This is a genomic window from Nocardia vaccinii NBRC 15922, from assembly GCF_001613305.1.
GTDB classification, from domain to species: domain Bacteria; phylum Actinomycetota; class Actinomycetes; order Mycobacteriales; family Mycobacteriaceae; genus Nocardia; species Nocardia vaccinii.
This window is the reverse complement of record NZ_BDCC01000057.1, coordinates 1-57,671: the sequence shown is the minus strand read 5'-3', so window position 1 is coordinate 57,671 and position 57,671 is coordinate 1. Positions and strand designations below refer to the sequence as shown.

Here is a 57,671-nt window from a genome sequence, read left to right as displayed (position 1 = left end):
TGCCGATACTCGACGACATCATTCATGCGGGGGTTCCGATTACGCTGACCCCACACGACGATCTGTCGTCCATTCATCGCCTACAGGGTGCCCGACGCGCCGCCGAGATCGACCCGGAAGTCCTGCGCGCCCACCTATCTGATGACCATCAACTGTATGCCGCTGTGCCGCAGAGCACTTACACACGCCGATTCAAAGAGCTCGCCCGGACCGCTCGCACATTGCTGGAGGAAACCGGAAGTTCGAACCTCTACCTGACGCTCGGCGCACTCGTTCACCAGACCTCGACCGGCGCCGAGGCGCGGGCTCCGTTGTTTCTACTTCCGGTGAAGATCACCGGTGGTACGGGGCGAAAGTCGTTCCAGATCATCGCCAATACAACCGAAGTGGCGACGCCGAACTACTGCCTCGTCGAGTGGCTGCGTCTGAAGCACAACGTCTCCATCGAGGCTCTCGAGACGCCCGAACTGGATGACAGCGGCCTGGACATCGTGGCTGCGCTCCGCGGAATTCGCAGTGCCCTGGTCGAGAACAACATCGACCTGCGAATCGACGAAGTGGCAACGGTGGCCATCTGCCAGTTCGGCACATTCGGTATGTGGAAAGACCTGAGCGACAGCTGGGCGACGCTGGAGCAGAGTCCCATCGTCCGGCACCTGACCCACCATCCGGGAGAGTCGTTCCAGGACCCGCAGGCGGATGGGGAGGCCGGTCTCGAACATCTCGACGTCGACGAAAGCGCTGTGCCCGTTCCGATTCCAGCCGATGGCTCACAGCTCAGGGCGATCGCCCTCGCCGGAGCCGGACGCACATTCGTCCTGGAAGGCCCTCCCGGCACCGGAAAATCCCAGACGATCACGAACCTGATCGCACATGCCCTCGGCCTGGGCAAGACCGTATTGTTCGTCGCGGAGAAACAGGCTGCGCTGGACGTTGTCAAGCGACGCCTCGAAAAGGTCGGACTACAGAATTTCACCCTCGATCTGCACGGAAAGAGCCAGAGCCCGAACGCGATTCGTGACCAGCTCAAGGCAGCCATCGATAATTCGATCCATTACAACCAGCGCACCTGGGATGCTCGGTTGGCCGACTACCGAGCAAGACTGGGTCCGCTGGCCGACTACCCGGCGAAACTGCATGAGCGAAACGGGATCGACCATTCGCTCTGGAGTGCGTTCGAAGAGATCTTGGAGACCCGCGAGGGGCCTGCGGCACCCATTCCCATCTCGTACGTCGCTCGTCCGGCCGAAAGTTGGTCGGCGGTGAAGAATTCGCTCGATCTGTTCTCGCGAGCCGCTCGCCCTCTGAAGATCGCGCCGGGCGTGCCGTGGGCAATCGCCGGATCCGTCCCCGACGAAGTGGGTAGCGAGCAACTCCGATCGGCCGTACACCGGTTCGCCGACGCACTCGACGCCACCGAGCCGAACACCCGAGTGCGAGCGCTACTGGCCGCCCTCACCGATCCGGAACAGATCGACGCGCTGATACCGCCGGCGAAACGGCAACTGGGAAGACCGGTTCCGGATGCGACGGCACTCGCCTGGATGCGTAATCCGCAATTCGGCGTCTCGCTGAAGACTTTGAAGTCGGAAATCGGGCTGCTGCAACAGAACTGCACGCCTCTCCTCGCGACGTTCACGCCGATGTATATCGAATCCGGCAACACCTCCAGCGCGATCGCCGAGGCGGAGGAATGCGACAGAGGCATGTTCGGCCGGAAGAAGAAGGTCGAACAGTTCCAGCGAAACCTGTCTCCGTTCGCACATGCGGGTGCGGACCTGGCGCCGCATACCGTCCTGCCGCTGCTGCATGCGATACCCGGTGCCCGCGAACATATTTCCCGAACACAGCTGCTCGCCGGGGAACTGCTCGGCTCGTTCGCTCCGCCGCGCTGGAACCCCCTGATCCCCGGCAGCGCCGAAGAATTGCGGCCGACCCTCGACTACATCGCCGCCACCATCCGGTTCATCGACGAGTCGCCGGACGAATGGCGGCTACTCGAGTCGATCGGCTTTCCGACGGAGGGGGAAATCGCGCTGCTCGAGGAGGTCAGCGCGGCGTGGAACCACCTTCGCTCGAGCCTGGGCACAGCGAACGATGACCTCACCAGGTGGCGTAACGGTACGCACTGGCTCACCACATGGGAGCGCACCCGCAACGAACTCCTCGAAGACACAGATCTTTTCGAGTCGCGACGCCTGCTCGAATGGTCCCGGATGTCCAGCTATCTCGCTCCGCTGCGCCGCGCAGGCCTGGACGAGTTCGTGGAATCGCTTCTTACTGCCGGGATTCCAGCCGCCGATGCGACGGCATCATTCATTCGGGGCGCCGCGCGGACGTCACTCGAAGAACGCCTCCGGTCGACCGGCCTGAAGAGCTTCCTCACGGATCTGCGCGATGGCGAGATCGATGATTTCGTCCGCGCGGCAGACGCGCTGCGGGGCGAACAGGTGACCGCACTGGCCGCCGCACTGCTCGGTCGGCGCCCGTTCCAGGCGGGTTCGCTCACCGGTGAGGTCGGGGAGCTGCGACGCTCCCTCGATCGCAGGCGCGGTGGGGCCAGCTTCCGGCAGCTGATGACCAGATACGCCGAACATATTCTCGCCGCGGCTCCTTGCGTCTTCGTCAGTCCTTCCTCACTCGCACAATTCATCCCTCCCGGCTCCGCGACATTCGACATCGTCGTTTTCGACGAAGCATCGCAGGTGACCGTGGCACAGGCGATCGGCGCGCTCGGCCGCGGTCGATCGGCCGTAATCGTCGGTGATTCCCAGCAGATGCCGCCGACATCTTTCGGTCAGGTCACCGCGTCCGATGACGATGAAGCGCAGGAGAACGGCGAATTGGCCCCGGAGGACCTCGACAGCATCCTCACCGAATGCGTCGAGTCAGGGGTTCCGCGCTTGTGGTTGTCGTGGCACTACCGCAGCCAAGACGAGACACTCATCACCTTTTCCAACCAGAAGTACTACGAAGGGCGTCTGGCCAGTTTGCCCTCCCCCGGCGGTGACACCACCGCAGGTGTCGAATGGCGGTACGTCGCAGGACATTTCAATCGCGAGGACCGCAGCAACGAGTTCCGCACGAACCGTGTCGAAGCCGAAGCAATCGTCGAGGAGATCCGAACACGCTTGGCCACACCGCATCTGGCTGGTCAGAGCATCGGTGTCGTCACCTTCAATACCCAGCAACGCACACTGGTGGAGGATCTTCTCGACGAATGCGATGATCCCCTCGTCCGGGAACTTCTGCGCTCCGATGCCGAAGAGGGCATCTTCGTCAAGAACCTGGAGAATGTGCAGGGTGATGAGCGAGACGTCATCTTGTTCACCACCGCGTTCTCGACCAGACCCGGTGAGTCGCAACTGCCGCTCAATTTCGGGCCGCTCAGCAGGTCCGGGGGCGAAAAGCGGTTCAATGTCGCGATCACGAGGGCACGTCGCAAGGTTCTCGTGTTCACCTCGTTCACGCCGTTCGACATCGATTTGTCGCGAACCAAATCCGTTGGCCTGGGACACCTACGCGGCTACCTGGAGTTGGCCTCGAACGGACCGAACGCAGGCGGACAATCGCGCGATGCGGTAGGCCTCGATCCGATTCAGAAGGACATCTGTGCCGCTCTGAGCGAGCGTGGATACGAGGTGGAGGCCAATTACGGGCAGTCCGAATTCGTGCTCGACGTCGTTGTGCGCGAACCCGGCTGCGGCCATTGGCAAGTGGCGATCATGCTCGACGGCCCGCGATGGGCGGGGCGGCCGACCGTCACCGACCGGGATCTGACGCCTCGGCTGCTCGAGACGATGATGCACTGGGGTTCGTCGTTGCGGGTATGGCTACCCGGCTGGATCGACGATCGCAATGCGGTACTCGACCGCATCGACGCCGCCATCGAAACCGCGCGTCGGCAATACGATGAGTTCCAGGCCCAGCTCGCCGCGGCGGCAGAGGCTCGTTCGGCTCTCATCGCGCAGGCGGAAACCGATGCTCCCCAGAAGCAATCGATCGAAACGATCGTCGCCGGTGTCGAGGTCGACGCGGCCGATGTCGAAGTCGATGCGGCCGCGTTCTCTCCGGCAGCTGAACCGATCGAGATCAGAATGCCGCACACAACCGAATCCGAGCACTCGGCGAGTACGCTGTCGAGCCACGTACCAAACACCGTCGACACACCGAATGCACCACTGTCCGAACGGAACTGGGATGGTTGTGGTGTCCGTTACGCGTGTGCCCGGACGACAGCGCTCGGGGAGCGAACCGATCTCGACAGAACCAACTCGCCGTCGGTGCGGCGCACTATCACCGATGCCGTGCGGGAGACCGTGGAAACGGAGGGGCCGATCGCGCTCGAACGGCTCGCACGCGTCGTCGCGAAGCGATTCGGTTTCGACCGAGTTTCCGCTGCCCGCAAGGATTTCGTCATCGAATGTGTCCCCACCGAGCTCATTCACTCCGATCCGATGGGCGCCTTCGTGTGGCCGCATCAGCTCGACCGGATGACGTGGAACGGCTACCGCACCACGCCCGACGAGGTGTCCCGCCCTCTCGGCGAGATCGCCCCGGAGGAGATAGTCAATGCTATGAAGGCGGCCTGCACCGGCTCCGAGCTCGACATCGAATCGTTGCTTCGCGCCACTATGGCGATCTTCAACCAACGCCGTCTCACGGGCCCCAGCCGGGAGCGATTGGAAGCGTGCATCGATCTCGGCCTGACAAGGGGGCGTCTCATCCGGATCGGCTCGAAGATACGTGCGGGGTCCTGATAATTGTCCGTGGCCCTGGTGACATAACCGCACACCAGCCTGGAACGACCGCACTGCGGTATCAATCGGTGGCGGGCATCCGGCGACATCGAACCGCCGATATGCCCGGGTCAGCGACGACCGGCGATGCCCGCGCACTCTTTCTCGCTGGCAAGTGGTGTGGTGCGGCGGTAACGTTTCGGCGGTCGTGTCGAGGAACGTCGGGGGAACACTGTGCAGGCGGCGGTTGTCGGTTGCCGATTCGTGTTCACTCGGCGGTTCTCAGCGGCCGACGGGGTGTGGCGGCGGCACGCGAGGGTGCCGGGCCGCGGGAATCTCGCACCCCTGGCGGACGAGAAACCGTAAGGACATCACGAATGCAACCGCAACCCCCGCCGGGATCGTCGAACAACCCGTCGGGACAGTCCGGGAACCCGCAGGACGGGAATCCTCAGCCGCAGCCCGGATATCCGCAGGGACAGTACGGATATCCACAGCAGGGGCAGCCCGCACCGGGGCAGGCAGGTTATCCACAGCAGGGACAGCCTGCTGGTTATCCACAGACAGGCCAGCCGATTCCGGGGCAGACGGGATATCCACAGGCGGCCGACCCGACCACACAGATGCCGCAGGGACAGCCCGCCCCGGGCTGGGGACAGCAGCCCGGTTATCCACACCCGTGGCAATCCACAGGTCAGACGGGCTATCCGCAGCAGGGACAGTCCGGAGCGGATCCGACCACTCATCTCCAGCAGACCCCCGGGCAGGCGAACTATCCCCAGCCCGGACAGGAATCGGGCCAACAGGGCTTCGGCCAACAGGGGCAGCCCGCGTCCGGTCAGACAACTTATCCACAGGGACAATTTGCGCCAGGGCAGGCGGGGTACGACCCGAATGCCTACCCACAGGGGCCGACGATCGCTCCCGGCGGACAGCCGCCGTCCTGGGGTGGCGGTGCGGCCGCCGGACTCGGCGCGGGTGTGGCAGGAGCGGGCCGGCGCATCAGATCCGGACTCGGCTCTCTGGTCGGACTCGGGGTCGTGGTCGGCCTGATCTACCTCGCCAGCTGGGGCTGCCACCAGATCAACAAGCCCGACGCGGAGAAGGTCCAGGTGGGCCAGTGCGTCAAGGTCGCGGGTACCACCCACGACCCGAAGGTCGACATCACCGACTGCAGCAGCATGGACGCCAACTACAAGGTGGCCGAACGCCAGGACAAGAGCACGTCGACCTGTCCCGACGGCAACTACGCGAGCGTCTGGCAGACCGGCTCCGGCGGCTACAACCTCTGCCTGCAACTGAACGTCAAGGACGGCGACTGCCTCGACAAACAGTACGACAACACCACAAAGGTCGCCTGCGACAGCCCCGAGGCGAACTACAAGGTCACCAACGTCCTGAACAACACCACCAGCGACAGCGGCTGCAGTAACTCCGCCACCAAATACCTCACCTACTCCAAACCCGAGGAAATGGTCGTCTGCCTGAGCACGGTGCACTGACCCGGTCGGCCCCGGAGAGCCCTGCGAACATGCGGATTTCCGGGGCCGATCTACGGCACTGACGAGTACAGGGGTCACCAGAGCTGCTCTGGAATCAGAACTGTCCAAACCTGCCCCGGCGCGAAGGAGATGGCTGTACCGGTGGGGTTTGTATAGGTTGTGCCTGCCTGTGGGGAGGGCCGGGACCACACGGCCGGGAACGCTCGACCGTCGCGAAGTACGAGTGCCCGGCCGCTACCAGTCGTCTGGGCCACGGGTGAGACGCTGCCCACGATGTCGCGGACCGCCGAGTCGCGCACCTGCACACTCTGCAGCACGACCGTGCTCGCCATGAGCTGTCCGGTATCGGCAGTGGTGTAGGCGGCACCGTCCATGGACACCAGCCACCGGTGGTTGCTGGGTGACCAGTCGAAACCGATCACCGCGTCCTGATACCGCGCTTCCTCATGTTGCGTGGGCCGGCCACCGGCAGGCGTAGGACCGAAGTGCAGTTGCGACGCCGGCGGCCAGCCGCCACCTACGGGCAACTGATCAGAGCGGACGAACAGGTTGTGCGGCGCGGCGCGACTGTAGTCGCGGTAGTACGCCGCGGATTGCCGATCGGCCGAGGCGTTCTGGAGCGAGGCGGAATCGACGGCGGGAACCAGCTCAGGTGCGGCACCAGAGGATGCCAACGTCGGGTTGCCGAATTGGTCCAACAGCGTCAGATCCGTTTCCCGCACGCTGCGGATAGGTCCGATCACCGGGGGTTTGTGGGTCGAGAACACGGCGGCCAACCGGCTCGAGCCACCCTCGACCGGCTCGACGTAGACCACATCGGCGGCTCCGAGCCCTACCGGTGGCCGTGCCTGCGGACTGTTGTCTATCTTCGCGACCAGCACGGGCGCCGCAACCTGGGGAGATGTGTCCGGGCCGGAGGGAGCGCGCTCGGGTCGGGCGCCGCTGATGTACGCGATTACAGCGCACATCCCTAGCGCCGTCAGGAACGCGGCAATCCACCGTCGCCGTTGCATAGGGCAACCCTCTGACGCGATTTTACGCCGCGTTCGACCACCGGCAGGAGTGGTCGAGCCGGTCGCTGGTTGAGGCTTATGCCCCCCGGCGAGCGCCCGTGGAACCACCCCGACGACGCACTTCGCATGGGCACGGGCCTTCCGCACGGGCGGTGAGGTGCTCGCCTGTAATCTCACGATCATGGTGGACACCCCCTTCGGTCGAGTCATCACGGCGATGGTGACCCCCATGCACGCCGACGGCTCGATCGACTACGACGGCCTGCAGAATCTCGCCGTATATCTCGCCGACCACGGCCATGACGGATTGCTGGTCAACGGGACCACGGGTGAGTCCGCCACCACCACCGACGAGGAGGACTACGCCTGCGTGCGGGCGGTGGTCGAGGCCGTGGGCGACCGTGTCCAGGTGATGGCCGGCTGCGGCACCAACGACACCGAGCATTCCACTCGTGCGGCGCGCGAGATGGTCGCCTGCGGGGCCGACGCTCTGCTCGTCGTCACGCCGTATTACAACAAGCCGCCGCAGGACTGCATCCTCGAACACTTCCGTCTGGTCGCCGAGGCCGGCGGCGGTGTGCCCGTCATGCTGTACGACATCCCGGGCCGGACCGGGACGGCGCTGAGTACCGATACCATTCTCCGCGCGGCCGAGATTCCCGCCGTGCGCGCCGTCAAGGATGCCAAGGGCGATTTCTTCGAAGCCAGCCGGATCATGTCGCAGACCGACCTGCTCTGGTATTCCGGCGACGACGTCGTCAACCTGCCACACCTCGCTCAAGGCGCGACCGGCGTCGTGTCGGTGGTCGGTCACGTCGCGGGCGATCGCTACGCGGAGATGATCGCCGCCGTCGACCGCGGCGACCTGTCTCGGGCACGCGAGATCCACCGGCGTCTCATCCCCGCCGTCGATGCGATCATGCACGTCTCGCAGGGCGCCATTCAGGCCAAAGCCGCGATGAAAATGCTCGGCGTCATCTCCTCCGATGCGCTGCGTATGCCATACCGGCAGGGCCCGCCGGAGCATCAGCAACGCCTGCGTGCCGGACTCGAGGAATCCGGTCTGTTGTAGACAGGCACGTGAACATCACCGTGCAGCAGCCTCGATTGCCCTGCTGCACAGCGACCACGACCCGGCCACCTACGTAGCACTGACACGGCAACACCGACTGAAAATCGTCTACACCGTGCACACGGACACTCTCGCCATTCTGACCGCACTGATCGCCGAAATGGTTGGCCACCAACATCACCGTGCCCGGTCTGCGGACAACAGGATTCAGCCTCTACTTCTTGCCCGACCAGATTCTCGTGCAATCCGGCAAGCAGTTCGCGTCCTGGCGATACTGCAACGTGGTCGCCAGGGTCGCGACGAGCCGGTTCATCGAGGCGCAGGCCGTACCGCCGGATGCCGTTCAGGTCGATCACACCTGGAGGTACGCGAACAAGAAGGGCGGGCCGGATCGCCGGTTCAAGAACAACCCGATGCTTCCGGTGATGCAGTACGCCGAACTCGAGATCACCGGTCCAGGACTCACGCTGCTGTGGCAGTTCTCGAATATCGCTGCGGCACAGGCATTCACGCAGCAGTTGGCCGCAAGGCCGACACTCACTCCCGAGGCCGCCTCGAGCAGCCAAAATCCGGCAGATGCGCATGCCGGATCCGCCATCACACCGACTACCGGATCACGTCCCGCGCCGGGTTGGTATCCCGACCCTCGTCACGTTGCCAACTGGCGATGGTGGAATGGAGAGGCATGGTCCGAGTACGCCGGTTGAGCCGGGTGTGTCGGTAGCGGGCAGCCCACAGGCGTTGCCGCGATACTCGAATTACATTGGTACCCATAGGACTCCGCCGCACACCGAGCACGCGCAGACAATCGAGTGCCTTATTTATCGTCCCCGATGGTCGGTTCGATTATCTTGGCGATATCCAAGACGCCAGTGCATGGATCAGGGAGGGCTTCCGCGTTTGTTCGTATGATTACGACCTCTCCAGCTTTTGTGGCTATGTGGACATAACATTTGAAGTATGCCGTATCGGCAAGCTCGAACCCCGCTCGCGCATCGATCGTGATTGATTTTATCGACTGCTGCGCCGACAAAGTTTTCGTCAGCGACTCTCTGTACTTATTGATTTCTTCGTTCGTGGAGGCTACGTCCAGAACGTATCGAGGATTTATGGGGCCGCGTTCATCGTCCTTGAATTCGCAACCCAGGCTAATATTCGGCGCGTGCGCGAAGCCGGAATACCTCTTCCTGGAAGCGGGGTCGTACCCGGCCTTGCGTACAACTTCATCCGAGATCATCGTGCACGGGTCGAACGTGACTTTGGGATGGATGTCCGGCCCCTGCGTGGGGGGTTGGAGACTCGGTGCGGTCAGATTGGCTGTAGGAAGTGCTGCTTGCGGAGGAGCAGACTTGTCGCATGCCGCGCATATGAATATCGCCAGAACAGCGAGCCCGCTCGCTACGCCCCTCATTTCTTCCCCGGGGGCGTTTGTCCACCGCGCGGCGCAATATCGGTCTCTGTGATGGGGCCATGATCCGACTCGCTAGGTGCGGGGAAGGCGTTCTCCGGGAGCTGTAGGTCCATGTCGTGCTGAAATCGACTGTAATCATTGCGCCAGGCGTTCAATCCGTCGCCAGTAGCTACATTGCGCCAGTCTGACGTGAGGTTGCTCCCATCCGACTGATTGAAATAACTTGCAGCTTCGGGATGTTTTTCCACGTATCCCTGAGTTTGCAGATACTCGTCTCGAATGGAGTCACTCGAGGTGGACTTCAGGATTGAGTTGAGCTCGGTGGATACCTTGTCGTCAGGCAGGGGATGAGCCGGATCCGCAGGGTTGGCTATGACATCGGACTTGATGTACGAATCCACCGTCCCGGCGATGCCATTGACAACAGGTACGGCCACCGCACTTTCGGGTCCCGCGATTGCAGCACCGGTCTGCACAACGCTGGTCACCCCATCGGCGAACACACCTTTATTCGCATATTCCTGCGACGCTTGATAGGAACGCTCGGCGGCGTGAGCGTTGATATCGGTGGTCAGCCCATTGGTGAGAGCCGCTTGCAGGTTGGACGCGTTGGCTTGTAGCGACGCCGCGTGATCGGTATTTACGCCGGACGCATACTCGAGCACGTCGTGCCACTGCATGCCGGCGCTATTAATGGTACGTGCGGCTTGTGGATCGGAGTCGAGTACCGCAAGCATGCCGCCCAGTTCGCTGGAGTCGTGGAAAGGGGATTGGATTTGGTGGCCAGCAGAGTCGACCGGCGCACTGTTGAGTATGTTCAGTCCCGGAGAATCCGTGACTCCGGCGAGATTACCCAGGTAGGGTGACAACGTATTTGCGAGAGTCTGTGTAAGTGCCGGGTTCTTGGCACCCAGCGGATTATCGGGGCTGTTCAGCAGGGATTTGTTGTTCGAATCGCCGAGTATCGATGCCAGGCCATACGCGGTCTGGCCGGCCTCGTTGTTCGCGAAGGTGCCCTTCGGGAGCGAGGCGTCGTCGCCGATCCATTTGAATACGTTCTGTGCGCCGTGCTGGTCCGGTGACCACTGGTGTTGCAGGATATCGAGTACGTGCTGGTTCCCGTAGTATCTACCGCCATTGGCACAAGTAGCGTTCATCCGATCCGCGGCCGCGCGGGCATCCGCATCCGAACTGTTGGGATTCGCGAGGATGGCATCGTGGATCGCGGCGTGGTCGCCGGAAGCATCGTTCAGGAAGGCGTTCGCTATTCCAGGGACCGGACCATCTTTGAGACCAGGGTGCGCGGTTGTGAAAGCTGCGAGTTCGGAACCCTGTTTGATGAGCCCACGATTGATATCACTGCCCTGAATCGTGGTGTCCCCTTTGGACATCAGGGTTCCGAGCGAATTGAGACTGTTGAATTCGGCGAGGTCACCGGGCTGGCTTTTCAACGCGTTCTGAATCGTGTCGGGCAGCTGGCTCATGCCACCGGTGAGGGCGCCGGTCTGGCTGTTCAGCCCAGCAGAGTGAACCTGTGTGTCGGATACCAAGCGGAAATCGTTGGCGATGGCGGCCTGTACCTGATCCTTGCCATTTCCGGGGAGCTTGCTGCCCAGGTCTGCGATGTCCTGGCCGCTCATACCGTTCATGCTCTCGGACAGCGCTTGCAAGTATTCGAATTGAGGCAGGTTGACGCCCTTGCCGTTTGACAGTGCGTCCTTCTCATCGGCTGCCAAGGTGGTCGCTGCCTTCAGCCGTGCCAGAGTCGCGGCATCGGCCGTGCCGTTGCGGATCGCTTGCAGGTCGGTCTGAGCCTGTTGCGCGGTGAACTGGTCATCGGGATTCGCGGTGTGTTTCTCAGCAGCGATGGGTGCGAGCTGGCCGATATCGGCCACAGCTTGCGAAATTTTCGGTGCCCACTTGTCCATCGCCCGCCCCAGACTGTCCGCCAGGCTCTGCAGACTGGCGGTGTCGTTGGCGGCCTGATTCACATCCGAATCGCTGGCTCCCTTCGGGGCCGTCACGGTGAAATCCTCGGCGACCGCCCACGTGGTCGGTAGGTTCGCCAGGGCTTGTTTGATCCTGTCGATCACCCACCCGGTATCGCTCTCGGCACTCGCGAGTGTCGTGCACAGGTCGTCGTAGGCGGTGGCTACGGCTCGTTGTTGATTGCGTTCGCGGTCGGCGCGGCCGGTGGCCGCGGTGTTCGCCGCGCCGGACCAATCAAGGCCGTGGATGGTGCGCTGCATCGTCTCGGCTCGTGTGTCGATGGCATCGCGGATAGTGCCCGCAGTGGTGGACACCTGCTGCAGCATGCCGGATCTCCATTTCGAGACCTGAGATTTCGTCGGCGTTCCCATGATCAGGCTCCCGTCGAGTTCAGGTCACCGAACTGGGCCAGCTTGTCCGCGAGCTCCTGGTCCTGATCCTTGAACTGCGCGGCGGTCGTGTACAGCAAGTCGGCCACTGCGGCGTGCCGCGATGCAATGACCTTCTGGGCAACGAGACTCGCGCCATCGACGTCACCCAGAGCGAGGGCGATCGGCGAACCGGACAGAGCCAGGATTCCACGTTCGGCTTCGAGGTCCGGAAAGACCTTCTTGTCCTCGATTTCATCACCGAGTTTGCCTATCTCCAGAGCTGCCTCCACCAAGGATTCCGGAGTAATTTTCATCAAAGCCCCCTCTGTGCCGATCGAGCACCGATTCGGCTCAGTATAGACACCCTCGGGTGAAAGCCGCTGTTCTCCAAGAGCTTCCGCTGTTCTAGGCTCAAAAGTGAGTGATGGTCACTGGCCGACGCATGAGGCACCATGATCCGGACAGCGCGGCATCCTCGGCTGAAAATCGGCGCTACGTCCGTCGGTTCCGCATACAGGCCAAGGCGTTCCACGCGCCGGAGCGAAACCCGCGTCGTGTCGTTATATGGCGACAACAAGGCGGATCGCCCCCGACTTCGCTAGTTTTGGCCAACAAGGTGACGACACTGGAACAGTACGTCCGAGTTGCGCGGGCGGGGCGCGGCGTGCGACTCAGCCGGTCACAGCGAATCGCGGTCTGGAAGCTGGTCGAAGCGTTCCGACGGCACAGCCGCACCGACAGCAGTCTCAGCTTCCCGGAGATCCTCGCGGTGGCTGCCGAATACCTCAGACTCGGACAGCAAGCCGGGAAACCCTTCGTCGCAGACCATGTGCTCGTAGATGAAGCCCAGGATCTGCATGCGACCCACTGGGCGCTACTGCGCGCTTCGGTGCCCGAAGGCGGTAACGATCTATTCATCGCCGAAGACTCGCATCAGCGGATCTATGGGCAAAAGGTAGTGCAGGCCGCTGATCAGGGACAGTTCCAGGCGTCCGACGCCCGACTGCTGCGATACCCGAGCAGCCCCTCGACTCCCCGCAAGAACGTCTCGCTGACGGGTTTCGGGTCGGTCAGACACCCCGCCGCCATGGCGCCGTCCCGCAGCATGACGAAGTGGCGGGCGGCGGGGTCCGGGTCGGGTTTGCCTGTGGCGGAGAAGAGTTCGGTCATTGTGGTCAGGAACCAATTGCGGTGGTCCAGGACTGCCTGGTGGACCGGGTGGGCCGGGTCGGGGAATTCCGCGGCGGCGTTGAGGAAGGCGCAGCCTCGGAAGCCTTTTCGTTGGATGTCGTCGGCTATGGATCGGGCCACGGCTCGGATGACGTCGTCGGGGGTCGCGTTGGGGGTACGGGCGGCGTCGACCTGGGCGCGAACCGCCTCGTCGGCTCGTCTCAGGTAGGCGACGAGGAGGTCGTTCTTGCCCGGGAAATGCCGGTAGAGGGTGGCTCGGGTCACCCGTGCCTCGCTGATGACGCGCTCGACGCCCACGGCGTGCAGGCCCTCGGCGTAGAAGAGGCCGGTCGCCGTGTCGAGCAGTCGCGCCCGCGCTTCCGACATGCGTTGTCCATCCGTTCCCTCGAAGTGTCACTTCCAGGCTAACAGAAAGAACGATCGGTCTTGACAATGCCGACCAGGTACCGCAGGCTCAGAGGTATACCGATCGTTCTTTCTTGCTGTCGGAACGTCGGAATCACCCACCGCTTCACCAATCGAGAGGGACCTGATGTCCAGTCCATTCGCCACCGAAGCCCGCGACATCGACACGGTGGCCGATGCCGCCCACGGCGCCAAGGCGCTGCGGAATCTGTACTACGTCCGGTTCGGATTCGCCATCGTCTGGGCGGTTCTGATGATGGCGGTCGCCAAGACGATCAGCCCTGGGACCGTCGTTCTACTGGTGATCTATCCGCTGTTCGATGTCGCCGCGGCCGTGATCGACTTCCGTTCATCGGGCAACACGCGGGCGAAAGCGCCGCTCTACATCAACATGGGTCTGAGCCTGCTCGCCACCGTCGGACTGTGCGCCGCGGCCGGTTCCGGAATCCCGAATGTGTTGCGGGTGTGGGGAATTTGGGCGATCACCGCGGGGATCGTTCAGCTCGTCGTCGCGATCCTGCGCTATCGGCTCGGCGGTCAGTGGGCGATGATTCTCAGTGGTGGGATCTCCGTCCTCGCCGGTGCCAGTTTCGTCGCGATGGCGGGTGGGCCGAAAGCCACGCTCACCTCCGTGGCCGGATACGCGGTTCTGGGCGGGGTTTTCTTCCTGATCTCCGCGGTTCGGCTGCACCGGATCGGAACAAGGGCGAAGTGAAATGACCTGGGCGGGTTGCTGCGCCCACGCGGAACGGCCTAACAGGTGGCGGCCATCCTGACCGTGGCACAGCCCGCACCACCGAGGGCTGCCCCGACCTCACGACACGGACCGGCTGCTTTCAGCCAACCGTAGCCGGACTGCCGTGGAACGTTCGGCCCAGTCGAGCCCCGACCACACGAATCCGCCGTAAAGTCCCGCACCCCGGGGGCACGGCGCGACGGCACGGGCCCTCGAGGTGCGGGGTACGGCGTGCTCAGGCGGCGGTGAGGACCAAACCCGATGTGGGAACGCCGGTTCCTGCGGTGACGACGATGTTCTGGACATCGGGGACCGGGTTGACCGAGGTGCCGCGGATTTGGCGGACGGCTTCGGCTATGCCGTTCATGCCGTGGATGTAGGCCTCGCCCAACTGGCCGCCGTGGGTGTTCAGGGGGAGGCGGCCGCCTATTTCGATGGCGCCGTCGGCGATGAAGTCCTTGGCTTCGCCGCGGGCGCAGAAGCCCAACTCCTCCAACTGCATCAGAACGAAGGGGGTGAAGTGGTCGTAGAGGATCGCGGCCTGCATATCCTCTGGGCGCAAACCGCTTTGGGCCCAGAGTTGGTCGCCGACCAGGCCCATTTCCGGCAGGCCGGTGAGGGCGTCGCGGTAGTAGCTCGTCATGACGTACTGGTCCGCGCCGGAACCCTGTGCGGCGCCAGCGATTACGGCTGGCTTCTGCGGAAGGTCGCGGGCCCGTTCGGCACTCGTGACCACGATGGCAACGCCGCCGTCGGTCTCCTGGCAGCAGTCCAGCAGGTGCAGCGGCTCGGCGATCCAGCGCGAATTCTGGTGATCTTCCAGGGTGATCGGCTTACCGTAGAAATGGGCTGCCGGATTCACCGCCGCGTGTTTGCGATCGGCAACGGCGACGGCGCCGAAATCCGCACTGGTAGCGCCGTATACGTGCATATAGCGGCGGGCGACCATGGCCACCTGCGCGGCGGGGGTGCCCAGGCCCTGCGGATATCCCCATGCCGCGTCGACACCCGAGGAGGTCGGCGCGGCGGCCAGCTGGGTGGAGAACTGGCCGAAGCGATGTCCGGACCGTTCGTTGAAAGCGCGGTATGCCACAACGACATCCGCGATTCCGGTCGCCACCGCCATGGCGGCCTGCTGCACGGTCGCCGCCGCCGCGCCGCCGCCGAACGGGATGTTGCTGAAGAACTTCAGATTCGGCACGCCGACCGCACGAGCCACCGCGGCCTGGGTATTGGTGTCCATCGTGAACGTCGTGAGGCCGTCCACATCCGCGGGCGTCAGCCCGGCATCCGCCAGCGCGGCGGTGACAGCCTCGGCGGCCAAACGCAATTCGCTGCGACCCGAATCCTTCGAGAAGTCGGTGGCCCCGATGCCGACGATGGCGGCCTTGCCACTGATACTCATGCGGTCTCCTGCAGCTCGATCACGGCCTTGGCGGTGATGTGGTCGCCGAGGCTGTCGCGGCCCACCACATCGATGTACACCTGTGCACCCTCGATGGCGGTGACGGTGCCGCTCAACGTCAGCGTGTCGCCCGCGTACAGCGGCACGCCCAGGCGCAGGGCCAGCGATTTGACGATCGCACCGGGCCCGGCCCAGTCGGTCACGAACCGCTGCACCAGGCCGGTGTCGGTGAGGATGTTGACGAAGATGTCCTTCGAACCGCGCTGCACCGCCTTGTCCCGATCGTGGTGCACGTCCTGAAAGTCCCTGGTAGCCAGGGCAGAACTGACCACGAACGTCGGATCGGCGTGAATCACCAGCTCGGGCAGCGTATTTCCGACCCGCACCGCGGACAGTTGCAGTGTCTCGCTCACGACTCCACCTCGCTGACGCTCGGCTCCGTCGTGCGCGGTGCGCCCTGTGCCGATGGCTCGCTCGCAAGCTCACTCACTGGGACCGCCTTCCAGTACGGCAGTGTGTTGTCATCGTCGAGCTTCTCGAAGGCGACCTCTACCGGCGTGCCCACGCCGACCTCACTCGGTTCGATGCCGCGCAACTCACCCAGCACTCGCACCCCCTCCTCGAGTTCGACCAGGGCGACCACGAACGGCAGCGTCCGGCCGGGCACCTTCGGCGCGTGGTGCACCACATAGCTGAAAACCGTGCCGCGTCCCGACGCCACGACGTAGTCCGGCGACTTCTCCTTGTCCTGCCACAGCGCCGGAATCGGCGGGTGACGCAGCGAACCGTCCGGCAGACGCTGAATCCGGAGCTCGCCGAGTTTGGCTCCCTCCCAGAAGAATTCGGTGTCCTTGGAGACGATCGGCCGGACGCGTTTGCTCAAATCCTCCTGCGGCGCGGCGGCTTTGCCGGTGCCGGGAATGAATTTCAGCATCCGGAAGGACATTTCGGTGACGGCCTCGTCCCCGACGTACCAGGTCAGCAGGTAGGTCGCGAACCAGCCCTCCCCCAGCGCGGTGCGCTTGGGACCGACCAGATCTTTCAACCGGGTCCGCGCATACGGCCGTTCGCCGAGCCGCAGATACCGGTGATAGGTCTGCTCGCAGTTGGTGGCCACCACCGAGGTGTAACCGGCCGCGTCGAGCAGATCGTTGACCGCGTTCATCGGATCGTCCGAGGGCCGCGCCCCGCGCAGGCCGGGCATGGTCCACACCTGTGCCATCGCGGGCGGCGCGACGATGCCCGGATGCCCCGCGGCGCGCGCGGCCTCCTCGTCGACGTAGATCGGATTCGCGTCGCCGATCGCCTCGACCCAGTTGTTGATCATCGGCTGATTCACCGGATCACGACCGTAGCGGGGGGCGCATTCGCCCTGCGCCATGATCCGATCCCCGGCGGCGACGATCTCGTCGGTTGTGCTGGTTTCCGGCACTCCAGGCTCCTATCTCGGTACGCGTGGCAGCTGCAGACCAGCAGTCGCGATGAGTTCGCGCATGACTTCGTTGACACCGCCGCCGAAGGTCACCACCAGGTTCTGTTTGGTGCGCCGGTCCAGCCAGCCCAGCAGTTCCGCGGTCGCGGGTTCGGCCGGATCGCCGTAGCGACCGACGACCTCTTCCGCCAAACGTCCTGCCTCCTGCAGGGATTCGGTCGAGTAGACCTTGGTCGCGGAGGCGTCGGCGATGACCCCGTTGGGATCCTCGGCAGCCTGATCGGCCTTCGCTGCGACCTGCCAGTTCAGCAGTTCGTTGAGCCGCGTGATCGCGTGCAACCGGCCCAGCGCGCGCTGCACCCCGGGCTGACCCAGCACGCCCTGTGCCTTCGCCCAGTCGTGCACACGGTCGTAGAGCTGCTCGATCTTGCCCGACGGCCCCAGGCCGACCCGCTCGTGATTGAGCTGGGTGGTGATCAGCTTCCAGCCCCGGTTCTCTTCGCCCACAAGCATGTTCGCGGGAACTCGGACGTTGTCGAAATACGTCGCGTTGGTGTGGTGCGCGCCGTCACAGGTGATGATCGGGGTCCAGGAGTAGCCCGGATCGGTGGTGTCCACGATCAGGATGGTGATGCCGCGATGCCGCGATTCGGTGCTGCCGGTGCGGCAGGCCAACCAGAGGTAGTCGGCCTCGTGCGCGCCGGTGGTGAATACCTTCTGCCCGTTGACGATCCAGTCGCCGTCGGAGTCGCGAACGGCGCTGGTGCGCAGCGCGGCGAGGTCGGTCCCGGCCTCCGGCTCCGAGTAGCCGATCGCGAAATGGATGTCACCCGAGAGGATTCCGGGCAGGAACTTCTGTTTCTGCTCGTCGGTGCCGAACTGCTGCAGCGTCGGGCCGACGGTCAGCAACGTGACCAGCGGCAGCGGCACATCCGCGCGCACCGCCTCGTTGTAGAAGATCTGCTGTTCGACGGCTCCGAATCCCTGGCCGCCGAACTCCTTCGGCCAGCCCACGCCGAGCCAACCGTCCCGGCCCATCCGACGCACCACCGCCCGGTAGGCGTCGCCGTGCCGGTTCACCGACATCTCGGCCTCCTCCTCGGGAGTGACGAGATCGGCGAAGTACGAACGTAGTTCGGCGCGTAGGTTGCGCTGTTCGAGCGTCAGATCGATGAACATCTCGCCCCCAGACGGTCCAGCCGGAACGATTCGCCGCCGAGCCAGCGGGCGATGTCCTTGGCCTGTGAGTAATAGCGATGCATTGGGTGGGTCACGTCGACGCCGATGCCGCCGTGCAGGTGATGGCATTTCTGCATGGCCGCGGGCAGATCCGAGGCGACCGCGTAGGCCAGCACCTCGAGATCGTCGTCGACTCTGTGTTCGATGACGCCGCCTCCGGCGTCGCGGGCAGCGGCCCCCGAAGGCTCGCTCCTTCCCTCCTCCGCTCCTCCGCTTCGCTCCCCCGCTCCGTCAGTCCAGGAGCGAGCCAGGCCGCTGCCGAGGTGGGTCGCCAGCGCCCAGTTCGCCGACACCGCCGCGACGTGCAGTGTGCGCGAGACGACGTAGACGTCGGCGATCTCCTGTGCCACAGCCTGGAATTCGGCCAGCGGACGACCGAACTGCTGACGGGTCCGCACATGTTCGGCGGTCAGCGTCAGCACACCCTTCAGCAGCCCGTCGGCGACCGAGCCGATGGAGGCCAGCGCCAGCCGGTGCAGAACGGCGAGCTCGACCGACAGCAGCTGTTCGGCCGGGATGATCACATCGTCGAATTGCACGGAGAATTCCGGGAATCCGGCCGAGGTCGGGCTCTCGACGCGGCTGATTCCGGACGCGTCACCATCCACCACGGCCAGGCCCGCATCCGTCGGCACCAGTATCCACTGCGCCCGATCCGCGTACGGCACAGCGGTTTTGCGGCCGGAGATCCGGACCGAACCACCCTCGGCGACAGCGGTGGTGCGGGGCGCGGTGGTGAACGGCGCACCCGGCTCGTGCAAGGCGGCAGTGAGCACCGCCCCCTTCGCGACGGCGGGAAAGATCTTCTCCGCCAGGGCCTCCGGGAGATTGCCGATCAGTGGCAGCACACCCAGCCCCAACGTCGCCAGGGCGGGCACCTGCACCGCGTCGGTGGCCAGCTCGGTCAGCATCGCCGACACCTCGAGCAGACCCATATCGTCGCCGCCGAAACGTTCGGGGAGGGCGACGGCCAGCAGACCGCTGTCGACGAGGGTTGGCCAAAGCTCGATGTCACGCTCGGTATTGCGTTCCAGCAAACTTACGACAACCTCGGCGACGGCGTCCTGGCTCTCGTCTCTGTCGAAATCCAATTCCATACTCCAGATCGAGGTGTGGACCTACGCCTGCGGTTCGCGCGGGAGTCCGAGTATCCGTTCACCGGCCACCGTCAGCAGGATCTGCTCGGTACCGCCCGCAATCGACAAACAGCGCGTCAGCAGGAATTCCTTCACCACGTCGATATCCTGCGCACCCGCCGTACCGGCGAGTTCGACCGCGAATTCGGCGACTGCCTGCCGGTGCCGCACACCGACCAGTTTGCGCACGCTGCTCTGCGGGCCCGGATCCCCGCCGGCGAGCATGCGCTGCGCTGCACGAGTCTCCAGCAATAGTCCGGCAACAGCGTCGGCGACGAGCTCGCCGATCCGGTCGGCGATCAGCTCCGCACCCGGGCCCGAGGTCGGGGCCGCGGCGATGAGCTCCTCGAGGGCGTCGCCGATTCCGCTGCCGCCCATGGCGACTCGCTCCGAGGACAGCGTCGAGCGCGCGATCTTCCAGCCCGCGCCGAGCTGACCGACCAGGCAGTCGTCGGGGACGAAGACATCGTCCAGGAATACCTCGGAGAAGCGCGCCTCACCGGTGATCTGCACCAGCGGCCGCACCTCGATGCCGGGACTGCTCATATCCACCAGGAAGTAGCTGATCCCCCGGTGCTTGGGTGCGCCGGCATCGGTGCGGGCCAGGCAGATCGCCCAGTTGGCCACGTTGGCCAGCGAGGTCCACACCTTCTGCCCGCGCAGCTGCCAACCGCCGTCCACGCGCGTCGCGGTGGTGCGCAACGCCGCCAGATCCGATCCGGCCTCGGGTTCGCTGAACAGCTGGCACCAGATCACCTCCCCGCGCAACGTCGGCCGCGCGAAACGTTCGATCTGCTCCGGACTGCCGTGCTGTAGCAGGGTCGGCACCGCCCAGTTGCCGATCGTGATGTCCGGCACGGTGATTCCGGCGTTACGAACCTGTTCGTCGATCAGCGTGCGCAGAATCGGTCCCGCGCCCCGACCGTACGGCGCGGGCCAGTGCGGCGCGAAAAGTCCGGTGTCCACCAGGGCATCTCGCTGCTGCTCGACCGGAAGTGCCGCGATCCGAGCGAGGTCCGCGGCGAGTTCGGCCGCCTGTGCGGCGTCCAGGCCGAGCGACTCCCACGCGTCGGTGTCGTCCCGGGCGGTGTCCGCGGCGCTCGCTTCAGGCCCGGAGGCGGCAGCTTGCGTAACCACGGCGGGTCCAGCGAGCGCCGAATCCAACGCAGCACCGAGATCGAGCCCTACCGTGCGCCGATCACCACGACGCACCAACTCGGTCACCCGGGCCCGCCACGGGTCCGAACCACCCAGCAACTGCCGCAACGCGATCGCGCGACGCAGATAGAAGTGCGCGTCGTGCTCCCAGGTGAAGCCGATCCCGCCGAGCACCTGAATGCAATCCTTGGCCGTCTGCACCGCCGCGTCCAGCGAGATGGTCATCGCGATCGCGGCCGCGATCGGCAGTTCGGGATTGCGTCCCTGATCGACCGAGGCGGCGGCCGCGGCGTCGGCGGCGACCGCGCGGATCAGTTCCGCGCGGCACAGCATCCAGGCGCAAATATGTTTCACCGCCTGGAATTCGCCGATTTTGCGGCCGAATTGTTCACGGACCTTGGCATATTCGGTCGCCGTCTCGAGACACCAGCCCGCGATGCCCGCGGCCTCGGCGGCGACCAGCACGGCGGCGAGATCCCGTACGGCATAACCGGGTTCGAAGACCTGCTCGGCCGGCACCCGCACTCCGGCGCACTCCACTCGGGCCAGCGGTGTGCTGTGGTCGAGCGGTTCGAGCGGTTCGATGCGCAACCCGGCCGTACCCGGCGTGATCAGGCACCACGCCTCGCGATCACCGCGTGACACCGGCAGCAGCACCGCGCCGCCGGGGGCCGCGCCCAGCACAGCCGGCCACGTCCCGGTGAGATCCAGGTCACCGGATACGTTGTCCTGCACCCGAACCGGGCCTTCCAGCGCGACGCCGCAGGGCGTATCCTCGGCCAGAGCCGCGCCGGTGACCAGACCGGCCAGGGCGGTCGAGAGCACCGGTCCGCCCACCAGATCGTGCGCCGCCTGCTCGATCAGCACGGCCAGATCGCTCACCGAACCATCCGCGGTTCCGTCACCCTCGGCCACGGCGACACGGAAAATCCCGAGCCCCACCAGGCTCGGCCAATACTCACGCCAGGAATCGTCCGCTCGGTGTTCACCGGGACCGGTCGAGGAGCCCGCATGGTCACGCTCCGCTGGACCCTTCGACCCCAGGCCGGTGCGCATTGTTGCAATCGGGCCGACCGTCGCCGCCCATGCGCTCATCGACTCCTGAACGGCTTTATGCTCGTCAGTGGTGGCGATGGTCACAGTCCATACCGCCTTTCCGGCGTGACTCCCACACCTAGAACATGTTCTAATATCCAGATCGGGCGGATGTCAACCGCCGTCCCACCGAACAGACGAGACGCACCTCCTCGCCACCGAATGAGGCTCGTGCAGGAAAGGACTTTCATCGATGGCCAGTCCCTCCCGAGAGCAGGCAGCGGACTCGGGGGCGCAGAACGGCGGCCGTTCACGCGCGACCCCGGTGTCCACACTCAGTGAGGACGAACTGAGTTCGACCGCGCAGCGCGAACGTCGCAAACGCATCCTCGACGCCACCCTGGCCCTGGCCTCCAAGGGCGGGTACGACGCGGTGCAGATGCGCGCCGTGGCCGAACGCGCCGACGTCGCGGTGGGGACGCTGTACCGGTACTTCCCGTCCAAGGTGCATCTGCTGGTCTCGGCGCTGGCCCGCGAATTCGAGCAGTTCGACAGCAAACGCAAACCGCTGGCCGGGCAGAGCCCGCGCGAGCGCATGCACCTGATGCTGACCCAGATCACCCGGTCCATGCAGCGCGACCCGCTGCTCACCGAGGCGATGACCCGCGCGTTCATGTTCGCCGACGCATCGGCCGCCGCCGAGGTGGACCGGGTCGGCAAGGTGATGGACCGCTTCTTCGCCCGCGCCCTCAACGAGGACGAGCCCTCCGAGCGCGATCTGGCCATCGCCCGGGTGATCAGCGATGTGTGGCTGTCGAATCTGGTCGCCTGGCTGACCCGCCGCGCCTCGGCGACCGACGTCGCCGAGCGTCTGGAACTGACCGTCGACCTGCTGCTCGGCTCGTAGTCCCGACCCGCATCGGATCGGGAGGATTCACACCGAATCCGGGTGACTCGCCGACGCGAGCGGACCAGCCGCGTATGAGAAGTTTGTCGCGGCTTCCCTGCGGCTAATAAGGTGACGCACCGCAGGAGACCTCACAACCTGGGATGCGCACGGCCGAGACGTCCGCGACGTGCGCGAAACACGTGAGCAACCCCCACCCAGTAAGGTTTCTCGCGCCCCCGGTATTTTCTCCTCCGATCACAAGGTTGGATGCGTGAGCGCACAGGATCTGCCAATCGAACTTCGCCGTGCGTTGTCGGCGGTAGCCCGCATGCCGCGGCTACTGGTCGCATCGGACTACGACGGGACACTCGCGCCCATCGTCAGCGACCCGGCGAAAGCCTATCCCCATCGGGAATCGGTGAGCGCTCTGCGCGCGCTCGCCGGCCTGACCGCCACCACGGCGGCCGTCATCTCCGGCCGGGCCCTGCGAGATCTCGCGGCTTTATCCCGGCTCCCGGTCGAGGTACAGCTGATCGGAAGCCACGGCTCGGAATTCGACGTGGGTTTCGTCCATGCCATCGATAACGACGCCCGGAAACTACTGCAGGAAGTGCAGAACTCGCTGACCCGCATCGCGCAGGACAATCCGGGCGTATCGGTCGAGGTCAAACCGGCCAGTGTGGCGCTGCACGTGCGCAATGCCGCACCCGAGGTCGGGCGTCGCGCGCTACAGCAGGCGAATCTGGGGCCCGCCAGCTGGGTCGGCGTGCAGGTGACCGAGGGTAAATCGGTCATCGAGCTGGCCGTCATCCAGACCGACAAGGGCGCCGCGCTGGACATCATCCGGCATCAGGAAGGCGCCTCGGCGGCGGTGTTCTTCGGTGACGACGTCACCGATGAGAAGGCTTTCGCGCGCCTGGCCGGGCCGGACGTGGGCATCAAGGTCGGCGATGGCGAGAGCCAGGCCGGATATCGGGTTGCCAGCACCGAGCAGGTGTCCAGGGCCCTGGCGTTCCTGCTCGAGGAGCGCCGCACCTGGCTGGCCGGCGCCTCGGCCCCCCGAATCGAACGGCTGACCATGCTGGCCGCCCCGCGTGCGAAGGCCCTGGTCACTCCCGACGGCACCGTCACCTGGCTGTGCCATCCCGAGCCGGATTCGGCAGCGGTGTTCGCGCACCTGCTCGGTGGGCCCGAGGCCGGACATTTCACCATCGTGCCCGAGCGGCCCGGACTGCCGCTGTCCCAGCGTTACATCGACGGCACCATGACCGTCGAAACCCGTTGGGCGAGTTTGCAGGTCGTGGACTATCTGCCGCACGACGTGGCTGCCGAGCGGACCGACCTGACCCGCGTCATCACCGGTGACGCCAAGGCCGTGGTCACCTTCGCGCCGCGTCCGGAATTCGGGCAGGTGCCCGTCACACTGGTGCAGGAACCGGCCGGGCTGCGCGTGCACGGTACGAACGATCCGATCGTGCTGCGCTCGCCGGGCGTGCAGTGGACCATCCTCGAGGAGGGTATCCACCACGTCGCCACCGCGGTCGTGGACCCCTCGCGCGGCCCGATCGTCCTGGAAATGCGTTGCGGCACATCGGATCTGGCACCCGCGATGGTGAGCGAACCGGACCGGCGAAGCGAGGCGGAGCGGTACTGGAAGGACTGGGCCGCCAAGCTCGAGCTGCCGCCGCTCAAACCCGATCTGATGAAGCGTTCGGCGTTGACCCTGCGCGGTCTGGTGCATTCCCCGTCCGGGTCGATCCTGGCCGCGGCGACGACGTCGCTGCCGGAGGACATCGGCGGCGTGCGCAACTGGGACTACCGCTACTGCTGGCTGCGCGATGCCTCGCTGACCGCGCACGCGCTGGTGACGTTGGGCTCGCTGACCGAGGCCGAGGAATTCCTGGCCTGGGTACACCGGGTGCTGGAGACCCTCGCCGGACCCGAACGCCTGCACCCGCTGTACACGCTCTACGGCGAGACCCTCGGCCCCGAGGCGGTGCTGGATCAGCTGCCCGGTTACGCCGGCTCCCGGCCGGTCCGGGTGGGTAACGCGGCCAATATGCAGGTGCAGCTGGACGTGTTCGGTCCGATCGTGGACCTGATCGCCGCCCTGGCCGACGCCCGCGAACGCCAGGGCATCGACGACCCCGCGCACGCCCTGTCCGACCAGGACTGGGAGCTGGTCTCGGCCATGGTCTCGGCGGTGCAGCGGCGCTGGAGCGAACCCGATCACGGCATCTGGGAGATCCGCGGCAATCCGCGGCACCACGTGTACTCGAAGGTGATGGGCTGGCTGACCGTGGACCGCGCGGTGCGGCTGGCGGCCAAGTTCGCCCGCCGGGCCGATCCGGGCTGGACCGAACTGCGCGACACCATCGCCGACGAGGTCCGGGCCAAGGGCTGGAACGACGAGGTGCAGTCCTACACCGCCGCCTACGACGGTTCGGACCTGGACGCGGCGACCCTGCACATCGGGTTGAGCGGCCTGATCGATCCTTCCGATCCGCGGTTCGAGGCGACGGTCGTGGCGACCGAAGCGGAACTGCGCAGCGGGTCGACGGTGTACCGGTACCACCACGACGACGGACTGCCCGGCGGCGAGGGCGGCTTCCACCTGTGCGCGGCCTGGCTGGTGGAGGCGTATCTGCTGATCGGCCGGCGGGCCGACGCGGAGGCGTTGTTCGCGCAGCTCGTCGACGTCGCGGGGCCGACCGGACTGCTCAGCGAGGAGTACGACCCGGTCGCGGAGCGATCCCTGGGTAACCATCCGCAGGCGTACAGCCACCTGGGTCTGCTGCGTTGCGCTCAGTTGCTGAGTCAGCCGGTGCCGGCGTTGGTGCAGTGATGCGGTAATTCGCGCGAGATCGGTCGAACGGCCCGTCCGGTTCGGACGGGCCGTTCGCGTATTCGGGGGGCGAGTGCGCGGCGTCACAGGGACGAATCGGACAGACGATACCGCTGGTTCTGGACATGTGAGCTACATTCAAATGGAAATCGTTTCCGTTATCGGTAGTGCCAGGAGTACCCCGCGTGTCCAGAAGTCTCATCGCTCGCGTTGCTGTCATCGCATTAGGGGTTGCCACTGCCGCAACGCTGACCGCGTGCGGAAGTTCGAAGAACACCTCCGGCAAACCGTCGATCATCGCCTCGACCAACGTCTGGGGTAGCGTCGCCGCCGCCGTCGCCGGCTCGGACGCCCAGGTCAGCTCCATCATCTCCAAGCCAACCGATGACCCGCACTCGTATCAGACCACCCCCGAGGACGCGGCGAAGATCCACGACGCCGATCTGGTCGTCTACAACGGCGGCGACTACGACGAATTCGCCGAGAAGGCCGCCGACGGGCGCGGTAAGCCCACCATCGACGCCTTCGCCCTGCGCCCGGCCGCATCGTCGAAGGACGATAACGAGCACGTCTGGTACGACGTGCGGACCGTCGCCGCCGTCGCCACCAAGATCGCCGCGGAACTCGGGACCATCGACAAGGCGCACGCCCAGGCGTACACCGATCGCGCTATCCAGTTCGATTCCAAGCTGAAGAACATCAGCGCGATCACCGATCAGATCGCCACCGCTCATCCCAAGGCTCCGGTCCTGCAGACCGAGCCGATCGCCCACTACCTGCTGCTGGACGCCGACGCCGACGACCGCACCCCACGCCCCTTCGAGGAGGCCATCGAACAGGGCACCGACCCGGCCCCCGCCGATCTGGCGGCGGTGCGGGACCTGTTGAACGGCAAGCAGGTTCGCGCCCTGGTCTACAACATCCAGACCGAGGACAAGACCACGCGGAACGTCGCGGCCACCGCGAAGGCAGCCGGAGTTCCCGTCGTGAACGTGACCGAAACCCTGCCGGAGGGCACCGACTATCTCGGCTGGCAGACCCGCAACGCCGAGGCCCTGGCCGCGGCCCTGAACTGATCGGCAACACCCATGCCCACCTCTCGCAGCTCCACCGAATCCATGGCGCCCGAACCCGCATCCCGCGCCACATCGGAATCCAGTTCTCGGCTGACGAACAGCCTGGCCGCGGCGGACTGCCCGATCTGCGGACCGACCGAATCTCCGGACGCAGAGGTCCGGGGCGTACGCGCCGAACCGCACGAAACCTCCTCGGGCGCAGTTGAAACCGGGGCCTCACAACCGCTCGTCACGACCGGGAGACCTGTTCCGGCCATAGCGGAGCCGAGAGCAGTCACGGAAACCGCCGAGGCCGACAAGGCTGTAACGGGCGCCGACGCCATCAGTCGGACAGCCACATCGGACCACTCCATTCGCGAGCGGGCCGGGACGCCGAGAGCAGACGCCGCCACTGTAGGTCGAACTGCAAACCCCTCTGCGCCAACGGCCTCCGTATCCGGTCAGACGATCAGCCCTCGGGTACGGCTCGCTTCGGACGCTGCACCGGATCGCGGGGCGGTGGTACGGCTGCGCGGCGCGCGCTTGGCGTACGGGGAGCGGACCCTGTGGGACGGGCTGGATCTGGCGGTCCAGGCGGGGGAATTCATCGCGATTCTCGGGCCGAACGGTTCCGGGAAGACTTCCCTGCTGCGGATGTTGCTGGGGCAGGTCGCGCCGAGCGCCGGGGCGGTGGAGATCGCGGGAGTGCCCGCGCGGCTGGGTAATCCGCATATCGGATATGTGCCGCAGCAGAAGACGATCGATTCGGGCGTCCGGTTGCGCGGGGTCGATCTGGTCGGGCTAGGGGTGGACGGGCATCGGTGGGGACTGGGGTGGCGTGGACGTAAGGAGCGGCGGCGCAAGATCGCCGAGGCGGTGGCTCAGGTCGGGGCGCAGCACTATGCGCACGCGCCGCTGGAATCGATGTCCGGCGGTGAGCAGCAGCGATTGCGGGTGGCGCAGGCATTGGTCGGCGATCCGCGGGTGCTGCTGTGCGACGAGCCGCTGTTGAGTCTGGACATGGCCAATCAGCGGCTGGTGGCCGAACTGATCGATGCCCGGCGACGCGGCCACGGCACCGCGGTGCTGTTCGTGACGCATGAGATCAATCCCGTTCTGCCGCTGGTGGATCGGGTGTTGTACCTGGTCGATGGGAAGTTCCGGATCGGCACACCGGACGAGGTGATGACCTCCGAGGTGCTCTCGGAGCTGTACCGCACCGAGGTCGATGTGCTGCGAGTACGCGGCCGGCTGGTCGTCGTCGGAACGGGAGACACGATGGATGCCCTCGGCGGGGAGAACGCATGAACGAGAAGCTCACCGACATCTTCGCCGAGATGCTCGACTTCCACACCACCGCCGATCTGCTGTCCTACGACTTCGTACAGCAGGCGGTGCTGGCCGCCGCGCTACTGGGCCTGCTGGCCGGTGCGATCGGTCCGCTCATCGTGAGCCGCCAGATGTCCTTCGCGGTGCACGGCACCAGCGAGCTGTCCCTGACCGGTGCGGCGGCGGCGCTGCTGGCCGGAATCGGGGTGGGCGCGGGCGCGATCATCGGATCGGTGGTCGCTGCGGTACTGTTCGGCCTGCTCGGATCGCGTGCGCGCGAACGTGATTCGGTGATCGCGGTGGTCCTCTCGTTCGGGCTCGGGCTCTCGGTGCTGTTCCTGTGGCTGGGGCCCACCCGCGCCGGCTCGAAGTTCTCGCTGCTCACCGGACAGGTGGTCAGCGTCGGCGGTAACGGGCTCACCCTGCTGTCCGTCTGCACGGCCGGTGTCCTGCTGGTACTCGCATTCATCTACCGCCCACTGCTTTTCGCCAGCACCGACCCGGAAGTGGCGGTCGCACGCGGAGTTCCGGTGCGGGCGCTGTCGGTGGTCTTCGCGGTACTGCTCGGCATCACGGCCGCGTTCGGCGTGCAGATCGTCGGCGCCCTACTGGTCCTGTCGCTGCTGATCACCCCCGCCGCGGCCGCCGCCCAACTCACCGCGAGTCCCCTGCGCGCCGCGGTCCTGTCCATCGTCTTCGCCGAACTGGCCGCGGTCGGCGGCATCATCGCATCCCTGGCTCCCGGCGTTCCGGTGTCGACCTTCGTCACCGCCATCTCCTTCGCGATCTACCTGATCTGCAGAGCGATCTCGCCCCGGATCAACTCCGGTCGTCGCGCACGCGCGCAAACCCCCTCCACGGCATTCTCCCCTGTCGAAGTGAATTCCACGCCGGGCTGATGTCGTCCTCGAGCTCGATTGCCCCGCGACTGCGCGATCCGCACCGCCGCGGGCGGGCCCGACCCGCATCCGATACTCGGCCGGCACAGGCCGAACGGCTCCGGACGAGCGAATGTGGATGAGGCCGAAACGATCAGGCTCCGGCCTCTCCGGCCAGGGCGAACAGCCCATCGGGAGTCTGCTCGACCAGGCCATCGGTGAGCAGCGAGTCCAGGGCCCGGTCGCGCTGACCCGTATCGCGGGTCCAGGCCAGGTCGAGGGCGACGCGTTCGACCGGTCCGGAAGCTCCGCGCAGGACATCCAGGAGGCGGCCGCGCGCCTGCCGGTCCGTACCGTCGTATTTCTGCGTGCGGCGCACCACATCCGAGGCGGGCCGTCCGGCGTCGAGCCAGGCGCAGCGCGGCAGCGGACAGAGGTCGCAGCCGGGTGCGCGGGCGGTACACACCACCGCGCCCAGTTCCATCAGCGCGGCGGAAAAAACGGCGGCCCGGTCGATTCGGACGGGCAGCAGCGCCTCGGTCTCGACCAGATCGCGGGCCGCGGGATTACCCGCCTCGGCCCTGCCGTGCACCGCACGCGCGACGACCCGGCGAACGTTGGTGTCCACCACCGGAACTCGTTGCCCATAAGCGAAACAGGCCACGGCCCGCGCGGTGTACGCGCCGATCCCCGGCAGCCCGAGCAGCACGTCGACATCGCCGGGCACCTCGTCACCGTGTTCGGCGGCCAGCACCCGGGCGCATTCGTGCAACCGCAACGCCCGCCGCGGATATCCCAGTTTTCCCCAGGCCCGCAACACTTCTCCGGGTGTGGCCGCCGCCATCGCCGAGGGCACCGGCCAGCGCGCCACCCATTCCCGCCATACCGGCTCCACCCGCACCACCGGCGTCTGCTGCAACATGATCTCGCTCATCAGGATCTGCCACGCCGACACCCCGGACCGCCGCCACGGCAGATCCCGCGCCGTCTCCCCGTACCAGTCGATCAGCACATCGGAATCGATACTCACCGGCGCACCCCCGACGCCCACCCACGGCGCCCGGCCTCGACACTTCCCGGATCCATTGCCCACACGGACGAATTCAGCTGCCGAACGATCACACAGCCATGATTCACCCCGAGCCAACCGCCACCCGCACCCGGTCCACATCACGGAGCCTCACCATCGACCCGGGCGATATCGGCACAAGTCTTTGCCGGGAAGTAACCGAGCGGACTGGCCGGTAACCGCGGCCACGTGGAAAATGGGACGCATGCCTCATAGCAACCCGATCAGTGCCTGGAAGTCCCTTCGCGAGGGCAATGACAGGTTCGTCAGCGGTAACCTGCAGCATCCCGGCCAGGGAACCGCGGACCGGGCCAAACTCGTCCACGGACAGCAGCCCGGCGCGATCCTGTTCGGGTGCGGAGATTCCCGCGTGGCCGCGGAGATCATCTTCGATCAGGGGCTCGGCGACATGTTCGTGGTCCGGACCGCGGGCCACGTACTGGATGCCTCGGTGCTCGGATCGATCGAATACGGCGTGGAGATCCTGAACGTCCCGCTGATCGTGGTCCTCGGGCACGACAGTTGCGGCGCGGTCGCCGCCACCATCAACGCGCTCGACGGCGGAGACGTCCCCGGCGGTTTCATCCGCAGCGTCGTCGAACGGGTCACCCCGTCCATCCTGATCGGCCGCCGCGAGGGCCTGACCGGCGTGGACGAGTTGGAGGCGCGGCACGTCGTCGAGACGAGCCGACTGCTCATGCAGCGCTCGATGATCATCTCCCAGCGCGTGGCGACCGGCCAGTGCGCGATCGCCTCGGTCACCTACAAACTCGCCGACGGCCGCGCCCAGCTGCACCGTTCGGTGGGCAACATAGGAGAAACGGTCTGAGCAGAGCGTAGATCCGGCGAGAAGTACCCGGTCCCACAGCTGTTCCACACCGACACGCCGCGCAACTGAGCGGCGGCTCACCCGATCGTGCCCTTACCGTGGTGTCGTGCTGGAACCGACTGGACCACTGCCGCCGGAGATCTACTGGCGTCGTCGCGTGTTCGCTATCGGCGCGATCGTGCTCGCGCTGGCGCTGGTCGTGTGGCTGGCGATCATGCTGTTGCACGGCGGCGGCTCGTCGACGTCGACCGCCGCCGCGACCTCGACCTCCGCGAACGCCACCGGACCCGCGGCCGGATCGGTGACGGCCACCCCGACCGCGACGTCGGCCGATGACGCGGCTTCGTCCACCTCGACGCCGTCGGGCACGGTGAATGCCACGGCGGCCAGCGCACCGGCGGCCTGCCCGGATCAATCGCTGGCGGTGAAGGTGACCGTCGGTCAGCCGAGCTACAAGGCGGGTGACAAGCCGGTGTTCGGGATCGTCATCACCAATATCTCCACCATGGCCTGCTCTCGCGATATGGGTTCGGGCCTGCAACAGGTCTCGGTGCAATCGCTCGACGGCCAGCGCCGGCTGTGGACCAGCACCGACTGCGATCAGGGCGGCCAGCCCGACGTGCGCACCCTCAACGGCGGCCAGCAGGCGGCGTTCACCCTCACCTGGTCCGGCACCACCTCGCAGCCCAACTGCGCGGGCGATCGCGTCCCCGTCCCGGCGGGCTCCTACGCCGTCAGCGCGCAATTCGGTTCCGTGCACAGCTCCCCGGAGACGTTCAACATCTCCTGACCGAGACGTACCGCCGACGCGATTCAGACCCCGCCGGATTCGGCGAGGCGAGACAAACCCTCGCGAATCTGCCGGGCCGCCTGGGGATCCACCCCGTCCAGGGTTTCCAGTTCGTCGGCGGTGGCCGACAGCAGGCTCGACAGCGAACCATACACCGCGACAACCGATTCCACGGTGCTCAGGGTCACCCGGGGAATCTCGGCGAGCAGCCGGTAGCCGCGCGGGTACACGGCGGTGTCCAGAGCCTCCAGGGTGGCCGGAAAGCCCAGTGCCGGACCGAGATTCGCCAGCTCCAGGAGATCCACCTCGAGCAGAGCGTCCAGTTCGGCCAGCGCCGCGTCGACACTCCGCTCGTCCACCGGATGCATCCGCAGATAGTCGCGAACCAGCAGCCGCCGCAGCGTGTCGGTCTCGCCCACCAGTTCGGCCAGTTGCAGCGCGAGCTGACGACCGTCGATACCGAGTTCGCCCACATCCGAGTCGATCTCGCGACCGATCCGGCGCACCAGTTCGAGGCAGTGCAGGACGGTCAGCACATCGCGCAGGGTGGTGAAATCCTCCAGCTCCACGATCGAGAGCAGCCGCATCGTCTCGTCGAGCCGCGAACGGTAGCGCTCGAGCGTTCCCATCGCCTGATTGGCCCGGGAGAGAATCGACTGCGAGGGCTGGACCAGATGCCGCAGGCCGCCCAGATACACCGTCACGATCCCGGTCGAGCGGCTCACCGAGACCACCGGATATCCGGTCTGCGCCGCGGTGCGCTCGGCGGCCTTGTGCCGGGTGCCGGACTCCACCGTGGGCAGCGCCGGATCGGGGACCAGATGCACGTTGGCCCGTCGGATTCGCCCGCCGTCGGTCGAAAGCACAACCGCGCCATCCATTTTCGACAATTCGCGCAGGCGCGTCGGGGAGAACTCGATATCGAGTTCGAAACCCCCGTCGCAGATCCGCTCGACCGACTCGTCGTGCCCCAGCACGATCAACGCACCGGTGCGCGCCAGCAGGATCCGGTCGATACCGTCGCGCAACTGGGTGCCCGGAACCAGCCGGGCGATGACGTCACGCAACCCGAGATGCCCGCTATCGCAGTACGGCGCAGCGGAATTCGCCGGCTCGATGCCCGGCGTGGGCTTGCCGAGCAGGTTGGTGACCCAACGGCCAGGGTTCATTGGGTAGCCTCCGCATGTTCGCCCCCTCGCTTCGACAAACCACTCAACGCAACCGCCGCACGAACATTCGCCACTTCGCGCACCCTCATGGACAGGCCGGAGCAATCCACGCCCGGCGGCACCAGCGCCTCAGTGAAACCTAGCCGCTCGGCCTCGGCGAGGCGACGCCCGGCCCCCGTGACACGCCGAACCTCGCCGGCCAGCCCGACCTCACCCAGGATCACCATGCCGCCGGGCAGCGAGATTCCGCGCTCGGAACTCGTGATCGCCAGTGCGACAGCCAGATCCGCACCCGGTTCGGTCAGCCGCATACCGCCCACCGTGGCCGCGTACACATCGTGTTTGCCGAGGTAGACGTGGCATCGGCTCTGCAGTACCGCGAGCACCATCGACACCCGGTTGTAGTCCAGACCACTGACCGCTCGACGCGGCGCGGGCGCGGGCGTCGACACCGTCAGGCCCTGTACCTCGGCCAGCAGCGGACGTTTGCCATCCATCGCGACCGTGATCGCCGTACCCGGCACCGGATCGGCGCGATGATGCAGGAACAGTCCGGAAGGATCGGGCACACCGGCGATCCCGTCGTCGTGCAGTTCGAAACAGCCCACCTCGTCGGCGCTGCCGAAGCGATTCTTCACACCGCGGACCATGCGCAGGGCGGAGTGTTTGTCGCCCTCGAACTGCAACACCACGTCGACCAGATGCTCGAGCGTGCGCGGACCCGCCACATTGCCGTCCTTGGTGACGTGCCCGACCAGCAGAACCACGATACCGGTGGCCTTGGCCAGCGAGGTCAGCGCCGAGGTCACCGCGCGCACCTGCGTCACGCCGCCGATGACGCCCTCGGCATCAGCGGCCAGCATGGTCTGCACCGAGTCGACCACCAGCAGCGAGGGCCGGACCTGCTCGACATGCCCGAGGATGGTGGCCAGATCCGATTCGGCGGCGAGATAGACGCGCTCGTGCACCGCGCCGGTCCGATCGGCACGCAGCCGCACCTGTCCGGCGGACTCCTCGGCGGTCACATAGAGCGCGCGTTCCTCCCGCTGCCGCGCCCAGCGGTGAGCCACCTCGAGCAGCAACGTCGATTTGCCCACACCGGGTTCGCCGGACAGCAGCACCACCGAACCGGGGACCACACCGCCGCCGAGCACCCGGTCCAGCTCGCTCACGCCCGTCGGACGCGCACGGGTGACCTGCGAATCGATGGTGGAGATCGGCGCGGCGGCCGTCGATGGCAGCAGGGCGCGCCGCCCGGTGGCGACCGATGCGGGTGCCGCGGCCTGCTCGTCGATGGAACCCCATTCACCGCAGGAGGGGCAGCGTCCCACCCACTTGGCGACCTCGTGCGAACAGGCGGAGCAGCGGTAGAGCGATTTCACCTTGGGCACGTGCGCAGCCTAGGGATCGACTCCGACAGATTCCGCATGCCCTGCCGCACCGCCGGTCCGAGAGCCTTTCGGCCCGGCGGCGGGCCGGTTCCGGCCACCGGGTGCGACCGTCGTCCGGGATCAGCTCGCGGCGTGCGGCGCGCTGTCGCCGTCGACCGGAACGTTCACCAGAACGGTCCCGGCCTCCTTGAAATTGAAGGTGACCGGATAGGTCAAGCCGGGGGTGATGTCCTTGGTCAGGCCCGTGATCTCGACCAGGATCGGCTTGGCCGGGCCGGAGGTCGCCTTACCGTCGGCGGCTGCCGGCGTGGTGGTCGCCTGCGCGGTGGTGCTCGACGCGCTGGTGGATGTGCCGCCGGCGGGTGTGCTGGTCGAGGTGGCCGGGGCGCTGGCCTGCACGGCCTCGGGGCCACCCGCGACGACGGTCCGGCCCGGGGCCAGGGTCGCGTCCGACGGGGTGATCTGGACGGTGCCCAGGTCGGTGGTGATGCTGCTGAGCTCGTCGGTCTGGGACGTGCCGAAGTTGACCGCGCTGAAGGCGAGCACCGCCTTACCGCCCTTGGCGTTGGTGTACTCCTCGGACTGCGGCAGCAGAACGCGCACGTCGCGCAGCGCCACATTGCCGACGTTCGCGGTATTGCCGTTCACCGCGGAAACCTGGCGCGCGGTCTGCGCGATCTGGCCGGAGCTGCAGCCCGACAACGCGAGTGCGGCACCCGCGGCCAGCGCGGCAACTGCAACAGCACTGCGGCGCACGGCACTGCGGCGCGCCTCGGACGCTGTGGTGGCTTTCAGGGCAGTCACGGGTTGTCCTCCATGTCGACCGGGCTCACTCCACGATGCAGAGTAGTAGTACGGAGCGTAATAGTTGTCCGGGCACGCGGATCGGCAGGGCCCCCGGTGGTCCCGGCGTCGCACCCGCCGCGCGACCGCCCTGCCGTAACTCGTTCTGGCACAACAGGATGCACACCGAATTTGTTCTGTCAACCCCCAGCACGCGCCTGTTGTGGCCCTGACCTGCGTCGTTGATCGCGCCGTTATCGAGTCGCATGTTAAACTGTGAGCATCGAAAGGGGCACGGGACACATGATTTTTAAGGTCGGAGACACCGTCGTTTACCCCCACCACGGAGCGGCGCTGATCGAAGCTATCGAGACTCGCACCATCAAAGGTGTGCAGAAGGAGTATCTGGTCCTGAAGGTCGCCCAGGGCGATCTCACTGTACGAGTTCCCGCCGAGAATGCCGAATACGTCGGCGTTCGTGACGTCGTGGGCCAGGAGGGTCTCGATCGAGTCTTCCAGGTACTACGTGCGCCGCACACGGAGGAGCCGACGAACTGGTCTCGGCGTTACAAGGCCAACCTGGAGAAGCTCGCCTCCGGCGATGTGAACAAGGTGGCCGAGGTCGTGCGTGATCTCTGGCGACGCGAACAGGATCGCGGCCTGTCCGCCGGCGAGAAGCGGATGCTCGCCAAGGCTCGTCAGATCCTCGTCGGTGAACTCGCCCTTGCCGAGGGCACCGATGATGTCAAGGCCGAGACCCTGCTCGACGAGGTTCTCGCAGCGGCCTCCTGATCGTGAACCAACTGCACGACACCAGTCGTGTCGTGGCATTGGTGCCTGCCGCCGGTCGGGGCGTTCGCCTGGGTGAGTCCATGCCCAAGGCGTTCGTGCCGGTCGGCGGCACGCCCATGCTCACACTCGCAATAGACGGTCTGATCGCGTCCGAGGTCGTGGACCACATCGTGATCGCCGCGCCCGCCGAACTCATCGACGAGGCGCGGATTCTGCTAGGCCACCGCGTCGAACCGGCATGCCCCGTGCCGGTGAGCGTGGTCGCGGGCGGCGTGGAACGTTCCGATTCGGTGCGTTCCGGAATCGACGCCGCACCGCAGGCCACCCATTTCCTCGTGCACGATGCCGCGCGCGCCTTGACGCCGCCGTCGATGATCGCGCGAGTGGTGGCCGAACTGACGTCCGGTTGCCCGGCCGTCGTCCCGGGTCTGCCCGTCGCCGACACGATCAAATCCGTGGACGCCACCGGCGAGGTGACCGGCACCCCCGACCGCGCCCTACTGCGCGCGATCCAGACTCCCCAGGGTTTCGAGGCGCAACTCCTGCGTGACGCCTACGCCGCGGGAATGCACGCGACCGACGACGCGGGCCTGGTCGAGGCGTTCGGCGCACATGTCCGGGTGATCCCCGGCGACCCGCTGGCATTCAAGATCACCACTCCGCTGGATCTGCGGCTGGCTCGCACGCTGCTCGCCGAGCGCGACACTCCCGAGGCCGCGAACGAGTCCGTGGATATCCGCACCGCGTCGCGGACCCGGGCGGCCGCGAACAGCTCGGTGTCGCGGTGATCGATCCCACTGGTCTGCGGGTCGGCCTCGGCACCGACGTACACCCGATCGAACCCGGCCGTCCCTGCTGGATGGCCGGTCTGCTGTTCGAGGGCGAGAGCGGCTGCTCCGGTCACTCCGACGGTGACGTCGGCGCGCACGCACTGTGCGACGCGCTGCTGTCGGCGGCCGGGCTGGGCGATGTGGGCGCGGTATTCGGCGTCGGACGGCCAGAATGGGCCGGGGTGTCCGGTGCGGACATGCTCCGCGAGGTCCGGCGTCTGCTGGACGAGGCCGGATATACCGTCGTCAACGCGGCCCTGCAGGTCATTGGCAACCGTCCCAAGATCGGGCCTCGCCGTAGCGAGGCGCAGCAGGTACTGGGAGAATTACTCGGTGCACAGGTGTCGGTGTCCGGCACGACCACCGACGGTCTGGGACTCACCGGGCGCGGCGAGGGTGTCGCGGCGGTCGCCACAGCGTTGCTGTGTCGGCGATGTTGATCGTCGGCGCGAACGGGGCCCTGCGTGGTGACACAAGCTGCCGCCTCCGGGGCTGACCGTACGCGCCGGGCTGACTCCCTCGCACACCTGAGCTGCCGGATACCCCCCACCCGGCGCCCGCCCTGTACCTTATGCAAAATTCCCGACAGTAGGATGGCTGGTCGTGACTCTGCGCCTGTTCGACACCGCGACGCGGACCCTGCGTGATTTCACGCCTCTGGTCCCCGGCCGAGCGTCGATATACCTGTGTGGCGCCACGGTGCAGGGCGAGCCACATATCGGACACGTCCGCAGCGGCGTCGCGTTCGACGTCCTGCGCCGATGGCTGCTCGCGGGCGGTTACGACGTCGCGTTCGTGCGAAATGTCACCGATATCGACGACAAGATCCTGAACAAGGCCGCCGCCGCGGGCCGCCCCTGGTGGGAGTGGGCCGCCACGCACGAGCGCGTCTTCGACCGCGCCTATGCCGCGCTCGGCGTGCTGCCGCCGTCGGTGGAACCGCGCGCGACCGGGCACATCACCCAGATGGTCGAGATGATGGAGCGGTTGATCGAACGCGGTCACGCATACGCCTCGTCCGGGAACGTCTACTTCGATGTGTGCAGCTATCCCGAATACGGGGCGTTGTCCGGCCACAAACTCGACGACGTACATCAGGGTGAGAGCGCGGGTGAGGGCAAACGCGATCCGCGCGACTTCACGCTCTGGAAGGCCGCCAAACCCGGCGAGCCGACCTGGCCCTCGCCGTGGGGTCCGGGTCGCCCCGGCTGGCATCTGGAATGCTCGGCGATGGCCGGGTTCTATCTCGGCCCGGAATTCGATATCCATTGCGGCGGTATGGATCTGGTGTTCCCGCACCACGAGAACGAAATCGCCCAATCCCGTGCCGCCGGTGACGGTTTCGCGCGGTACTGGTTGCACAACGGCTGGGTGACCCTGGGCGGGGAGAAGATGTCCAAGTCGCTGGGCAACACTCTGGCCGTGCCGAATGTGCTGGAACATGTTCGGGCCGTGGAACTTCGGTTCTACCTGGGCAGCGCGCACTACAGCTCGATGCTGGAGTACTCCGATCAGGCGCTGCGCGATGCGGCCCAGACCTATCAGCGACTCGAGGCATTCGTGCGCCGGGCGACCGAGCGGCTGGGCGATGTTCCGGTCGGCAAGTGGACCGACGCGTTCGCCGAGGCGCTGGACGACAATCTCGGAATTCCCAAGGCACTGGCCGAAATTCACCGCGTCGTGCACGAGGGCAACAAGGCGCTCGAATCCGGTGCGGCCGATACCGCCCGCGAGGCGGCCGGACAGGTGCGTGCGATGCTCGGCATCCTGGGTGTGGATCCACTGGATCCGCACTGGTCCGGGCCGCAGGATTCGTCCGCGGCGAACGACGCGCTGGACGTTCTGGTGCGCGCCGAACTCGACCGCCGCCAGCGGGCTCGCGCCGCGAAGGATTGGGCCGAGGCCGATGCGGTGCGCGATCGACTGCACGAGGCAGGGGTCGAGGTCACCGACACACCCGACGGCCCGGAGTGGTCGCTGATATCACCGATGACACGAAAGACGAACTGATGGCAGGCAATTCGCAACGGCGTGGCGCGGTGCGCAAGGGCGGCAGCAAGAAGGGACAGGTCGTCGGGTCCGGCGGTAAGCGTCGTCGCGGCCTCGAAGGGCGGGGCGCGACCCCGCCCGCGACCGAACGCAAATACCACCCCGCGGCCAAACGCGCGGCCGCGGCGGCCAAGGCCGCGGCCAAGACTCGCGGCGGCCCCTCCTCCGGCGGCCGGGTCGCCGGACGCCGCAACGCCGACGCACCCGAACTGGTGCTCGGCCGCAATCCGGTGGTGGAATGCCTGCGCGCCGGCGTCCCGGCGACCGCGCTGTACGTCGCGGTGGGCACCGAGAACGACGAACGGCTCACCGCCTCGGTGAAACTCGCCGCCGACGCCGGAATCTCGATCTTGGAGGTGCCGCGCACCGACCTGGATCGCATGAGCACCAACGGATTACATCAGGGCGTGGCCCTGCAGGTGCCGCCCTACCGGTACGTTCACCCGGACGACCTGCTCCAATCCGCCAATGGCTCGGGCGAACCCGCGTTGCTGGTGGCGTTGGACAACATCTCCGATCCGCGCAATCTCGGCGCGGTGATCCGTTCGGTCGCGGCCTTCGGCGGTCACGGCGTGGTGATCCCGCAGCGGCGCAGCGCGAGCGTCACGGCGGTGGCCTGGCGCACCAGCGCCGGCGCCGCAGCCCGGCTGCCCGTCGCGCGCGCGACGAATCTGACTCGCACACTGAAGGATTGGGCCTCGACCGGCGTGCAGATCGTCGGCCTGGACGCGGGCGGAGACACCGTCCTGGACGAATTCGACGGCACCGCACCGACAGTCGTGGTGGTCGGCTCGGAGGGCAAGGGCCTGTCCCGGCTGGTGCGCGAGACCTGTGACGAGATCCTGAGCATTCCGATGGCCGGACCGGTCGAATCGCTGAACGCCTCGGTCGCGGCGGGTGTCGTACTGGCCGACATCGCACGTCAGCGCCGGTCCTGACGAGCGAATCCGCCCGTCCAGGAGGCGAATTCTGCCTCGTGATCGCGTCGGCCGATGTGAATTGGCGCGCGTCCGGACGATGAAATGGCCCGCGTCACCGTAGACTTGACCGGTGGCCATGTGGAATGAGCCTCCCTACTGGGGGGGAGAGCTGCCCGATCAGCCGATCGGTCAGCCCGTCGAGCATCCGCACGCGACGACAGTGCTACTGCTCGGCGCCCTGAGCATATTCTGTTGTGGCGCACTGGGTCCGGTGGCATGGGCGTTGGGCAAGCAGGCGTTGGATCAGATCGAGCGATCCGGCGGCACGCTCGGCGGCCGCTCGCAGGTGCTGACCGGGTACGTCCTCGGCGTCGTCGGAACGGTGCTGATGGTTCTGGTGGCCATCGTCTTCCTGCTGATGGTCATCGGTGGACGTGCCTGACCGAGCAGGCTCTCAGTCCAGCCCGGGGCGTTCGGGCTCGGACAGCATCTCCCAAGCCGGCCATTCGTCGGTGATGCTGCCGGTCCAGCGGGGCGGGCGGCGGTCGCGGAATGCGGCCATCCCCTCCCCGCCGTCGATACTCTGCGCGACGTAGCCGTTCAGCTCGGTCTCCATCCGGCCGACCGCCTCCTGCGTCATCCCCAGGCTCTCCCATAGCAGCCGTTTGGACAACGCCACGGGAAGCGGCGCGGATCCGCCCGCGATGTCGTGTGCGACGGCCATCGCGGTCGGCAGCACCTCGGATGCGTGCAGGCAGCTGTTGGCCAAGCCCATGGCCTTGGCCTCGTCACCGTCGAAGGTGCGGCCGGTGAGCATGATGTCGGCGGCATTGGCCATTCCGGCCAGCCGGGGCAGCATCCAGTGCGCGTAGCCGTCGGCAAGCACCGCGCGACGGACCTGATTTAGGCCGTACACCGCGTCGCGGGCCAGGTACCGCAGGTCGCATTGCAGCGCGAGCGCCAGGCCGATGCCGACCGCGTGGCCGTTCACCGCCGCGATCACCGGTTTGCGCACCCGCCAGGGCGGCGGATCGAGGGTGGCGCTGACATCGCCGACCCGGTGGGACAGGTCCGCGCCCGCGCAGAAGGCCGGTGGCGTCCCGGTGAGCACGACCGCGCGAATCGCGTCCTCGACATCGCAGCGGCGCAGGGCCGCGCCGAGTTCCTCCGTCAACGCCGGGGTCAGCGCGTTCTGCTGAGCGGGACGGTTGAGCGTGAGTACCGCGACGCCGCCGGAAACATCGACGTGCAGTTCCGAACTCATGCAATGTCCTTCCGGGGCGGGCGAACCCGTTGCGACACGACCGTCGCAGGCTTACCGACCGCAATCTTTCCCGCACGACTCGGTGTTACACGGCGCATTGCCGACCGGACGTGCTGCGTACCTCCGGCACGAAACCGATCCGCCGGACCAGCTCATGCGTGCGACAACATCCTAGGACACCGCTGCCGGGCATCAGGGGGGCCGTGCGCATTCAGGACACGCACACTCCCGGCGGGACCAGCTCGGTCCATCGAAGCGGCGAACCGATGCCGACCGCCACAGCCTCGGGCTATCGGAAGCCGCGGGGTCTCCGGAGCGAAGCACCGGCCGACGCACTCGTCGAGGTTCGCCGTATGGTCGGAGCCGATGCTGATCGACGAGGGTGGCACAGGTGTGCCGATTCTGCTGCTGCACGGGCTGATGGGCAGCGCGCGGACGTGGCGTGCGCACGTGGACTGGCTGCGCCCGTTCGGGCGGCTGTACACGTTCGACGCCGCCGGACACGGTCGGCCCGCACCGCCGGAGTTGACCACCGAGGCATTCGTCGCGGATCTGGCCGCCGCCACCGCGGAGATCACCGAGCCGATGGTGGTGATCGGTCACTCGATGGGCGGGCTGCACGGGTGGATGTTCGCCGCGACGCATCCGGAGCGGGTGCGTGCGCTGGTGGTCGAGGATATGGCCCCGGATTTCCGCGGCCGCACCGCCCGGGACTGGGCGCGGATGATCGAAGCCTGGCCGCAGCCCTTCCCCGACGAGGACGCGATGCTGGACTTCTTCGGTCCGGTGGCCGGGCATTACTTCCTGCGGGCCTTCACCCGCGGTGCCGATGGCTACCGATTGCACGGTGCGGTAGCGACCTTCCGCGATATCTCCGAGGAGTGGGGCACCCGGGACTTCTGGTCGCAGTGGCACGCCGTGCGCGCCCCCGCCCTGCTGATCGAGGGCGAGCACACCATCACTCCGCCCGGTCAGATGCGTCGCATGGCCGCCGACCATCCGAACGCCCGCCACGTCCTGATCTCCGATGCGGGCCATCTCGTCCACGACGATCAGCCCGCCGCCTACCGCACCGAGGTCACCGGCTTCCTGTCCGAGGTCCTCGGCTGATCCGCCGACGGCCGCACCCGGCCGGAGGCCGGCCCGCGCACGTCCCGCACGCTGAACTCGAGACCGGCGAACCGAACTCGGCGGCGAGATCCCGGGACCGTGACGTGCGGCAATACTCGCCGAGGTATTTGAGGGCGTCTGCCGTCAGTCCATGTCGAGATGCATCGTATGCTCGTCGCAGGCCAACGAACGAAGGTGACCAGATGATCGATTTCTCGATTCCCGCCGACCTCGCCGCCGAACGCGATCGGGTGCGGCAGTTCGTCATCGACAAGATCGTTCCGTACGAGCGCGATCCCCGGTTGACCTCGCACGGGCCGAGCGACGAGCTGCGCCAGGAATTGGTCGAGCTGGCGCGGGCGGAGAAATTGCTGACCGTGCAGGCCCCGGTCGAGCTGGGCGGGCGCGGGCTCACCCATGTGGAGCAGGCCGTGTTGTACGAGGCGGCGGGCTGGTCCACGCTCGGGCCGGTCGCGATGAACTGCGCGGCGCCCGACGAGGGCAATATGTTCCTGCTGTCCAAGGTCGCCGACCCGCGGCAGATCGACCGGTACCTGATGCCGGTGATCACCGGACATCAGCGTTCGGTCTTCGCGATGACCGAGCCGGGCGGGGCCGGATCGGATCCGGGTCAGCTGGCCACGACCGCCACGTTCGACGGCGAGAACTTCACCATCAACGGCCGCAAATGGCTCATCACCGGCGCGGACGGCGCCGAGACGTGGATCATCATGGCCCGGCTGGAGGCCAATCCGCACCTGCCCGAGGGGCCGACGCTGTTCCTCGCCGAGGGCGGCGCTGCGCTCCATGCCGGCGGCATCGTCATCGAGCGCACGATGAACACCATGGACCGCAACTACGTCGGCGGGCACGGTGTGGTCCGGTTCGAGAACCTCACGCTGCCAAGGGAATCCGTACTCGGCGAAACCGGTCAGGCGCTGCGGTACGCACAGCTGCGGCTGGCTCCGGCCCGCCTCACGCACTGTATGCGCTGGCTCGGCGCGGCCGAGCGGGCGCATAGCATCGCGGTCGAACACGCGCGCACCCGCACCGCGTTCGGTAAGCCCATCGGTGAGCATGAGGGCGTGTCATTCCTGTTGGCGGACAACGAGATCGCGCTACACCAGTGCCGCTTGACGATCTGGCACGCCTGCTGGCTGATGGACAACGGCCACAAGGCCCGGCACGAGAGCTCGATCGCCAAAGCCAGTGTGTCCGAAGAGCTTTTCAAGGTCGCGGACCGCTGCGTCCAGGTCCTCGGCGGCATCGGTATCAGCGACGAGACGGTGGTGGAGATGATCTTCCGCGATATGCGCGCCTTCCGCCTCTACGACGGGCCCACCGAGGTGCACAAGTGGGCCATCGGGCGGCAGGTGCTGCGGCGCTGATTCTCAGGGACGCTCGTCGTTCTACCACCTGATCCGGTCATGGCCGACCAGTTGGAACCCCAACCGGATCGCAACGGTGCGTCAACGGGAGTCGTTCCGACCCTTACCGTGTCGGAGGCTATCGGACGGAGTCGGCTGTCCGGAGATTCCGGCTCCCAGCGGGGGGTGGACACCGCAGGTGCAGGTCTCGAGGGAGGGGCAGGTGCAGCGCAGACCCCATTCGATGAGGGCCCGAGCCTGTGCGAGGTCAGCCATGCGCGCATCGATGTCCGCCAGCTTCGCCGCGGCCAGCGCGCGGGTCGCGAGGCGGCCGGGCATCTCGTCCGCCAGCAGCACGGCGATCTCGTCGAGACCGAATCCGGCGGCCTTGCAGATCTCGATGGCCCGCAGCCTGATCAACACGGACTCGTCGTAACGCCGGCGCCCGCCGACGCGGTTCGGCGGCCGCAACAGCCCGCGGTCCTCGTAGTAGCGCAGTGTCGTCGCCGCGACACCGGAGCGCCGAGCGACCTCACCGATGGACAGCGGTGCGGTCATGTCATCGATCATGGCTCGAAATCGGGCTTGACTTCCAGTCGGCTCGAAGTTGTCGAATATCGGCATGTCGATCCCGTACCCCGATCTGGCCCGGTCCCATTACGCGCTCCTGCGCAGCTATCGGCGCGACGGCACCGCGGTCGACACGCCGATCTGGTTCCGGCTGGACGGCAGCATCCTCCTGTTCCGAACCAAGATCGGCCCGAAGACCCGGCGACTGGCCAACTCCCCGCGCGTCGAGCTGCGGCCCTGCGACTACCGCGGCCGGATCACCGGCGATCACCTGGCGGTGACGGGATGCGCGACGATCCTCTCCGGGGAGGACGCGGAGGCCGCGAACCGGGCGCTGCGGGAGCGGTACGGCTGGCAGTGGAACGTCGTCCCGATGATCCGTATCCCCGGCGTGGTGAACGTGCACCGGGAGCTGAGCACGCGCGAGAAGCTGCGACGAACTCGAGCGAAGGTCTTGTGGCCGGACAGTGCGATCGTGCGCGTGGAGCTGGATCCTGCGAGTTGAAATGCAGCGCGGACTTCCGGCCGTACTGATCGGCAACGCCGACAGCCACTATTGACTCCACGCGGGTTTCTCGCGCGTGGGAATCGCGGGGGCGGCGGCAGGTTCTACTCTCATCGCGTCGATCGAGCCGTCCGAATCCACGAATTTCGCGCCCGGACCTCGATCAGCCGGGAACGTTAGGAGTTCGCGATGACCCGCGGCGATGTCCATCTGTGCGGAAGTGTGCCCCTGCCGAATGCGGAGGCGGTATTCAGTGAGGCCGCGCGGCGGCTGGGGCCGTGGCTCGGCCGCATTCCCGACGGTGAGACCGGTGAGCGGGACAATTTCACGGTCTGGCAGCTGCCGCGCATGGCCGCGCATCCGGACCTGGAGACGGTGCCGCCGCCGAGTCCGGAATACGGGCCTAGTGAACGGGTGCGGCCGAAACCCGGTGTGGATCCCGCCTCGATCGATTTCGGAGCACTGGGCTATGCGGACGCCGCACTCGAGTCCTGGCGAATCTTCCGCAAGCTACGCGAGCGGGGCGACATCGAGGCGAGTGTGCGGTTCCAGGTGTGCCTGCCGACGCCGATCTCGGTGGTCGGCGCATTCGTCGGCGATCCCCAGGACGTTCTCGAACAGCGCTACGAAGCGGCTCTGCTCGCCGAACTCGCCCGGATCGCCGCGGAGATTCCGCACGCCGACCTCGCGGTGCAGTGGGACTGCCCCGTCGAATTCGCGATCTTCACGGGTGTGTTCCCCTCGTGGTTCGGCTCCGACGACGGTACTCGGCTGACCGAGATCGTCACCCGGCTGACGCGGCTCGGTGCGGCCGTGCCCGAGGGCATCGAGCTCGGATACCACCTGTGCTATGGCGATTTCGGGCATCGCCATTTCGCCGAGCCGGCCGATACCGAGCGCATGGTGGCGGTGGCCTCGGGTGTGCTGGCGGCGCTGTCGCGACCGGTCGACTGGCTCCACATGCCGGTGCCGCGCCCGCGGGCGGACCGCGCCTACTTCGCACCGCTGGCCGAGCTGCGCCTGCCGGCGGCGACTCGGCTGTATCTGGGACTGGTGCACGCCACCGACGGCCGCGACGGCGCCTTGCGTCGCATCGCGGCCGCCCGGCAGGTCGTCGACGGATTCGGCATCGCTACCGAATGCGGATTCGGTCGGCGGCCCGCCGAACAGATCCCGGATCTGCTGGACCTGCATGCCGAAGTGGCTCGGGAATTGTCGTGACCCTGTGCTGGACCGTGAGCTCGCGTCGTGAGTCCCGAGCCCCATCCACACATTTCGTGGCCCTCCGCCTGGAAAGGTGTGCCCGGGTTCGGAGGCCGACGTGCCACCGCTAACCTGGCACCCATGGCTGTTGTGGTGAAAATCAATGCAATCGAGGTGCCCGAGGGTGCGGGGCCCGAATTGGAGAAGCGATTCGCCAACCGGGCGCATGCGGTGGAGAATTCGCCGGGCTTCCTCGGCTTCCAGCTGCTCCGGCCGGTCGCCGGAGATAACCGGTACTTTGTTGTCACGCAATGGGATTCGAACGAATCCTTCGAGGCGTGGCGAGACGGTCCGGCCAAAGCCGCGCATGCGGGCGATCCGTCGCGCAAGGCGGTCGCCACCGGCGCCTCGCTGCTGGAGTTCGAGGTCGTGCTCGACGTGACGGCCAAATCCGAATAATTCGACAACGCGCCGATCAGCGGCGTGACCGGGTTCCCGGCGGCACTCGCACGACCGGGAACCCGAACCGCCACCCGCCGGGATCAGGCTTCGAAGGCGGCATCCAGTTCGATGTTCTCGACACCGGCCAGCGCCTTGCTGATCGGGCAGCCGGCCTTGGCGGCCTCGGCCGCCTTCTGCGCGCCCGCGGCGTCGATACCGGAGACGCGACCCCGGACGGTCAGCTTGATGCCGCTGAGGCGGAAACCACCCGCCGGATCCGGTCCGAGTGTCACATCCGCGTTGACGTCCAGGCTCTGCACGCTGCCGCCCGCGTTGCCGATCTCCGCGGACAGGGCCATCGCGTAGCAGGACGAATGCGCCGCCGCGATCAACTCCTCCGGGCTGGTCGTGCCCTCGGCGGTGTCGGCGGTGCGCTTAGGGAACGAGACGTCGAACGTGCCGACTCCCGAGCTGGCCAGCTCGACCCGGCCCGAGCCGTCCTGCAGACCTCCGGTCCATGCGGTGTGCGCGCTACGTGTTGGCATCACGGTCCTTTCCGTATCTTCGGCCCTCGCCCGCTCGGGCGGGTTTGCGGCGCTGTACGCGTGCCGGGCACTCATTCCTGGCACCCGCCACGCGTCCGGGCGGCAAGCCGCGCCGCGAACGTGGGGTTGACGTTGTCCGGGGTCGACGTTACTCGGAGTTCGGCGTTATCCGGGAGTCGACGACGGCTGCGGCTCAAGCCATGTCGCGGCGGTGCAGCAACCACACCGTCGCGACCGCGAAGCCGACGATGTAGACCGCGAGGACCACGAAAGATGCGGGGCGCGAGAGGATGTCGAGCACACCCGGGGTCGACTCCCCGGAGATCGTGCGCATCGCACCCGCCAGCGAACCCGCCGCGGTGCCGGGCAGATGGTCGGTGATCGCCCGGATCGGCGAGAAGATCGACGCGACGCCGCGCAGCAGATTCTCCACCACCAGCACCCACACCAGCCCCAGGCCGACCGCGAGGGCGGGACCGCGAGCGAGCACGCCGATCATTGCGCCCGCCAGCGTCCACATCCCGAGAATTGCCGCGCCTGTGAGGATTCCGAGCAGCGACCGCCCGGCCCCCGGCAGCGCGAGGGATTGATGCTGCACCGTGCCGATGATCGCGGCCACCCCGGTGTCGACCGCGAACACGCTCAGGACCAGCGCGACGACCACCACGGCCAGGGCCAGCACCGTCCCGCCCGCCACCCGAGTGCGCGACGGCCCCTGGGTGAAGACGGTCTTCCAAGTGCCCCAACCATATCCGCCTCCGGTCACCAACGCGCCCAGCACCAGCATCAACGCACCCCCGAACATGGCCATACCCTGCGTGAACACCTCGGGTACCGCGGCGGGGAGCATCTGCTGCAACAGGATCGCCCGAGGCTGCCCGTTGGACATGCGCATCGACGAGCCGGTGACATAGGCGAGATAGTTGAACAGATAGGCGAATACGAGGTTGAGCACGATCCAGGTGCCCAGGATGATCCAGAACGCCGGCCATCGGCACAGGCGGGCGAATTCGCCTCGGGTACAAGCGATCAGGTCCCTCATGACAGATTCTCCATTCCTGGTCACGACACCTGCTCCAGCTTCGTCATCTCGAAGAAGACCTCTTCCAGCGAACGCTCGTCGCTGCGCAGTTCCAGCAGGTCGGCACCCGCCTCGACAACCGCACGTGCCACCTCGGGCGCCATTGCCACTCCGGCATCGACTCTGATACCGCCGGTGGTCAGCAGTGCGGTTCGACCGCCCAGCGCGGCACGGACCGCCGGGAAGGCCAGTTCCACCGGTTCGGCTCGCAGGAAAAGCGTTGCCGTGCCGCGTAATTCGCTCACCGTCGATTCGGTGAGCAGACGGCCCCGCGAGATGACGCCGACGCGGTCGCAGATCTCCTGCACTTCGCTGAGCAGGTGCGAGGACAGCACGACGGTGTGCCCTTCGGCGGCCAATCCGGTGATGAGCTCACGCATCTCGGCCATTCCCGCCGGATCGAGCCCGTTGGTGGGTTCGTCGAGGATCAGCAGATCCGGGTGTCCCAGCAGGGCCGCGGCGACCCCGAGGCGCTGTTTCATCCCCAGCGAGTAGGCCCGGAACCGGTCGTTGCCGCGGGCGGCCAGTCCGACCCGGTCGAGCGCCTCCTCGGCGTCGTCCCGGGTGCGGCCCCGATAATGCGCCAGCACCCGCAGGTTGTCCCGGCCGGACAGGTACGGGAAGAAGCCCGGCCCCTCGATCAACACTCCGATCCGGCGCAGCGCCGCGGGATCGCCGGGCTGCCGCCCCAGGACGGTCGCACGGCCCGAACTCGGCCGGATGAGACCCACCAGCATGCGCAGCGTGGTGGTTTTCCCGGCGCCGTTCGGCCCGAGGAAGCCGTAGATCTGCCCAGCCTCGACGGTCATGCCCACGGCATCGACGGCGGTGTGCGCGCCGTAGCGTTTGGTCAGCGCCTCGGTATGCACAACCGCTACGGAATCCGATTCGTTCATGCCATCGAGAATCCGCCCGCGACCTGGCCCGGCACATCCGCCGACGAGCGTGACCCGGCGTACGCATCCGGACGTAATCCACCACACGCTGCCCGCCGCGATCGGACGCATTCACCCGCGGCCGGTGTCCTGACGACCGGAGCGGCCCGGTCCTGTCACAGGCCGGGCCGTCCGCCGGAAATCAGAAGCCGTTGCTCTGCCCGCCGCCCGCGTAGAAGCCGTGGCCGTTGGCGTTGTCGAAGCAGCCCATCTGGACCGAATAGCTGCCGAAGCAGGTGGTGCCGTTCCAGGTGATGGTGGGCGGATTCCGCGGCTGGCCGACCAGCGGCGGATTGCCGCCCGGCAGCGTGTGCCGGTTGCCGCCGGTCCAATCGGGATGCGCCGGCAGTCCCGAGTTGTCCACCACCACAGCGGGAACGTAGGGCCACGGCAGCCCCGGCCCGCGCATCCCGCCGAACGACACCGACATCATCAGCTGCGGCGGCGCCACATCACATCCGGCCGATCCGTCCGGCCCGATGGAACAGTTGAGCCCGTTGGTGTTGAAATACACACTATTGCCGACCACATATGGCGCTGGATCGACATTCTGCGCATTGGCCGCACCAGCCTCCAGCACACCCGCGGTTACCGCAGCACCGACCACCGCGACCAGGGCCGCCACCCGAACTCGCCTCATACCGCCTCCTTCGATATCGGGCCAGATCGCTGGCCCCTCGATCAGATTCATCGCACTACCGGCCGTACCCGTAACATGCAGGACCGCACGCCGTTCCCGGGCCCAGCCGGAACCACAGCCACGCAACGGGCTTCCGGCGACTCGCGGCCACACACTCTCCGTCCGTGCACGCATCGATAACAAGCCGAAACATGTTCCTGGCCATGGAATTCGCGCCTCGCCCAGCACGACCATCGCCTCGATGTGCGCGCCGGAATCAACGAGGACGCCCCGGGCACCACCGAAAGTGAGCCGGAGTCGGCAATATCCGGCGCTCCCAACCGGTGGATCCGGACATACGTATCTGGACGTAATTCACCGCGCGAGGCGTCCGGAACCGGTGCGGCGGGGCTACGGTTCGACTGTGGATGCGCGCATGCGGCCGAGTGGCAGGGTTCTGTTGCCGGCGCTGATCGCCGCCGTTGTCCAGGCGGGGGCGGGGGCCAGGGCGAATGCGCATTGGCACGAGACCGGCGCGAGGCAGCTCGATGTCCTCGGGTATGCGCTGTTGCTGGCCGGGCCCGCGCTGCTGCTGGCTCGGCGCGCGTATCCGCGGGCGGTGCTGTACGCGGTGCTGGTCGTCACGCTGGCCTACCTGCTGCTGGGATACGGGTACGGCCCGATCTTCATCGCGCTGGCGATCGCGTTCCTGTCCGCGGCTCGACGCGGCTCGCGCTGGTACACATATTCGATCGTGCCGCTGGGTTATCTGCTGATGGTGTGGCCCGCGCCGTTCATCCGGGGGCATCCGATCAATTACTGGCAGATCATCGGGCTGTTCGCCTGGCTGTCGGTGCTGGTGGCGCTGGCCGAGGGCATGCGGCAACGGCGTGCGGTGCTGATCGCGCGGCGACAGCGGGCCGAGGCCGCGCAGCGCAACGAGCGGGCCGAGCGGGCACGCGAGCAGGCCCAGCGCGAACAGCGCGCCAGCGAGGAACGTCTCGCGATCGCGCGCGAGCTGCACGACGTTCTCGCGCACAGTCTTTCACTCATCAATGTGCAATCCTCGGTGGCATTGGAACTACTCGATCGCAAACCCGAACAAGCCGCGACGGCGTTGGCCGCCATCAAGTCCGCCAGCCGCGACGCACTCGGCGAGGTGCACGCACTGCTGCGATCCATTCGGGCCGGCACGGAAACCGTTGCGGCGCCGAAGAGTCCGGCCGTGCGCGTCGGCGATCTGGACGCGTTGATCGAGCCCGCTCGCGCGGCGGGCCTGACGGTTCGAGCCGAGGTGTCCGGCGATCCCGTGCGGCTGCCCGCCGTACTGGATGTGGCCGCCGCCCGGATCGTGCGGGAATCGCTGACCAATGTGCTGCGGCACGCTCCGGGCGCGAGTGCCGTTGTCGGCGTGGTCTATTCCCCGGACGAGCTGCGGCTCACCGTCGAGAACACCGGACCCGCGAATACTCCACAACCATCCACGACCCCGGGCGGAAACGGTATCCCGGGCATGCGCGAACGAGCGCACGCGCTCAACGGCGAACTGGCCGCGACCCCGTTGCCCAGCGGCGGATTTCGCGTCACCGCACGCCTTCCGATCCCCCAGGAGCCCCGATGACCCCCGCACGAGACGGTATCCGAGTTCTGGTGGCCGACGATCAGGCGCTGGTGCGCGGCGGGTTCGTAGCCCTGCTCGGCGCACAGGAGGGTATCTCCGTCGTGGGCGAGGCCGACAACGGCGAACAGGCTGTGCGGATGTCCAGAGAACTCACGCCCGACGTCGTGCTGATGGACATTCGGATGCCGGTGCTGGACGGCCTGGCCGCCACCCGCGCGATCGCGGCCGATCCCGCCCTGGGTGCGGTGAAGGTGGTGGTGCTGACCACCTTCGAACTCGACGAGTACGTCTTCGAGGCAATGCGTTCGGGCGCAACGGGTTTCCTTGTCAAGCATACCGAACCGGCCGATCTGGTCCGGGCGGTTCGCGTGGTGGCCGCGGGCGATGCGCTGTTGTCCCCCAGCGTGACTCGCCGGCTGGTAGCCGAATTCGCCGCACGCGCCAAGCCCGCGCCCGCGGCCGAACTCACCGAACTGACCGATCGCGAACGCGAGGTGATGACCCTCGTCGCCGAGGGCCTGACCAATGCCGAGATCGCCGAACGCCTGTTCATGAGCCCCGCGACCGCCCGCACACATGTCAGCCGAATCCTGTTGAAACTCAGCGCACGCGACCGTACTCAGCTGGTCGTGATGGCGTACGAGTCGGGCTTGGTCCGCCCGGGCTGGCAGTAGTGACGCGCCGGTGCGGGAATGACCGACCGGCTCCCCAGCGCTGAGTGATAGCGACGAGATCCATTCGCAGGAGGTTCGATGACCATACGATTCGGCACGATGCAGGCCCCGGGATCGGCGGCGGACTGGCTGGAGACGGCCAGAAACGCTGAGCGACAGGGATATCACACGATCCTGATGCCCGATACGCTGCGCACCGCATCTCCCTTCCCGGCCTTGGCGGCCGCGGCGGCGGTGACCACCGCTCTGCGGGTGCGCCCGAACGTCATCGCGGCTCCTCTGCGCACCATTGCGACGACCGTGCGGGAAATCGCCGCACTGCAACAACTTTCCGGCGGTCGCTTCGAACTGGGTATCGGCATCGGACGTCCCGACGCACTGCAGGAGGCGGAAAAACTCGGCTTGCCCGGTGGTTCGGCATCCCGACGCCGCGCCCATCTGATCGAGACCGTGGCGGCCGTGCGCGCCGAGGTCGATCCCGCGCCGCCGGTCATGATCGCCGCCTCGGGACCGCGCATGCTCGCGGCGGCGGGACGCATCGCCGACCGTGTCCTGCCCGCGCTGTATCCCACTGCCACCGAGAGCGAACTGGCCGACATGGTCGCCACCGTGCGGAAGAATGCCGATCGTCCGGTCGCATTCACCACGCAACTGATCGGCATCGGTGATCAGCTCGCCCCGCCGCCGGGTAATTGGCAGGTCCCTACCGTTGCCGAACTGCGCGCGGTGGGTTCGGTCGGTCTCCTGCCCGCAGACCCGGGCGAGGCCGTCGCGGTTCTGGAGCACCGTCGTGACGCCTACGGCATCGATGAGGTGATCGTCCCGGGTGCGCTGGCCGAGGCCTTCCAACCCATTCTCGACCGTCTGCGCTGAAACGGCGCGGCATCACCGGCGATCCCGCGGAGTGGGCGTCCGTGCCGACCACCGACGGATGACCGCACTCGCGGGTCGGCACCGCCGGTGGGCGTGCGGCACTATCGCTGAGCGGCGCGGCGCTGCCGGGCCGCCTCGTACAACAGGACCGAGCCCGCGGTGGCGGCGTTGAGGCTGCTCGCGCCGCCACCGATCGGGATACGCACGATATCGTCACAGACCTCACGCCAGCCCGCGCTCAAGCCCGTGGTCTCGTTGCCGATGACGATCAAGAGCGGTCCGGTCAGGTCGTAGTCGGCGATATCGGCGGTGCCGTGCTCGTCGGTGCCGACGATGCGCAGCGCGATTCCCGCCCGCTGCCGATCGCGCACCCAGGATGCGACCTCACCGGTGGATCGGGCTCGCACCACCGGCAGGCCGAACAGCGAACCCGTACTCGCCCGCACCGCCTTCGGATCGTAGATATCCGCGGCATGACCGCTGACCACGACGGCGGACGCACCGAAGGCATCGGCCGATCGGATCAGCGTGCCGACGTTCCCGGGACTGACCGGCCGATCGAAGACGATTCCGAAAAAATCCGGCCCACAGGCGATTCGGTCGAAATCATCGGGCCGGGTCACGCCCACCGCGATCAGCTCCGGCTCACCCGAACCCCGCTCTCCCAACTCGGCCAGCAACTCCGGCGCGACGTCGATGACGTCCGCGTCGCTGCCTGCGATGATCCCGCGCGCCCATTCGGACAACTGCTTGCCGTCCGGGCGCAACAGACTCTCGAACCGCCACCCGTTCGCCGCCGCCAGCGAGATCGGCCGCACCCCCTGAATCAGGAACAACCCGGCCCGCTGCCGCTTGTTCCGATTCGCCAGCAACGCCTCCCACTGCTGAAATCTGGCATTTCTGACGGTGACCTTCAGCGGTTCGGCCTTCCAGTCGAGGGCCGGACATCGACCGGCCCGCTCGCATGACAACCGACCAGAGTACCGGCCACACAGCGCAAGTCGGCACACCATCGAGGTAACGGCCCACCGTCCGCCACAGCATCTCCCGCCCCGAGTCGGCGATCTCGCGCGGAACGCCTGCTCCACCTCGACGAAGCCGTCCGCCACGAATGCCGCGCTCTCGGTTTCGGTGAGCATGAGCGCCTTTCCTCGCGCCTCACGGCAACGGCCCCCTCCCGGCACTGCGGGAAGGGGCCGTCGAAACTACCGACTACTCTCCGGACGCGGCGGAGGACTCACCGGCGAGCGCTGCCACCGGCTCCTCCTCGGCGGGCTTGGCGGGCTTGGCCCGGCCGACGAAGGTGAACTTGGCATCCTCGCCCTGGCCCTCGCCGTCCCAACCCTCGACGTCGACCGAGACGATCTGGCCGGGGCCGATCTCGCCGAAGAGGATCTTCTCCGACAGCTGGTCCTCGATCTCGCGCTGGATGGTCCGGCGCAGCGGGCGAGCGCCCAGCACCGGATCGAAGCCGCGCTTGGCCAGCAGGCTCTTGGCCTGATCGGACAGCTCGATCTCCATGTCCTTGTTCCGCAACTGGGTGGCGACGCGGTTGATCATCAGATCCACCATCTCCACGATCTGCTCGGTGGTGAGCTGGTGGAAGACGATCACGTCGTCGATGCGGTTCAGGAACTCGGGGCGGAAGTGCTTCTTCAGCTCGTCGTTGACCTTGAGCTTCATCCGCTCGTAGTTCGAGCCCTCGCTGTTGGACTGGGTGAAGCCCAGGCCGACGGCCTTCGAGATGTCCGAAGTACCGAGGTTCGAGGTGAAGATCAGCACGGTGTTCTTGAAGTCGACCGTGCGGCCCTGACCGTCGGTGAGGCGGCCGTCCTCCAGGACCTGCAACAGGGTGTTGTAGATCTCCTGGTGGGCCTTCTCGATCTCGTCGAACAGCACGACCGAGAACGGCTTGCGGCGCACCTTCTCGGTGAGCTGGCCGCCCTCCTCGTAGCCGACGTAGCCCGGAGGGGCACCGAACAGCCGCGAGGCGGTGAACCGGTCGTGGAACTCGCCCATGTCGATCTGGATGAGCGCGTCGTCCTCGCCGAACAGGAAGTTCGCCAGCGCCTTGGACAGCTCGGTCTTACCGACACCGGACGGACCGGCGAAGATGAACGAGCCCGAGGGACGCTTGGGGTCCTTCAGACCGGCGCGAGTGCGGCGGATGGCCTTCGAGACTGCCTTCACGGCGTCCTCCTGGCCGATGATCCGCTTGTGCAGCTCGTCCTCCATGCGGAGCAGACGGGTGGTCTCCTCCTCGGTGAGCTTGAACACCGGGATACCGGTCCAGTTGGCCAGCACCTCTGCGATCTGCTCGTCGTCGACCTCGGCCACGACGTCCAGATCACCGGAGCGCCACTGCTTTTCGCGGTCGGCGCGCTTGGCGACCAGCTGCTTTTCCTTGTCCCGCAGACGGGCCGCCTTCTCGAAGTCCTGCGCGTCGATCGCGCTTTCCTTCTCCCGGCGCGCATCGGCGATCTTGTCGTCGAATTCGCGCAGGTCCGGCGGCGCGGTCATGCGGCGGATGCGCATCCGGGCGCCGGCCTCGTCGATCAGATCGATCGCCTTGTCCGGCAGGAACCGGTCGTTGATGTAGCGATCGGCCAGCGTCGCGGCCGCGACCAGCGCGGAGTCGGTGATCGAGACGCGGTGGTGCGCCTCGTACCGGTCCCGCAGACCCTTGAGGATGTTGATGGTGTGCTCGACGGTCGGCTCGCCCACCTGGACCGGCTGGAACCGGCGCTCCAGAGCGGCGTCCTTCTCGATGTACTTGCGGTACTCGTCGAGGGTGGTGGCGCCGATGGTCTGCAGCTCACCGCGGGCCAGCTTGGGCTTGAGGATCGAGGCCGCGTCGATGGCGCCCTCGGCCGCGCCCGCACCGACCAGCGTGTGCAGCTCGTCGATGAACAGGATGATGTCGCCGCGGGTGTTGATCTCCTTCAGCACCTTCTTCAGGCGCTCCTCGAAATCACCGCGGTAGCGGCTGCCCGCGACCAGGGAACCCAGGTCGAGGGTGTACAGCTGCTTGTCCTTGAGCGTCTCGGGAACCTCGCCGTTGACGATGGCCTGGGCCAGGCCCTCCACGACGGCGGTCTTACCGACGCCGGGCTCGCCGATCAGCACCGGGTTGTTCTTGGTGCGACGGCTCAGGACCTGCATGACGCGCTCGATCTCTTTCGAGCGGCCGATGACCGGATCGAGTTTGCCCTCGAGCGCGGCCTGGGTCAGGTTGCGGCCGAACTGGTCGAGCACGAGCGAGGTGGACGGGGTGCCCGACTCGCCGCGCGAGCCCGATTCCACCGGCTCCTTGCCCTGGTAGCCCGAGAGCAGCTGGATGACCTGCTGACGCACCCGGTTCAGGTCGGCGCCGAGCTTGACCAGCACCTGGGCGGCCACGCCCTCGCCCTCACGGATCAGACCGAGCAGAATGTGCTCGGTGCCGATGTAGTTGTGACCGAGCTGCAGCGCCTCGCGCAGGCTCAGCTCCAGCACCTTCTTGGCCCGCGGGGTGAACGGGATGTGCCCGGACGGGGCCTGCTGGCCCTGGCCGATGATCTCCTCGACCTGGCTGCGCACACCCTCCAGCGAGATACCGAGCGACTCGAGCGACTTGGCCGCGACACCCTCGCCCTCGTGAATCAGACCCAGCAGGATGTGCTCGGTACCGATGTAGTTGTGGTTGAGCATCCGGGCCTCTTCCTGGGCCAGGACAACGACGCGCCTCGCGCGGTCGGTGAACCTCTCGAACATCGCTCCCTCACTCTCCTGCTCCGACATTCCGGCATCCGGCGCTCCAGACGTCTCTCGCGCAAGCCTGCCATGAAGCCCTGGGGTTGCCTCCCCGGCCTCCACTCTAGTTGGCCGGGGTCGCGGGCGTCTTCCGTCCACCCTATTGTGAACGGCCGACAACTCGACTCATTCATGCATAACGCGGAGGTCCCCGCATTCGTTTCCACCCCAACTATGCCGACAGCGAACAGGGAACGAGCCGAAGCTACCCACCGGTCAGGGGAGCGATGAAGTGACAGGGCACCGGTCGTGGGCGGGCCGGGTCCAGGGCGTTCAGGGCGAAAGCCGCCGCGCGGGCGCTGCCCGCGATGCCCGCGTGTTCGGAGTGGTCGGCCGGACAACCGTCCTGGACCAGAATGTTCGTCGTGTGCGGCCCGGGGACCAGGCCCACGGCGTATGGGACGATCGCCTCGTCGTAGCGGGTCTCGATATTCGTGTAGGTCACTTGCGGGTGGTAGACGCCATCCGCGTCGAGTGACCGCAGGAACGCCGAGGTTCCGGCCATCTCCGCGCATGCTCGGCAAAGGTCCGCGCTGATCAGGGCATCCATCGCGGGCTCCGCGCCGAGCCCGCGGGCGAATGCGCGCACCGGGTCCGCCACCGGGCCGTAGGTGCCCAGCCAGGGCGCGGCGATGGCGACGAATCGGTTCACCTCGCTCGCACCGCCGAGCCGCTTGACGAAATAGTTGCCGACCAGATTTCCCTGCGAGTGCCCCACCAGATCCACCTTCGCCGCGCCGGTGGCCGCCAGCACGCGGTGCACGAAGGCCGCCAGCTGCGCCGAGCTGCTCTCGATCGGGGCCATCCCGCCGATCGCCGAGAGCGGCCAGGACACATCGAGCGCACCGTAGGTCAGCGCGTAGACGCAGTAACCCGCATCGGTCAGCAGCGGCGCGTACACGCCCCAATTGGTCTGCGCCCCACCGCCTGTGCCGTGCACCAGCACGACCGGATCCGGATGCGCGGCGCTCGGCCGGCACGACCAGTCGTTGGAGCCCGGGAGCGAACCGCCCGGATGCGCCAGTTCGGCGGGTATGCCCGAGAAGAAGTCGTAATCCACGGGATAGTCGGCGGTGGATCCCGGCGCGGCGGGCGCTCCCGCCGCCACTCCCGCGGCACTCACCCACAATGCGGTCAGTATCGCCATGATCAGCAAGGATCCGGACAACCTACGTCGCGGCGCAGTACGCATGGCCACTCCCGACTCGAAACGCGTACCCAAGCTTAAATGGAACGCGTTCTATCTGAGGCGAGAATGAGAGAGTCTCCACACAACTGTGTCACGAGGCCGCTCGCGCACCTGATTCGAATAAGCCCGCTGCCGCTGATGATGCGCAAGCCCCTGCGCCCCCCTGATGGCTACCGTCTACCCCCGATGACTACGGCCACTCGTCCTGCACAACCAACCACCTCCCACGCACCCAGCGGCGAAGCGTCTCCGTCCCGCTGGAAATCGCCCGCGAAGCGAAAGGCTCAGCAACGCCAACCCCAAGGTTTTCGGCGCGGGCTCGTCGTTCAGCCCTCGAAGCGCATGGCCGAAGGCCGAATCTCGAGGGCTGAACGACGAGCCACCAAGCGCGCCGAAAACAGCCGCAGCGAAGCGGAGGCCATAGACACAG

At 66.8% G+C, this 57,671-nt stretch carries 50 protein-coding genes and 1 pseudogene (1 of these 51 running past the window's edge); 27 read left to right on the top strand and 24 right to left on the bottom strand.

Annotated elements, in window-relative coordinates; all coding sequences use genetic code 11:
- Positions 1-4,760, top strand: the 3' portion of a protein-coding gene (gene proA, locus NV1_RS30285) for an anti-phage protein ProA (protein ID WP_084525968.1). The gene continues 1,276 nt to the left of window position 1, outside the view; only the last 4,760 of its 6,036 coding nucleotides appear in the window; its start codon lies beyond the left edge, outside the window; the stop codon is at positions 4,758-4,760.
- 356 nt (positions 4,761-5,116) lie between these two features.
- The gene (locus NV1_RS30280) at positions 5,117-6,241 is read left to right on the top strand and encodes an LppU/SCO3897 family protein (protein ID WP_157117457.1); all 1,125 of its coding nucleotides are present in this window, start codon (positions 5,117-5,119) and stop codon (positions 6,239-6,241) included.
- A gap of 74 nt (positions 6,242-6,315) precedes the next feature.
- On the opposite strand, the gene NV1_RS30275 is transcribed toward NV1_RS30280, so the two are convergent.
- On the bottom strand, positions 6,316-7,209 hold the full coding sequence (locus tag NV1_RS30275) for a DUF3048 domain-containing protein (RefSeq protein WP_281181916.1): 894 nt from the start codon (positions 7,207-7,209) through the stop codon (positions 6,316-6,318).
- Positions 7,210-7,435: 226 nt separating this feature from the next.
- Here NV1_RS30275 and dapA point away from each other — a divergent pair, with 226 nt between their 5' ends.
- Together dapA and NV1_RS30265 are read left to right on the top strand one after the other, a co-directional pair.
- Entirely contained in the window at positions 7,436-8,326 is an 891-nt protein-coding gene (gene dapA / locus NV1_RS30270; protein ID WP_067899120.1) for a 4-hydroxy-tetrahydrodipicolinate synthase, read from the top strand.
- 164 nt (positions 8,327-8,490) lie between these two features.
- The gene (locus NV1_RS30265) at positions 8,491-9,033 is read left to right on the top strand and encodes a DUF2510 domain-containing protein (RefSeq protein ID WP_067899064.1); all 543 of its coding nucleotides are present in this window, start codon (positions 8,491-8,493) and stop codon (positions 9,031-9,033) included.
- Between the two features lie 110 nt (positions 9,034-9,143).
- Here the strand turns inward: NV1_RS30265 and NV1_RS30260 are convergent, their stop codons facing one another.
- The 3 genes from NV1_RS30260 to NV1_RS30250 are packed head-to-tail and all read right to left on the bottom strand — an operon-like array spanning position 9,144 to position 12,411.
- The gene (locus NV1_RS30260) at positions 9,144-9,737 is read right to left on the bottom strand and encodes a DUF3558 domain-containing protein (RefSeq protein ID WP_084525946.1); all 594 of its coding nucleotides are present in this window, start codon (positions 9,735-9,737) and stop codon (positions 9,144-9,146) included.
- Entirely contained in the window at positions 9,734-12,052 is a 2,319-nt protein-coding gene (locus NV1_RS30255; RefSeq protein ID WP_157117455.1) for a TPR repeat domain-containing protein, read from the bottom strand. The genes NV1_RS30260 and NV1_RS30255 overlap by 4 nt, the downstream gene beginning before the upstream one ends.
- 47 nt (positions 12,053-12,099) lie before the next feature.
- On the bottom strand, positions 12,100-12,411 hold the full coding sequence (locus NV1_RS30250; RefSeq protein WP_067899055.1) for a hypothetical protein: 312 nt from the start codon (positions 12,409-12,411) through the stop codon (positions 12,100-12,102).
- 281 nt (positions 12,412-12,692) lie between these two features.
- On the opposite strand from NV1_RS30250, the pseudogene NV1_RS42600 reads away from it, so the two are divergent.
- A pseudogene (locus NV1_RS42600) lies at positions 12,693-13,058 on the top strand (UvrD-helicase domain-containing protein); the annotation flags it as partial.
- 11 nt (positions 13,059-13,069) lie between these two features.
- Here the strand turns inward: NV1_RS42600 and NV1_RS30240 are convergent.
- Positions 13,070-13,654: a TetR/AcrR family transcriptional regulator gene (locus tag NV1_RS30240; protein ID WP_067899049.1), complete on the bottom strand. Its 585-nt coding sequence runs from the start codon at positions 13,652-13,654 to the stop codon at positions 13,070-13,072.
- 166 nt (positions 13,655-13,820) lie between these two features.
- Between NV1_RS30240 and NV1_RS30235 the strand changes: the two genes are divergently transcribed.
- Positions 13,821-14,408: a hypothetical protein gene (locus NV1_RS30235; RefSeq protein ID WP_067899046.1), complete on the top strand. Its 588-nt coding sequence runs from the start codon at positions 13,821-13,823 to the stop codon at positions 14,406-14,408.
- A gap of 256 nt (positions 14,409-14,664) precedes the next feature.
- On the opposite strand, the gene NV1_RS30230 is transcribed toward NV1_RS30235, so the two are convergent.
- Genes NV1_RS30230 through NV1_RS30205 form a run of 6 tightly spaced genes read right to left on the bottom strand, consistent with a single transcriptional unit; the run spans position 14,665 to position 21,939 of the window.
- Positions 14,665-15,834 carry a lipid-transfer protein gene (locus NV1_RS30230; protein ID WP_067899043.1) on the bottom strand — a complete coding sequence of 390 codons (1,170 nt, stop codon included), beginning with the start codon at positions 15,832-15,834 and terminating at the stop codon, positions 14,665-14,667.
- Positions 15,831-16,235: a MaoC family dehydratase gene (locus NV1_RS30225; RefSeq protein ID WP_157117458.1), complete on the bottom strand. Its 405-nt coding sequence runs from the start codon at positions 16,233-16,235 to the stop codon at positions 15,831-15,833. The genes NV1_RS30230 and NV1_RS30225 overlap by 4 nt, the downstream gene beginning before the upstream one ends.
- 8 nt (positions 16,236-16,243) lie before the next feature.
- Positions 16,244-17,215: a bifunctional MaoC family dehydratase N-terminal/OB-fold nucleic acid binding domain-containing protein gene (locus NV1_RS30220; RefSeq protein ID WP_084525966.1), complete on the bottom strand. Its 972-nt coding sequence runs from the start codon at positions 17,213-17,215 to the stop codon at positions 16,244-16,246.
- Positions 17,216-17,275: 60 nt separating this feature from the next.
- A complete protein-coding gene (locus NV1_RS30215) occupies positions 17,276-18,445 on the bottom strand; it encodes an acyl-CoA dehydrogenase family protein (RefSeq protein WP_067899034.1) in 1,170 nt (389 codons plus the stop codon).
- Positions 18,430-19,596: an acyl-CoA dehydrogenase family protein gene (locus tag NV1_RS30210; RefSeq protein WP_084525963.1), complete on the bottom strand. Its 1,167-nt coding sequence runs from the start codon at positions 19,594-19,596 to the stop codon at positions 18,430-18,432. Before NV1_RS30210 ends, NV1_RS30215 begins: the two co-directional genes overlap by 16 nt.
- A 27-nt stretch (positions 19,597-19,623) precedes the next feature.
- Positions 19,624-21,939, bottom strand: coding sequence for an acyl-CoA dehydrogenase family protein (locus NV1_RS30205; protein ID WP_373864671.1), 2,316 nt, complete (start codon positions 21,937-21,939; stop codon positions 19,624-19,626).
- Positions 21,940-22,087: 148 nt separating this feature from the next.
- On the opposite strand from NV1_RS30205, the gene kstR reads away from it, so the two are divergent.
- The 5 genes from kstR (at position 22,088) to NV1_RS30180 (ending at position 28,851) form a co-directional block, all read left to right on the top strand.
- Entirely contained in the window at positions 22,088-22,741 is a 654-nt protein-coding gene (gene kstR, locus NV1_RS30200) for a cholesterol catabolism transcriptional regulator KstR (RefSeq protein ID WP_067899032.1), read from the top strand.
- 253 nt (positions 22,742-22,994) lie between these two features.
- Positions 22,995-25,568, top strand: a complete 2,574-nt coding sequence (gene otsB / locus NV1_RS30195; protein WP_067899029.1) for a trehalose-phosphatase — start codon at positions 22,995-22,997, stop codon at positions 25,566-25,568.
- 185 nt (positions 25,569-25,753) lie between these two features.
- Positions 25,754-26,644: a metal ABC transporter solute-binding protein, Zn/Mn family gene (locus NV1_RS30190; protein ID WP_067899027.1), complete on the top strand. Its 891-nt coding sequence runs from the start codon at positions 25,754-25,756 to the stop codon at positions 26,642-26,644.
- Between the two features lie 447 nt (positions 26,645-27,091).
- Positions 27,092-27,931, top strand: coding sequence for a metal ABC transporter ATP-binding protein (locus NV1_RS30185; protein ID WP_067899115.1), 840 nt, complete (start codon positions 27,092-27,094; stop codon positions 27,929-27,931).
- Positions 27,928-28,851 (top strand): metal ABC transporter permease, encoded by a 924-nt coding sequence (locus NV1_RS30180; RefSeq protein ID WP_084525945.1) that lies wholly within the window; start codon positions 27,928-27,930, stop codon positions 28,849-28,851. Before NV1_RS30185 ends, NV1_RS30180 begins: the two co-directional genes overlap by 4 nt.
- A 133-nt stretch (positions 28,852-28,984) precedes the next feature.
- Here NV1_RS30180 and NV1_RS30175 read toward each other — a convergent pair whose 3' ends face one another.
- A complete protein-coding gene (locus NV1_RS30175) occupies positions 28,985-29,860 on the bottom strand; it encodes an HhH-GPD family protein (protein WP_067899112.1) in 876 nt (291 codons plus the stop codon).
- 244 nt (positions 29,861-30,104) lie between these two features.
- On the opposite strand from NV1_RS30175, the gene NV1_RS30170 reads away from it, so the two are divergent.
- On the top strand, positions 30,105-30,728 hold the full coding sequence (locus NV1_RS30170) for a carbonic anhydrase (RefSeq protein ID WP_067899109.1): 624 nt from the start codon (positions 30,105-30,107) through the stop codon (positions 30,726-30,728).
- A 106-nt stretch (positions 30,729-30,834) separates the two neighbouring features.
- Positions 30,835-31,518, top strand: coding sequence for a hypothetical protein (locus NV1_RS30165; protein WP_067899025.1), 684 nt, complete (start codon positions 30,835-30,837; stop codon positions 31,516-31,518).
- A 23-nt stretch (positions 31,519-31,541) separates the two neighbouring features.
- Here the strand turns inward: NV1_RS30165 and disA are convergent, their stop codons facing one another.
- The 3 genes from disA to NV1_RS30150 all read right to left on the bottom strand — a co-directional run bounded on the left by disA (position 31,542) and on the right by NV1_RS30150 (position 34,882).
- Positions 31,542-32,687, bottom strand: coding sequence for a DNA integrity scanning diadenylate cyclase DisA (gene disA, locus NV1_RS30160; RefSeq protein ID WP_084525943.1), 1,146 nt, complete (start codon positions 32,685-32,687; stop codon positions 31,542-31,544).
- A complete protein-coding gene (radA, locus tag NV1_RS30155) occupies positions 32,684-34,078 on the bottom strand; it encodes a DNA repair protein RadA (RefSeq protein ID WP_067899021.1) in 1,395 nt (464 codons plus the stop codon). The genes disA and radA overlap by 4 nt, the downstream gene beginning before the upstream one ends.
- Positions 34,079-34,198: 120 nt before the next feature.
- Positions 34,199-34,882, bottom strand: a complete 684-nt coding sequence (locus NV1_RS30150; RefSeq protein ID WP_245713997.1) for a copper chaperone PCu(A)C domain-containing protein — start codon at positions 34,880-34,882, stop codon at positions 34,199-34,201.
- 282 nt (positions 34,883-35,164) lie between these two features.
- Between NV1_RS30150 and carD the strand changes: the two genes are divergently transcribed.
- The 6 genes from carD to NV1_RS30120 all read left to right on the top strand — a co-directional run bounded on the left by carD (position 35,165) and on the right by NV1_RS30120 (position 39,894).
- On the top strand, positions 35,165-35,653 hold the full coding sequence (gene carD, locus NV1_RS30145; protein WP_019931623.1) for an RNA polymerase-binding transcription factor CarD: 489 nt from the start codon (positions 35,165-35,167) through the stop codon (positions 35,651-35,653).
- 80 nt (positions 35,654-35,733) lie between these two features.
- The gene (ispD, locus tag NV1_RS30140) at positions 35,734-36,441 is read left to right on the top strand and encodes a 2-C-methyl-D-erythritol 4-phosphate cytidylyltransferase (protein ID WP_067899100.1); all 708 of its coding nucleotides are present in this window, start codon (positions 35,734-35,736) and stop codon (positions 36,439-36,441) included.
- A 14-nt stretch (positions 36,442-36,455) separates the two neighbouring features.
- Positions 36,456-36,923 (top strand): 2-C-methyl-D-erythritol 2,4-cyclodiphosphate synthase, encoded by a 468-nt coding sequence (gene ispF / locus NV1_RS30135; RefSeq protein ID WP_067899097.1) that lies wholly within the window; start codon positions 36,456-36,458, stop codon positions 36,921-36,923.
- Positions 36,924-37,086: 163 nt separating this feature from the next.
- Positions 37,087-38,493 (top strand): cysteine--tRNA ligase, encoded by a 1,407-nt coding sequence (cysS, locus tag NV1_RS30130; protein ID WP_067899018.1) that lies wholly within the window; start codon positions 37,087-37,089, stop codon positions 38,491-38,493.
- Positions 38,493-39,470 (top strand): 23S rRNA (guanosine(2251)-2'-O)-methyltransferase RlmB, encoded by a 978-nt coding sequence (rlmB, locus tag NV1_RS30125; protein ID WP_067899015.1) that lies wholly within the window; start codon positions 38,493-38,495, stop codon positions 39,468-39,470. The genes cysS and rlmB overlap by 1 nt, the downstream gene beginning before the upstream one ends.
- A gap of 118 nt (positions 39,471-39,588) precedes the next feature.
- Positions 39,589-39,894 (top strand): DUF4190 domain-containing protein, encoded by a 306-nt coding sequence (locus NV1_RS30120; protein WP_067899012.1) that lies wholly within the window; start codon positions 39,589-39,591, stop codon positions 39,892-39,894.
- Between the two features lie 12 nt (positions 39,895-39,906).
- Here the strand turns inward: NV1_RS30120 and NV1_RS30115 are convergent, their stop codons facing one another.
- Positions 39,907-40,716, bottom strand: a complete 810-nt coding sequence (locus tag NV1_RS30115; RefSeq protein ID WP_067899009.1) for an enoyl-CoA hydratase/isomerase family protein — start codon at positions 40,714-40,716, stop codon at positions 39,907-39,909.
- Between the two features lie 366 nt (positions 40,717-41,082).
- Here NV1_RS30115 and NV1_RS30110 point away from each other — a divergent pair, with 366 nt between their 5' ends.
- Entirely contained in the window at positions 41,083-41,826 is a 744-nt protein-coding gene (locus NV1_RS30110) for an alpha/beta fold hydrolase (RefSeq protein ID WP_067899006.1), read from the top strand.
- Between the two features lie 203 nt (positions 41,827-42,029).
- Complete coding sequence (locus tag NV1_RS30105; RefSeq protein WP_067899003.1) at positions 42,030-43,214, top strand: acyl-CoA dehydrogenase family protein; 1,185 nt, start codon at positions 42,030-42,032, stop codon at positions 43,212-43,214.
- Between the two features lie 81 nt (positions 43,215-43,295).
- Here NV1_RS30105 and NV1_RS30100 read toward each other — a convergent pair whose 3' ends face one another.
- A complete protein-coding gene (locus NV1_RS30100; RefSeq protein WP_067899094.1) occupies positions 43,296-43,751 on the bottom strand; it encodes a MerR family transcriptional regulator in 456 nt (151 codons plus the stop codon).
- Between the two features lie 64 nt (positions 43,752-43,815).
- Between NV1_RS30100 and NV1_RS30095 the strand changes: the two genes are divergently transcribed.
- From NV1_RS30095 to mhuD, 3 genes are all read left to right on the top strand, one after another.
- Positions 43,816-44,268, top strand: coding sequence for a PPOX class F420-dependent oxidoreductase (locus tag NV1_RS30095; RefSeq protein ID WP_067899000.1), 453 nt, complete (start codon positions 43,816-43,818; stop codon positions 44,266-44,268).
- Between the two features lie 189 nt (positions 44,269-44,457).
- A complete protein-coding gene (locus tag NV1_RS30090) occupies positions 44,458-45,489 on the top strand; it encodes a uroporphyrinogen decarboxylase/cobalamine-independent methonine synthase family protein (RefSeq protein WP_067898996.1) in 1,032 nt (343 codons plus the stop codon).
- Between the two features lie 123 nt (positions 45,490-45,612).
- Positions 45,613-45,930 (top strand): mycobilin-forming heme oxygenase MhuD, encoded by a 318-nt coding sequence (mhuD, locus tag NV1_RS30085; protein ID WP_067898993.1) that lies wholly within the window; start codon positions 45,613-45,615, stop codon positions 45,928-45,930.
- Positions 45,931-46,013: 83 nt separating this feature from the next.
- Here mhuD and NV1_RS30080 read toward each other — a convergent pair whose 3' ends face one another.
- The 4 genes from NV1_RS30080 to NV1_RS30065 form a co-directional block, all read right to left on the bottom strand.
- The gene (locus NV1_RS30080; protein WP_067898990.1) at positions 46,014-46,457 is read right to left on the bottom strand and encodes an OsmC family peroxiredoxin; all 444 of its coding nucleotides are present in this window, start codon (positions 46,455-46,457) and stop codon (positions 46,014-46,016) included.
- 193 nt (positions 46,458-46,650) lie between these two features.
- Entirely contained in the window at positions 46,651-47,499 is an 849-nt protein-coding gene (locus NV1_RS30075; protein WP_067898987.1) for an ABC transporter permease subunit, read from the bottom strand.
- 20 nt (positions 47,500-47,519) lie between these two features.
- Positions 47,520-48,434, bottom strand: coding sequence for an ABC transporter ATP-binding protein (locus tag NV1_RS30070; RefSeq protein ID WP_067898983.1), 915 nt, complete (start codon positions 48,432-48,434; stop codon positions 47,520-47,522).
- A gap of 181 nt (positions 48,435-48,615) precedes the next feature.
- On the bottom strand, positions 48,616-49,113 hold the full coding sequence (locus tag NV1_RS30065; RefSeq protein WP_157117454.1) for a hypothetical protein: 498 nt from the start codon (positions 49,111-49,113) through the stop codon (positions 48,616-48,618).
- Positions 49,114-49,516: 403 nt separating this feature from the next.
- On the opposite strand from NV1_RS30065, the gene NV1_RS30060 reads away from it, so the two are divergent.
- From NV1_RS30060 to NV1_RS30050, 3 genes are all read left to right on the top strand, one after another.
- Positions 49,517-50,713 carry a sensor histidine kinase gene (locus NV1_RS30060; protein WP_067898976.1) on the top strand — a complete coding sequence of 399 codons (1,197 nt, stop codon included), beginning with the start codon at positions 49,517-49,519 and terminating at the stop codon, positions 50,711-50,713.
- Positions 50,710-51,387 carry a response regulator transcription factor gene (locus NV1_RS30055; protein WP_067898974.1) on the top strand — a complete coding sequence of 226 codons (678 nt, stop codon included), beginning with the start codon at positions 50,710-50,712 and terminating at the stop codon, positions 51,385-51,387. The genes NV1_RS30060 and NV1_RS30055 overlap by 4 nt, the downstream gene beginning before the upstream one ends.
- A gap of 78 nt (positions 51,388-51,465) precedes the next feature.
- On the top strand, positions 51,466-52,260 hold the full coding sequence (locus NV1_RS30050; protein ID WP_067898971.1) for an LLM class flavin-dependent oxidoreductase: 795 nt from the start codon (positions 51,466-51,468) through the stop codon (positions 52,258-52,260).
- A gap of 101 nt (positions 52,261-52,361) precedes the next feature.
- On the opposite strand, the gene NV1_RS30045 is transcribed toward NV1_RS30050, so the two are convergent.
- The 3 genes from NV1_RS30045 to NV1_RS30035 form a co-directional block, all read right to left on the bottom strand.
- Positions 52,362-53,231: a TrmH family RNA methyltransferase gene (locus NV1_RS30045; protein ID WP_245713996.1), complete on the bottom strand. Its 870-nt coding sequence runs from the start codon at positions 53,229-53,231 to the stop codon at positions 52,362-52,364.
- Positions 53,232-53,472: 241 nt separating this feature from the next.
- Positions 53,473-56,013 (bottom strand): ATP-dependent Clp protease ATP-binding subunit, encoded by a 2,541-nt coding sequence (locus tag NV1_RS30040; RefSeq protein ID WP_067898969.1) that lies wholly within the window; start codon positions 56,011-56,013, stop codon positions 53,473-53,475.
- A gap of 244 nt (positions 56,014-56,257) precedes the next feature.
- Complete coding sequence (locus NV1_RS30035; RefSeq protein WP_084525941.1) at positions 56,258-57,199, bottom strand: esterase/lipase family protein; 942 nt, start codon at positions 57,197-57,199, stop codon at positions 56,258-56,260.
- Positions 57,200-57,671: the final 472 nt, after the last annotated feature.

Bases quoted from the DNA above. Each gene is read 5' to 3' on its own strand.
- NV1_RS30065 (WP_157117454.1), bottom strand. From the start codon at position 49,113: ATGAGGCGAGTTCGGGTGGCGGCCCTGGTCGCGGTGGTCGGTGCTGCG.
- NV1_RS30240 (WP_067899049.1), bottom strand. From the start codon at position 13,654: ATGTCGGAAGCGCGGGCGCGACTGCTCGACACGGCGACCGGCCTCTTC.
- ispD (WP_067899100.1), top strand. From the start codon at position 35,734: ATGCCCAAGGCGTTCGTGCCGGTCGGCGGCACGCCCATGCTCACACTC.
- NV1_RS30180 (WP_084525945.1), top strand. From the start codon at position 27,928: ATGAACGAGAAGCTCACCGACATCTTCGCCGAGATGCTCGACTTCCAC.
- dapA (WP_067899120.1), top strand. From the start codon at position 7,436: ATGGTGGACACCCCCTTCGGTCGAGTCATCACGGCGATGGTGACCCCC.
- NV1_RS30050 (WP_067898971.1), top strand. From the start codon at position 51,466: ATGACCATACGATTCGGCACGATGCAGGCCCCGGGATCGGCGGCGGAC.
- NV1_RS30255 (WP_157117455.1), bottom strand. From the start codon at position 12,052: ATGCTGCAGCAGGTGTCCACCACTGCGGGCACTATCCGCGATGCCATC.
- NV1_RS30080 (WP_067898990.1), bottom strand. From the start codon at position 46,457: ATGCCAACACGTAGCGCGCACACCGCATGGACCGGAGGTCTGCAGGAC.
- NV1_RS30035 (WP_084525941.1), bottom strand. From the start codon at position 57,199: ATGGCGATACTGACCGCATTGTGGGTGAGTGCCGCGGGAGTGGCGGCG.
- carD (WP_019931623.1), top strand. From the start codon at position 35,165: ATGATTTTTAAGGTCGGAGACACCGTCGTTTACCCCCACCACGGAGCG.
- NV1_RS30090 (WP_067898996.1), top strand. From the start codon at position 44,458: ATGACCCGCGGCGATGTCCATCTGTGCGGAAGTGTGCCCCTGCCGAAT.
- NV1_RS30040 (WP_067898969.1), bottom strand. From the start codon at position 56,013: ATGTTCGAGAGGTTCACCGACCGCGCGAGGCGCGTCGTTGTCCTGGCC.
- NV1_RS30260 (WP_084525946.1), bottom strand. From the start codon at position 9,737: ATGAGGGGCGTAGCGAGCGGGCTCGCTGTTCTGGCGATATTCATATGC.
- NV1_RS30215 (WP_067899034.1), bottom strand. From the start codon at position 18,445: ATGTTCATCGATCTGACGCTCGAACAGCGCAACCTACGCGCCGAACTA.
- rlmB (WP_067899015.1), top strand. From the start codon at position 38,493: ATGGCAGGCAATTCGCAACGGCGTGGCGCGGTGCGCAAGGGCGGCAGC.
- mhuD (WP_067898993.1), top strand. From the start codon at position 45,613: ATGGCTGTTGTGGTGAAAATCAATGCAATCGAGGTGCCCGAGGGTGCG.
- NV1_RS30095 (WP_067899000.1), top strand. From the start codon at position 43,816: ATGTCGATCCCGTACCCCGATCTGGCCCGGTCCCATTACGCGCTCCTG.
- NV1_RS30115 (WP_067899009.1), bottom strand. From the start codon at position 40,716: ATGAGTTCGGAACTGCACGTCGATGTTTCCGGCGGCGTCGCGGTACTC.
- NV1_RS30235 (WP_067899046.1), top strand. From the start codon at position 13,821: ATGTCCAGTCCATTCGCCACCGAAGCCCGCGACATCGACACGGTGGCC.
- NV1_RS30100 (WP_067899094.1), bottom strand. From the start codon at position 43,751: ATGACCGCACCGCTGTCCATCGGTGAGGTCGCTCGGCGCTCCGGTGTC.
- NV1_RS30120 (WP_067899012.1), top strand. From the start codon at position 39,589: ATGTGGAATGAGCCTCCCTACTGGGGGGGAGAGCTGCCCGATCAGCCG.
- NV1_RS30075 (WP_067898987.1), bottom strand. From the start codon at position 47,499: ATGAGGGACCTGATCGCTTGTACCCGAGGCGAATTCGCCCGCCTGTGC.
- NV1_RS30250 (WP_067899055.1), bottom strand. From the start codon at position 12,411: ATGAAAATTACTCCGGAATCCTTGGTGGAGGCAGCTCTGGAGATAGGC.
- kstR (WP_067899032.1), top strand. From the start codon at position 22,088: ATGGCCAGTCCCTCCCGAGAGCAGGCAGCGGACTCGGGGGCGCAGAAC.
- NV1_RS30055 (WP_067898974.1), top strand. From the start codon at position 50,710: ATGACCCCCGCACGAGACGGTATCCGAGTTCTGGTGGCCGACGATCAG.
- NV1_RS30105 (WP_067899003.1), top strand. From the start codon at position 42,030: ATGATCGATTTCTCGATTCCCGCCGACCTCGCCGCCGAACGCGATCGG.
- NV1_RS30275 (WP_281181916.1), bottom strand. From the start codon at position 7,209: ATGTGCGCTGTAATCGCGTACATCAGCGGCGCCCGACCCGAGCGCGCT.
- NV1_RS30070 (WP_067898983.1), bottom strand. From the start codon at position 48,434: ATGAACGAATCGGATTCCGTAGCGGTTGTGCATACCGAGGCGCTGACC.
- NV1_RS30170 (WP_067899109.1), top strand. From the start codon at position 30,105: ATGCCTCATAGCAACCCGATCAGTGCCTGGAAGTCCCTTCGCGAGGGC.
- NV1_RS30220 (WP_084525966.1), bottom strand. From the start codon at position 17,215: ATGGCGCAGGGCGAATGCGCCCCCCGCTACGGTCGTGATCCGGTGAAT.
- NV1_RS30230 (WP_067899043.1), bottom strand. From the start codon at position 15,834: ATGAGTATCAGTGGCAAGGCCGCCATCGTCGGCATCGGGGCCACCGAC.
- NV1_RS30280 (WP_157117457.1), top strand. From the start codon at position 5,117: ATGCAACCGCAACCCCCGCCGGGATCGTCGAACAACCCGTCGGGACAG.
- NV1_RS30110 (WP_067899006.1), top strand. From the start codon at position 41,083: ATGCTGATCGACGAGGGTGGCACAGGTGTGCCGATTCTGCTGCTGCAC.
- disA (WP_084525943.1), bottom strand. From the start codon at position 32,687: ATGAACCCTGGCCGTTGGGTCACCAACCTGCTCGGCAAGCCCACGCCG.